Here is a 49,270-nt window from a genome sequence, read left to right on the forward strand (position 1 = left end):
GGCCACGTTCGCCGGTGGCGGCACCCGGCGCTGGTTCGGCGGGCGGGCGGAGAGTCAGCGGGCCGAGGCGCAGGCGGCGAAGGACGCGGCGGCCGCCGCGTTCTACGAGCTGGACACCGCCCAGCGGGATCTGCGGATCTCGATAGACACCATCACCGCGGTCGACGACTCGCCGGCCGCCCGCCGCGCGGTCACCGACTTCGAGGCGCTCGGCCGGCGTATCGACGAGGCCAGCGGCCGGTACATCAACGCCGTCGACGCGCACGACCTCGACCGGGACGACCTGGAGGCCGCCGCCGCGAACCGCGCCCGCACCGAACTGACCGCCGCCAAGGACCAGTTGGGGCAGGTCAAGCAGGAACTGGACCGGTTCGAGAACGGGCTCGGCCCGCTGCTCGGCAAGGCCGAGACCCAGCTCGCCCGGCTGGCGCCCGCCGTCGAGCGGGCCCGGCAGGCACTGCTCGCCGCCTCCAACGCCCTGGACGCCGTACGGGCGTCGGGGCTGCGGGCCGACGCTCTCGCCGCCCGGCTCGCCGCGCTCGGGCCGGAGCTGACGAAGCTGAACCAGGGGGCCGGGCAGCACGGCGTACCGCAGACCCTGGAGCGGGCCACGCAGGTCGCCCGGGAGGCCGAGGCGATCAGGGCCGAGGCCGCCGGGCTGCCCGAGCGGGCCGCCGAGATCGACCACCGGCTGGTCTCCCTCCGCACCCGCGCCCAGGCCCTCACCACCCGCGCCGGTCAGGTCGACCCGGTGCTCAGCGAACTGCGGCGGCGCTTCTCCGCCGCCTGCTGGCAGGACCTCCAGCACGTCCCCGACCAGGCCGGCGAGAACGTACGACAGGCCGAGCTGAAGCTGAAGGAGGCGCAGGCCGCCCGGGACGCGCAGCGCTGGCCGGACGCCACGTCCCTGCTGTCGACCGTCCGGGCCCTGCTGAACACCACCGACGAGGCCGTCTCGGCCGCCGGTGACCGACTGCGCCGGCTGAACGCCGTACAGAAGGACCCCCAGCAGGAGATCGACCGCACCCGCTTCGCCATCCGCGACGCCCAACGCCTCGCGATGTCCGGCCGCACCACACCCGACCCCCGCCACGCCCGCCCCCTCGACGACGCCGTGGCCCGCCTCGACCGCGCCATCGCCACCCTGGAGGGCCGCCACCCCGACTACTGGCACTTCCTGACGGAGACGGAGTCCGTACGGCAGACGGTCGCGCGGGTGGTCGGCCAGATCCGCGAGGAACGCGGAACCCCCGGGCACTGAACACGCATCGGCCCCCGGTCGCGTACCGGAGGAAGCGACGGGGGGCCGACAGGAAAGCGGTGCGGATCAGGTGCGGTACGCGTAGTAGTACGCGTTCGGGTACGACGCGATGAGGCTCGCCACCGACCTGCGCAGGGTGTTGTTCGAGTGGTATGTGACGTACGGGATGCCGTTGCTCTTGGCCGTCACGATCATCGTGTGGTCCTTGGCGCCGTCACGGTCGAAGTCCATCTGGAGGACGTCGCCGACCTCCAACTGGTAGACGTTCGCCAGCGGGGTGGTGCGCTTGGAGTTCTGCGCGAACCAGGACCACTCGTTGACGCCGACGAAGGAGTCCGACTGGATGTCCGCGGTGCCGAACCACTTCGTGTAGTCGTAGACATAGCCCGGGACGTGCTTCCAGCCGCCGGCCTTCAGGGACTGGCTGACGAAGTTGGTGCAGTCGCCGCCGTCCGCGTGGCCGTTGAAGTCCGGGTAGGCCGTGTTGTAGACGTTCCAGTACTTCTCGGCGTATGCCGCCATCGCCTTGTAGTCGTACGTCGTGCTCGTCTTCGGGACCGCCACCGGGTTGCGGGTGGTGGCCGCGCGCGGCGCGTCCGGCGTGGTGTTGCCGTCGTCGGCCGGGGCGGGCGACGCCTTGACCGCGGGCTTGGCCACCGTGTTGACCGCGAGGCCGCCGGTGTCCGTGTCCTGGATGTTCGAGAGCTGCCAGGTGCCCTGCTGGTCGGCCTTGAAGGTCAGTTCGTGGTGGGCCTGGAAGCCGGTGGTCTTCGGCTCGTTCCCCGTGGCCTTCGCGTACGTCAGCGTGGTCGTCTCGGTGACGTCGGCCTTGGCCGTGCGGCCGGTCACCCGGGTCGCGTCCAGCGTGACCTTGGTGGTGCCCGTGCTGTACGTCTCGCCGAGCTTCGCGATGCTGCTCTGGCGGCCGCGCAGCTGGCTGAGCGCCGACTTCTCGTCGCGCGACTGGGTGCTGGAGAGGCGGACGTCGCCGGAGAAGCGCGAGGTGCTCTGCTTCGTCGTGGCCCCGTGGACGAGCGCCTGGGTTCGGTCGGTGAAGACCGCGTCGGCCAGCTTCTGGAAGGTCGCCTTGGTCGCGGCGTTCACAGTCGGGTCGTCGACGACGGCCGCGCCCGCGCTCCAGTTGGGCACGAGGGCGACGCCGGCGACGACCGAGGCGGCGGCCGCCGAGATTATGGCCGTACGGCTCCGCTTACGGCTCAGTTTTCTGGATTTCAATGGTGTTCCCCTCTACGCCGGTACGCCTACCGGGCGAGGGCATCTTCGCACGCCATGTGTGGCTCCTGTGAAGGGGGTTGCACTTGGTCAGTTCACCAGTCCCGAGAGGTCACTTGACCACCGTGGACCAGTCCGGCGACTGCGCCGGGTCCAGGCTGCGCAACTGCTGCAAAGTCTGCGGCGACTGAACGTCCATCCAGTCCGAAAGCTCCCTGAAGGACACGCACTTGACGCCCTTCTTGGTGCAGATCTTCGGGATGATCGTGTCGATCGCCTTCATGTAGATGCTGCCGTTCCAGTTCTCGAAGTGGTTCCCGATGAACAGGGGCGCCCGGCTGCCGTAGTAGACGCGGTTGAAACCGGCCATGTACGAGTCGACCGTCTTCTTCTCCCAGTCGGCGAACTTCGACGGGTCGCCCTGAGTGGCGCCGCCCGACTGGTTGTAGAGGAAGTTGAAGTCCATCGACAGGGCCTGGATGTTGTCCCCGTAGGGGAGCAGTTCGAGCGGGAAGTCCCAGAGACCGTCCTTCTTGGTGGGCCATATCTGGAAGTCGCCCGGGGAGCTGGCGTCGTACTTCCAGCCGTAACCCTTCAGCGCCTTCAGGAGGTTGGGCTGGCCCTCCAGGCACGGAGCGCGGCCGCCGACGACCTCCTTCTTGAAGTCGAAGGGCAGGGCCGGGATGTCGGTGTAGCCGGTGTTGGTCTTCCAGTTCTCCACGAAGGAGAAGAACTGGTCGATCTCGCTCTTCCACTGCGCGACGCTCCAGTCACCGCCGCCCTTGGCCTCGCAGAAGTGGCCGTTGAAGTGGGTGCCGATGTCGTTGCCCTGCTCGTAGGCCAGGCGGAGTTGCTCCAGCGTGTCCCGGATGTGCTGGTCGGTGGGGAAGTCGATCGCGGCCGAGCCCACCGGGTGCATCGGCGGGTGGTACAGGTCCCTCTTGCTCTTGGGCAGCAGATAGATACCCGTGAGGAAGAAGGTCATGTGGGCGTTGTACTCCTTCGCCATCTCCCGGTAGTGCGAGAAGAGTTTGTCGTCCCCCTGAAGCGCCCCGTCCCAGGAGAAGACCACGAACTGGGGCGGTTTCTCACCGGGCTTGAGCGGCACCGCCTTCAACTGGTCCTTCTGCGGCCCCGTGTACGAGGTCGAGCCGTCCCCCAGCACCTGCGTCTTGCCGTCCCACACGGGTTCCTTCGTCGACTTCGGCTCGGCGTTCTTGCCGGCCGACGCGGTGGGCGCCGTGTTGTCCCGGTTCAGCGCCAGATACCCGGTCACCAGCGAGGCGACGACGAGGAACACGGCCAGGGTGAGGAACCCGGGCTTGGGGGTACGCCGAGGACGCGGTTCAGGGGCTCTGCGGCGGCGGCCGGACGGTGCCTTCGTCCGAGGCTTCATGGGCGGCTCATTCTGCGAGGAGGTGGCGGGGTCGCTGCGGTGGTCAGCCGAGCGGGGTCATGGCTCTCGACCAGATGCCGTAGGGGACGTCGGTTGCCGGGGTGCCGGAAACTCCCTTCAGTGGCAGCGGTTCCAGGCTCTTGCTCAGATCGATGCGGTAGACGACGACGGCGGTCGACACGGACTTGGCCGTCCCGACGTACCAGGCCGCGGTGTCGTCCTGGGTGGTGCCGGTCTTGCCCGCCACCTCGGTTCCCGCGGTCTTGGCGGCGGTGGGATGCGCGAGACCGAAGGAGTCCGTGAGCGCGTCCGTCACCTCGCTCGCGGTGGTCTTGCTCATCGCCCGCACCGGCTCCGGCCGCTCCAGGGCGACCGCGGCGCCGTTCCGGGTGATACGGCGGACCGAGTACGGCTCGGTGTGGACGCCCCCGGCGTCGAACGTGCCGTACGCGCTCGCCATGCGCAAGGCACTGGGCGTGGCATTGCCCAGCGACAGCGCGGGTACCTGGGCCCCGAAACTGGAGGAGAGCAGGCCGGCGTCCTCGGCGGTCTTCCGTACCGTCGTCAGGCCGGTGTCCATGCCCAGCTGCATGAACGGCGTGTTCACGGACTGCGCGAGGGCCTGGCGCAGACTGATCTGCCCGTACGACTTCTTGCCGTCGTTGTGCGCGGCGACCTTCTTGCCGCTGCGGTCCCAGTACGGCCCCTCGGGCGTGGTGACCGGTACGGCGTCGTCCCCGTCGTACAGCGTGTCCGGGGTGACCGAAGTCGGCGGTCTGCCACGGGTCTTGGTGACCCCGTGCTCCAGGGCGGCGGCATAGACGAACGGCTCGAAGGCCGAACCGGCGGGCACAGTGGTCGCGTTGGACTCGTTGAAGCCCTGCGTACGGTGGTCGGGACCGCCGTAGACGGCGAGGATACGGCCGTCGGAGGCGACCGAAGAGGCGCCGTAGTGGGCGGACTTGGCCGTGCCGGGGTTCTTGCTCTGCGCGTCCTTGCGGGCCTTGGTGACGGCGTCGGTCAGCTCGGTCTCGCGCTTGCGGTCGAAGGTCGTGTAGATCTGGTAGCCGCCGAGGTCGAAGTCCTTGTCCGAGATGTGCGCGGTCTTCTTCGCGTACTGCGTGGCGAGTTCGACCAGGTAGTCGCTCTGCTTGCCGGTGTCGTAGGTCTTCGACTGCTTCAGCGGCTCGGGGAAGGTCTTGTACGTGGCGCGCTCGGCCGGCGACAACTTGCCGATCTTCACCATGCGGTCGAGGATCCACGACCAACGGGCCACCGCCCGGGCGTGGTTGGCCTTGCTGAGCGTCGGGTCGTAGAGGCCCGCGCCCTTCAACAGCGAGGCCAGGAAGGCGCCTTGGCTGGCGTTGAGCTGGCTGACGTCCTTGCCGTAGTACGCCTGCGAGGCGCGCTGCAGACCGTAGGTGCCGCGGCCGAACCAACTGGTGTTGAGATAGCCCTCAAGGATCTTGTCCTTGCTCATCTTGTTGTCGAGCTTGAGGGAGATCATCGCCTCGGTGAACTTGCGGCTCACCGTCTGGTTCTGGGTCAGATAGACGTTCTTCACATACTGCTGGGTGATCGTCGAGCCGCCCTCGGTGTCCCCCTCGCCGACCGTGCGGTAGAGGGCGCGGGCGATGCCCTTCATGGAGATGCCGGGGTCGCTGTAGAAGCTCTCGTTCTCCGCCGCGAGGACCGCCCAGCGGACGTCGGTCGGGATGTCCTTGAGCGGCATCGCCTGCCGCTGCACCCAGCCGGTCCGGGCCATGGGCGTCCCGTCGGACCAGAAGTACACGTTGTCCTGCTGGGTCGCGTACGTGTTGAGGTTCGAGGGGATGTCGGTGGCCGCGTAGGCGACGACGAGGAACAGTCCGCTGAGGCCGATGGCGGCGACGACACCCCCCACCGACTGCCGCCAGGAGGGTATCCAGCGGCGCCAGTCGGTACGGCCGGGGCGCGGGTACTGCGGGCGCAGCTTCCGGACGTACGGCGTGAGGAAGATCACGGCCGGGGCGAGGCGGGCGGTGACCGGGGCGAAGCGGGTGCGGAGGAGCGCGGCGAGGCGGGAGAGACGGCTGCGGAGGGATGCACGGTGGGCATTGCGCCCCCGGTGGCGTACCGGTTTCGTCTCCCCCTCGGGTATCTCGGGCCCCTTGGGTATCTCCAGATCGGACAACCGCAGCTGCATGGTCTCGTCCGGCCTGAACCCGGCGGGGAGCTTCAACTGCATGGTCTCGTCCGGTGCCTGGCGCTCCTCCCCGTCCCCCTCGTGGGTCACGACGCGACTCCCCTCCGCACTCCGTATTGCTCGCACAGGCAGACGCATTGACGTACGAGGGTCTGAAACGGTTGCCGCGGACGCGACTGCAAATCCCGGTTCCCCCCGGCCTCACAGATCACGCGGCGCCCTCAAATTACCAGTGGTCTTCGCAAGTTCTCCATATAAGAAAACGACAGAACAGGACACAGCCGAAACCTTCATGAAAAAACAAGGTGCCGTACTCATGTGAGGTGGGGGTTAGCCTGATGCCATGCCTCGCTATGAGTACCGCTGCCGGACCTGTGGGACCACGTTCGAAGTCAGCCGCCCCATGGCGGAGTCCTCCGCGCCCGCGGACTGCCCTTCGGGGCACGACGACACGGTGAAGTTGCTGTCCGCCGTTGCCGTGGGCGGGGCTGCGGCCGCCCCCTCGCCTGGAGCGGGCGGAGGGGGCGGGTGTTGTGGTGGAGGGTGCTGCGGCTAGGCAAAGCCTGTGCGTTGTCGGGTGCGGGTGCGTTGTGGCTGGTCGCGCAGTTCCCCGCGCCCCTAGGAAGTCGGGGTTCGCGTCCCTGCCAAGAACTCCCGGAGGATGCGCTCCCCCGCCAGTACTCCCCGCTCCGGTAGGGCTGTGACGTTGGGGGCCGTCCACGCCTCGTCTGCCAGTTCGCCGTGGCCCGGGCGCCAAGATCTGTCTGCTGCCAGGAGGAGGTCGGCGTCCAGGAGGGAGTCGCCTGCGGCCAGGGTCAGGGTGGTGTTGGTGCGGTGGGCCACCTCTCGCATGGCGGCGCTCTTGGTGAGGGGCTTGGGGACGGCGTAGATCTTGCGGCCCTGCAACGACACCGTCCAGCCTCGGTTCTCGGCCCAGACCGCAAGTTCCTTCACCCACTCCTCGGGGAGAAGGTCGCGCTCCACGACGAGGTAGGCGAAGAGGTCCTCGGCGACGCGGTGCTTGCGTACCCAGGCCGGGTCGGCGGAGTCGGCCAGGTACTGGCGGACCTCCTCCAGGGGGGCGCACTCGGCGGCCAGCTTCGCCTGTACTCCGGCGTGCCAGTCCTCGTCCGTCACGCCGTCGACGAGGAGGTGGCCGCCGTTGGCGCAGATCGCGAACTTCGGTTGCGGGCCGGGCAGGTTGATGCGCTGGTACTGCTTGCGGGTGCGGGTGGTGGTCGGTACGAAGACGGCCGCGGCACCGAGTTCGCCGAGTTCGGTGAGGAGTTGGGCCGATGTCTCCGTCATGAAGGACAGCGGCTTGCTCTCGTGCACCTCGACGCAGAGCAGCCGGGGCGCCTGCGCGTCCGGCATGGTCAGGGCGAGGGCGGCCGAGGAGTAGATGAGCGTACGGTCGAGGTCGCTAGCGACGAGTACCGGCATCAGACCGCCACCGCCTTGCCGTCGGCACCGGTCGCACCGCGCGTGTACTTGGGGTGGATCAACCCCACGCAGGTGTACGGCAGTTCGGCCACCTCCTCGACGGGCACGCCCCGCTGCTCGGCGAGGAGTCTGACGTGGTCGAGGTCGGCACCGGCGCCGGCCCGCGCGAGGATCTTCCACGGCACGCGGCGCAGCAGCACGCGGGTGGTCTCGCCGACACCCGGCTTGACGAGGTTCACGTCGTGGATGCCGTACTCCTCGCTGATCCGCTCAACTGCCGCCCAGCCCTCCCAGGTTGGGGTGCGGTCGGCGGCGAGCAGTTCCTTGGCGAGGACGGTCACCGCGTCCGTGACCTCCGGGAAGCGGGCGGCCACGGCGTCCAGGAAGTCCACGGAGACGTCCGCGCCGGCAAGTTCGCGGTAGAACTTCGCGCCGTGGAAGTCGTGCGGGCCGACCAGGTCCGAGCGGAGCACCGTACGTGAAATCAGGCCCGACACGGTCGAGTTGAGGCACGCGGAGGGGATGAGGAAGTCCTCGCGGGTGCCGTACGTCTTCACGCAGGAACCGGGGTCGGCGAGTACCGCGATCTCCGGGTCGAAGCCGGTGATGCCGTCGGACTCCTCGAACTCCCTGATCGCCTCGGTGAGTTCGCGGGTGATGGCGCCCTTGCCGGTCCAGCCGTCGACGAACACGACGTCGGCGGGGTCGTGGTGGGCGGCGAGCCAGCGGAGCGCGTTGGCGTCGATGCCGCGGCCGCGCACGATCGACACGGCGTAGTGCGGGAGGTCGAGACCGTGGCGGTGCTGGGCCCAGCGGCGCATCAGGACGCCTACGGGGGTGCCGGCGCGGGCGAGCGAGACGAGGACGGGGTGCGGTGAGCGTTCGGCGAGGACGAGTTCGGTGACTGCCCCGACGGCCAGGGCGAGGCGGTCGGCGGCCTCGTCCAGGGCGGTGTGGAACAGCTGTTGATACTGCTCGCTCGGCTGGTACTCCACCGGGAGCGACTCCGCGTAGTGGGCGCCGCCGCTCTGGATGGCCTCCTCGCGCTCCTCGGTCGGCGCCTCCAGCGTCACGTCCGAGAGGTCCTGCAGCAGCCAGCCGACCTCTTCCGGTGCGTACGAGGAGAAGGCGGGGCCGCGGAGGGGGTCGGGGAGCATGGCGGGCCTTTCGGGGACGTACGACGGCACGACCGCGAGGACGACGTGCGGGGTGTGTTCGGCGAGCCTCGCCAACAGGCCGTTCGGGGCGTGGAGTTCGGGGGTGTCGGCGCGGGAGTCGACCACCGCCACCACGGCGTCGAAGTCGGCGCCGGCGATGTTGTAGGCGTAGCGGTCGCCCGGGCCGTCCGCGGGGGTGTCGTGGGCGGGGAAGGTCAGGCGTGAGCGGATTGCGTAGCCCGGGTCGTCCACGGCGAGGACGGGTGAGCGGGTGGTGGTGGAGTAAGTGACGCCGGCGTCGACGATCTGTTCCAGTTCGCGGGCGAGGCGGAGGGGGGCGTACATCAGCTCTTCGAAGCCGAGGATGTGCACGCGGTGCGCGCCCTCCGGGAGGGCTTCGGCGAGGCGGGCTGCCATCGCCGGGAGGGCTTGTTCCAGGCGTATTCGATGGGCGGGGGTAAAGCCGTGGCGTCCACCATCGGGGAGGTGGTGGGGCCAGCGGAGTCCGACTTGGGTGATTCGGTTGTGGGTCGGGTGCGGGTGGGTGGGGGCTGGTCGCGCAGTTCCCCGCGCCCCTGGGGGGTTGGGGCTGGAGGCGGTTTCGATGCTCGGCCCGACTTCTGTGGTCGCGGCCCCGCCGACGCCCTCGTCTTTCAGGGGCGCGGGGAACTGCGCGACCAGCCGCGCCGACGCAGCAGACGACTGACCACCTGTCCCGGCACCCCCTGACTCGTCGCCTTTCAGTGGCGCGGGGAACTGCGCGACCAGCCGCGCCGACGCAGCAGACGACTGACCACCTGTCCCGGCACCCCCTGACTCGTCGTCTTTCAGGGGCGCGGGGAACTGCGCGACCAGCCCAGACGCCGCCGCAGACGACGAACCGCCGGCCCCGGCACCCCCCGCCTCGTACCGCGCCACCAACTCCTGGCCCTTTTCCAGCACCCCCGCCGGCAGGCGAACCGTGCCGGACGCCGCTGCCACCAGGTCCACCCTCGCGCCGATCTCCGCCGCGAACTCGTCCAGCCGCCCCGCGTCCGCCGCCGAGCGCATGTCCACCAGGGCGACGACCACGTACCGGCCCCGTGGGTACCGCTCGTGCAGGTCGCGGATCGTGTTCAGGACCGTGTTGCCCGTGGAGAACTCGTCGTCCACGAGGACCAACGGGCCCTCGCCGGAGAGGAGTTCGGGGTTCTCGGGCAGCAACAGATGCGACGTCGCGTGGGAGTGGGACTCCTCGAAGCCGCCTGCTGTCGCCACGCCGGGTACCGGGCGGCGGGTCGAGTGGAGGTAGGGGGCGACCGCGATGCCGTCGGCGACCGCGTGGCCCAGGCCCGTCGCCGTCTCCGCGTAGCCGAGGACCACCGAACGGGCGGATTCCTCCGTGCCGAGGAGTTCGCGTACCCGCCGGCCCAGGGTGAAGCCGTAGCCGTAGACGATCGACGGGGACTGGGGGACGTGCTTGCCCAGTACGTTCGACACGAGGAGGTGGGCCCGCTTGGGGTTGCGGCGGAGGGCCAGGCCCAGGAGGTTGGTCAGCTCGGGGTCGCCGAGCAGTTCGACACCGAGCCGCTCCGCGACCCAACTGCCCGACCAGACCCCGTCGTTCACTGCCTTGTTCATGCGTCCCTTGCGATTCAGCCGGGAATTCCGGCGGCGAGCAGCTCCACGAAGCCGACGTCCTCGCGTGCGACCCCGAAGATCTCGGCGCGCAGCATCGTCCGCTCGGCCCAGGCGCGGTGCGGCTTCACCTCGTTCATCTTGTTCGTGTACGCCGAGCGCAGCACGCCCCCGCCGCCCCGCTCCGGCCGCAGGATGTCCTGCGCGTCGCAGAACTCCTCGTGGCTGACCACGGACAGCGCGTGCACGGGCAGCACGTGGGTGGGGTGGATGCAGGTCTTGCCCAGCAGCCCGTTGGCCTGGTCGAGGGCGATCTCGCGCAGCAGGCCGTCCATCGCGTGCTCGATCAGCGCCTCGCGCAGCTCCTCCGCCTGGCCCTCCAGGAAGGGGCTGCGGCGCAGCTGCGGCTTGAACATGCGCTCCTGGACCCGGAAGTACTCCCACACCGGGCCGGTCACCGTGAAGCCGGTGCCGTCGGCGCGGCCCAGCATGTTCACCACGTCGCCGATCACGTTGGCGACGATCTGGACGTCGTAGGCCGTCATGTCGGAGGCACGGCGGAGGCCGTAGGAGGAGCAGAAGTCCGTGACGCCCAGGCGCAGGGCGAGGACGCGGTCGCGGTACTTGTCGACCGCGCGGGAGATGCCCTCCAGGGTCTCGACGCGCGACTCGCGGTACAGCAGCTCGGGCGACTCCAGGACCGGCATCCCGAACAGCCGGTGCCCGCTCGCCGCCTCCGCGGCGGCCAGCGCCTCCAGGAAGGGGGTGCCGCTCTCCTCGGTGAACTTCGGCATCACAAAGCCGGAGAGCAGCTCTACGGCCGGGCCCATGCGGCGTACGAGATCGGGGATCTGTTCGGGCACGCGGACCCGGATGAACAGCAACGGGAGCTCGGCGTCCGGGCGGGCGGCCAGCTCGGTGAACTGCTGGACCAGGTTCTCCTCGGCGGCGGGAACGTCCTCGTCGCCGATCGAGTCCTCCAGGCAGAGCACCATCGACACCACGCCGCGGCCCGCCAGCTTGACGATGTCGTCGGCGAGGTGGGGGCGGGTGGCCGGGCTGTAGAGCGTGGCGCCCAGGGCCGCGGCGAGCAGCCGGGCCGGGGAGTCCGCGTCGAACTCGCACGGCTCCTGGAAGAAGAGACGCTGCCGTACCTCAGGGGCAATGTGCCCGAAATGACGCATAAAGCTCCCCCGTGGTGCCGTTGTGGTTCGTGAGTGTTTTCGATAGGTGGCCGGTAATAGTACGTACAAACCCATGTCAGGGGTTCCCGCCGGGCATGAACTTCAGGTAACTCGGCCGTGTCGGTGTCCGAACCCCCACGTTGTCGTGACCAGGACCGAGAGGGCAGGATGACCGCATGACGCACGCGATGCTGAAGGGGTCGAACGTCCCGCTGGAGGCCACCACGGTACGTGCCGTGCTGCGCTGGGCCCCCGGGCAGGGGGCCCCTGACGTCGACGCCTCGGCGCTGCTCCTCGGCCCCGCCGGTCAGGTGCGTTCCGACGAGGACTTCGTCTTCTACAACCAGCCCCGGCACCCCTCCGGGAAGGTCTGGTGGCTCGGCAAGAAGCGGGTCGCGGAGGGTCCCACCGACACGATCCAGACAGATCTCGCCGGTGTCGAGCCCGAGGTCAGCCGGATTCTCGTGGTCGCTTCGGCGGACGAGGTCACCTTCGACCACGTAAAGGGACTGCGCATCCTGCTGTACGACGCGGCCGTCGCCGAGGGTGAGCCGCTGCTGTATTTCGACATCAAGCCGGAGACCGGCGAGGAGACCGCGCTGATCTGCGGCGAGTTGTACCGGCGCGGGGACGGGTGGAAGTTCCGGGCGCTGGGCGAGGGGTACGCGAACGGGTTGCGTGGGCTCGCGATGGACTTCGGGATCACGGTGGACGAGTCGGAGGGGGTGGGTGCGGGGGCCGTTCCGGAGGTCTCGCAGCCGTTGCCTCCGGCGGTTCCGGTGCAGTTGCCTCCGGCGGTTCCGGTGCAGTCCGGGTATGGGTACCCCCCGTCTGAGGAGCCCGTGACTCAGCCTGCGTATGGGTATCCGCAGACCGCGCCGGCGGGGACGTATGGGTATCCGCAGCCGGTGCCTGTTGCTACTGCGCCGGATCCTGACTTCCGTTTGCCGCCACAAGGGCCCCAGTTCATCTGACTGTGGGTGCGGTCGTTCGTTTGGTGAGAGCCCGGTGGGGGCTGGTCGCGCAGTTCCCCGCGCCCCTAAAGGGGAGCTATCGCTCCACCTTTGTTTTGTAGCCCCTGCCCCACTGCAGGCCCCAGCCGTACAGCCTGTCCAGCTCTGCCTGGAAGCCGTAGACGAACTTGACCTCGCGGCGGACTACCAGCTCGCCCTTGACGTTCTCGATCATCACTACCGCGCAGGAGCGGGCCTGGGGGTGGCGTTCGTCCAGGCCTATTTCGATGCGGGGGCCGTTGCTGGGGTACAACGTGACGATCGCGTGGGTGCGGTCGAAGGCGGGGGTCTGGTCGTAGATGTAGACGAAGACCAGGAGGCGTTTGATCTGGTCGCGGTGGTCGAGGTTGACGTACATCGTCTCGCCGGACGCGGAGCCGAAGCGGTCGTCGCCGCTGAGTTTCACGTACGGGGGTGAGTTGACGTCGCCGAGGAGGCCGCCGAGGGGTTGTACTACGCCCTTGGTGCCGTCCATGAGTTCGTAGAGGCAGCCCAGGTCCAGGTCGACGTTGACCATGCTCTGGCTGTGGCCCATGACCTCCGGGGGCTTGAGGGCCTTGAAGGGGTGGCGTAGCAGGCTGTCGCGCTGGAGACCGCCGATGTCGGAGGTCCGCATCCGCCAGGTGAGGTTGACGCGGAGGTTGCCGGTGGCCGCGCCCTGCTTGGTGAGGGAGACCTGGTGGTGCCGTTTGGTCAGTTCGATCGCGTTGCTGGCCGCGCTGCCCGAGTCGAAGTCGGCCTCGCGCCGCCAGATTCCGTCGAAGAAGCCCATTCCCGCCCCCACGTTCGCATCCACGTACCGCATTCCGCATGACAAAGCCGTCGGGGCGGCGGACCGAGGGCATGTCCTCTGTCTGCCGCCCCGAACAGAGCGTTCCCTTACCAGGGAGCTTGTCACACCCCGGACGAGACCTCAGTCTTCTCGTCCGAGCCTGCTTTTCCCTCGGCTTCCGCGAGGGCGTTGTTCCTGCGGACCGAGGACCAGAAGGACCAGCCGATCAGGACCACGCCGACCAGGCCGGTGATGACCTCGTTGATCTGGTACTGGATGGTGACCATGAGGATCACGGCCAGGGCGCCGATCGCGTAGTGGGCGCCGTGCTCCAGGTAGACGTAGTCGTCCAGGGTGCCCTGACGGACCAGGTAGACCGTCAGCGAGCGGACGTACATCGCGCCGATGCCGAGGCCGAGGGCCATGAGCACGATGTCGTTGGTGATGGCGAAGGCGCCGATCACTCCGTCGAAGGAGAAGGACGCGTCGAGGACTTCGAGGTACAGGAACATGAAGAACGCGGCCTGGCCGGCGAGGACGACCGCCGAGCGCTGCTTGCCGGTGCGCGCGGCCTCTTCCTCTTCCTCATGCTCCCGCTCCTCCTCTTCTTCGAGCTTGTCCTCGAAGTAGCCGGAGAGTCCGCCGACGATCATGTACGTGATCAGGCCGGAGATACCGGCGATCAGCACCGTCTGCGCCTTGTCGGTGTGCGCGCCGCCGTGCTGGTGGGCGTGGGCCGCGAAGGTGAAGGACGTGATCAGCAGGACGATCAGGGCGATGCAGACCGACAGCATGTCGACCTTGCCCAGCTTGGCGAGCGGGCGCTCGATCCAGCGCAGCCACTGGATGTCACGGTCCTCGAAGATGAAGTCGAGGAAGATCATCAGCAGGAACATGCCGCCGAAGGCCGCGATCGCCGGGTGGGCGTCGGTGACCAGCTGCTGGTAGTGGTCCTTGTTGTTGAGCGCGAGGTCGACCGCGTCGATCGGACCGATCTTGGCGGTGACGGCGACGATGACGACGGGGAACACCAGCCGCATGCCGAAGACGGCGATCAGGACGCCGACCGTGAGGAAGATCTTCTGCCAGAAGGCCGACATCTTCTTCAGGATCCCGGCGTTGACCACCGCGTTGTCGAAGGACAGCGAGATCTCCAGGACGGCCAGGATCGCCACGATGCCGAAGGCTTCCCACCCCCCGTAGAACGCCGCTGCGACAAGGCCGAGCGCGGTGACCGCGAACGACCAGCCGAACGTTTTCAGAAGCACTGGCTACCCAATCCCTGTGTGTACGGGTCTCCCCCGCGCCGCACTCGGCTTTACTTAAAATTTGACGTTGCGGACAGAGTCTAGGGGAGACTTCGCCGATCGGGACATGTGGCCCGTCCCATCCGCAAACCCGCAGGTCTCGGGGTCCGTCGACGTCAACGCGGCTTCACTGCTTCGAAGATCACGAGGAACGGGGACACGTGGTCCAGGGCGGCGCGGTACATGAAGGCGTTGATCAACTGGGTGTGCTGTTGTGGGGGGCGAGCCCGGGGGAACGGAACCTCCGTCGGCACCCCCGGCCCTGCCCAGCGCCTCCTACGAGACGTTGACCCCGAAGTCCAGTGCGATGCCCCGCAGTCCGGACGCGTACCCCTGGCCCACCGCCCTGAACTTCCACTCGCCCTGGTAGCGGTAGAGCTCGCCGAAGATCATGGCCGTTTCGGTGGAGGCGTCCTCGGAGAGGTCGTAGCGGGCGAGTTCCTGGCCGTCGGCCTGGTTGACGACGCGGATGAAGGCGTTGCTGACCTGGCCGAAGGTCTGGCCCCGGTTGTCCGCGTCGTGGATGGAGACCGGGAAGGTGATCTTGTCGCAGTTGGCCGGCACCTTCGGGAGGTCGACCAGGATCGACTCGTCGTCGCCCTCGCCTTCACCGGTGAGGTTGTCGCCGGTGTGCTCGACCGAGCCGTCCGGGCTGGTGAGCTGGTTGTAGAAGATGAACCACTCGTCCCCGAGCACCCGGCCGCCGCTGTTCAGCAGCAGCGCGCTGGCGTCGAGGTCGAAGTCGGCTCCGGTGGTGGAGCGTGCGTCCCAGCCGAGGCCGATCAGGACGTTCGTGAGGTTCGGTGCGGCCTTGGACAGGGAGACATTGCCCCCCTTGGCGAGCGTGACGCCCATAGTGCTGGTCCTCCCCGAGGCGATGCTTCTTTGGTTGTCCTGCACTCCCCCACAGGGGGACCCCCGGGCGCCGCACGCGAACCGTGCGGCGCCCGGGCGGTGAAGCCTCCGTACGTCGGGCGTCCGTGCGCCGGACGCCCGTACGGCAGACGCCCGGACCTCAGACGTTGACGCCGAAGTCCTGGGCGATGCCGCGCAGGCCCGAGGCGTAGCCCTGGCCGATGGCGCGGAACTTCCACTCCGCGCCGTTGCGGTACAGCTCGCCGAAGACCATGGCCGTCTCGGTCGAGGCGTCCTCGGAGAGGTCGTAGCGGGCGATCTCGGCGCCGCCGGCCTGGTTCACCACGCGGATGAACGCGTTGCGGACCTGGCCGAAGGACTGCTGGCGGTTCTCGGCGTCGTAGATCGAGACGGGGAAGGTGATCTTGTCGACGTCGGCCGGGACCGCCGCCAGGTTCACCTTGATCGCCTCGTCGTCGCCCTCGCCCTCACCGGTGGTGTTGTCACCGGTGTGCTCGACCGAGCCGTCGGGGCTCTTGAGGTTGTTGAAGAAGACGAAGTTCGCGTCACTGGCGACCTTGCCCGCGCTGTTCAGCAGCAGTGCGCTGGCGTCGAGGTCGAAGTCGGTGCCGGTGGTGGTGCGGACGTCCCACCCCAGACCGACGATGACCGCGGTCAGGCCCGGGGCCTCCTTGGTCAGTGATACGTTGCCGCCCTTGCTGAGGCTGACTCCCACGAGTCCTCCATTGGTGTCCAGGGGCGGGGATGCCCCGTAGTGCGTCGGTATCGGATCAACGTCTCGATCCTAGTGACGGGTTCCCGACCCTCGCAGGCTCTGGAACCTAACAATCACAGGCTGTCGAGCGCCTTCACGTACTCGTTGAGGTCGCGCGCGTCCGGCAGGCCGTTGACGACCGTCCAGCGCACGACGCCCTCCTTGTCGATGACGAAGGTCCCGCGCACGGCGCAGCCCTTGTCCTCGTCGAAGACGCCGTAGGCACGCGAAGTGTTGCCGTGCGGCCAGAAGTCGGAGAGCAGCGGGTACTCCAGGCCCTCCTGCTCGGCGAAGACGCGCAGGGTGTGGATGGAGTCGTTGGAGACCGCGAGGAGTTGGGTGTCGCGGTCGGTGAACTGCGGCAGGTTGTCGCGCAGGGAGCACAGTTCGCCGGTGCAGACGCCGGTGAAGGCGAAGGGGTAGAAGAGGAGCACCACGTTCTTCTCGCCCCGGAAGTCGGACAGCTTCACGGTGGCGCCGTGGTTGTCCTTGAGCTCGAAATCGGGGGCCTTGTCGCCGACCTGGATCGCCATCTCGTCCTGCATCCCTTCGGTGGGGCCGTTCGGGTGAGAGCACCCGGGGACCACCACCCTACGCAGCGATCACCGCATGCGGACGGACGGGCTGGCGTGGCCAGCCCGTCCGGGATTCAACGATCGAGGTACCTCCGTGGACTACCTCTTGGACTTGGCCGCCTTGGGCGTCACCAGCCGGCTGCCGCTCCAGTCCTTGCCCACGCTGACGCTCTTGGCCGCGGAAAGGCCCGCGGTCGTGGCGGCTTCCGAGATGTCGCTGGGCTCGACGTAGCCGTCACGGCCGGTCTTCGGCGTCAGCAGCAGGATCGAGCCGCCCTCCTCGACGTACGAGATGGCGTCCACCAGCACGTCGGTCAGGTCGCCGTCCTCGTCGCGGAACCACAGCACCACGGCATCGGCGACGTCGTCGTAGTCCTCGTCCACCAGGTCGCTGCCGATGACTTCTTCAATGGCCTCGCGGAGTTCCTGGTCTACGTCGTCGTCGTAGCCGATCTCCTGGACCACCTGCTCGGGCTGGAACCCCAGCCTGACGGCAGGGTTCGTCCGCTCCTCCGCGTGGTCCGCGGTCGCGCTCACGGGTTGCCTCCTGATCATGTCTTGATGAATGTCCAGCATCGCGCGTGCGCGAAGCATTGGCCGTAGTCCACACGGACGGGCCGGATCGCGCAAGTACCCGGCGATTCGGAACGCCGAAACGGTGACGATCCTGGCCGTGTCGCCGCAACTCCAGGCACGCTATCGCGGCCGCCGGTGACGTACACCACAGCGTTCTGCCCGGTTTGCACGTTTGAGAACCCTCCGAGGGTACGCGACTCGAATGACTTTGCTAAACGAGTCACGGTTACCTCACGGTAGAGATGACGATTGCCGCCCTGCGGTAGACCATGGGGAACGGTGCAGCTCCCCCCTCTGACACGTTTTCCCCTCTGACACGTAAGGAACAGCGTGGCTTCCGGATCCGATCGCAATCCGATCATCATTGGCGGCCTTCCGAGTCAGGTTCCTGACTTCGATCCCGAAGAGACCCAGGAGTGGCTCGACTCGCTCGACGCCGCCGTGGACCAGCGCGGCCGTGAGCGGGCCCGCTATCTGATGCTCCGGCTGATCGAGCGGGCCCGCGAGAAGCGCGTGGCCGTGCCCGAGATGCGCAGCACGGACTACGTCAACACGATCGCCACCAAGGACGAGCCGTTCTTCCCCGGCAACGAGGAGATCGAGCGCAAGATCCTGAACGCGACCCGCTGGAACGCCGCGGTGATGGTGTCCAGGGCCCAGCGGCCCGGCATCGGCGTCGGCGGCCACATCGCCACGTTCGCCTCCTCCGCCTCCCTCTACGACGTGGGCTTCAACCACTTCTTCCGGGGCAAGGACGAGGGCGACGGCGGCGACCAGATCTTCTTCCAGGGGCACGCCTCGCCGGGCATCTACGCCCGCGCGTTCCTCCTGGACCGGCTCAGCGAGCAGCAGCTGGACGCGTTCCGTCAGGAGAAGTCGAAGGCGCCGTACGGACTGTCCTCGTACCCGCACCCGCGGTCGATGCCGGACTTCTGGGAGTTCCCGACCGTGTCGATGGGCCTCGGCCCGCTCGGCGCGATCTTCCAGGCACGGATGAACCGCTACATGGCGGCGCGCGGGATCGCGGACACGTCTAAGTCGCACGTATGGGCGTTCCTCGGCGACGGCGAGATGGACGAGCCGGAGTCGCTGGGCCAGCTGTCGATCGCCGCGCGCGAGGGCCTGGACAACCTGACCTTCGTCGTCAACTGCAACCTCCAGCGGCTCGACGGCCCGGTACGCGGCAACGGCAAGATCATCCAGGAGCTGGAGTCACAGTTCCGGGGCGCCGGCTGGAACGTCATCAAGCTGGTCTGGGACCGCACCTGGGACCCGCTGCTCGCCCAGGACCGCGACGGCGTGCTGGTGAACCAGCTCAACACCACGCCGGACGGCCAGTTCCAGACGTACGCCACGGAGACGGGCGCGTACATCCGCGAGCACTTCTTCGGGCACGACCACCGGCTGCGCGCGATGGTCGAGAACATGACCGACGACCAGATCCTGCACCTGGGGCGCGGCGGGCACGACCACCAGAAGGTCTACGCGGCGTTCGCGGCGGCCAAGGAGCACAAGGGCCAGCCGACCGTCGTCCTCGCGCAGACGGTCAAGGGCTGGACGCTGGGCCCCAACTTCGAGGGCCGCAACGCCACGCACCAGATGAAGAAGCTGACGGTCGCCGACCTCAAGGGCTTCCGCGACCGCCTCCACCTCCCGATCACCGACCAGGAACTGGAGTCCGGCGCGCCGCCGTACTACCACCCGGGCCGGAACTCGGAGGAGATCCAGTACATGCACGACCGGCGCAACGCGCTGGGCGGCTACGTCCCGACCCGCGTCGTCCGCTCGAAGCCGCTGGCGCTGCCCGCGGACAAGACGTACGCGAGTGTGAAGAAGGGCTCGGGCCAGCAGTCGATCGCCACGACCATGGCGTTCGTACGGCTGCTCAAGGACCTCATGCGGGACAAGGAGATCGGCAAGCGATTCGTGCTGATCGCGCCGGACGAGTACCGCACGTTCGGCATGGACTCGTTCTTCCCGAGCGCGAAGATCTACAACCCGCTGGGCCAGCAGTACGAGTCGGTGGACCGTGAACTCCTGCTCGCGTACAAGGAGTCGCCGACCGGGCAGATGCTGCACGACGGCATCTCGGAGGCGGGCTGTACGGCCTCGCTGATCGCTGCGGGTTCGGCGTACGCCACGCACGGCGAGCCGCTCATCCCGGTCTACGTCTTCTACTCGATGTTCGGTTTCCAGCGCACCGGTGACCAGTTCTGGCAGATGGCCGACCAGTTGGCGCGCGGTTTTGTGCTGGGCGCGACCGCTGGGCGTACGACGCTGACCGGTGAAGGTCTGCAACACGCGGACGGGCACTCGCAGTTGCTGGCGTCGACGAACCCTGGCTGTGTCGCCTACGACCCGGCGTACTCGTACGAGATCGCGTACATCGTGCAGGACGGGTTGCGGCGGATGTACGGCTCGGACGCGGAACACCCGCACGGCGAGGACGTCTTCTACTACCTCACCGTCTACAACGAGCCGATCCAGCATCCGGCCGAGCCGGCGGACGTCGATGTCGAGGGCATCCTCAAGGGCGTGCACCGCATCAGCCGGGGTGCCTCGGGCACGGTTCCGGCGCAGATCATGGCGTCGGGTGTGGCGGTGCCGTGGGCCATCGAGGCGCAGCGGATTCTCGCCGAGGACTGGAATGTGCGGGCCGATGTGTGGTCCGCGACCTCCTGGAACGAGCTGCGGCGCGAGGCGGTCGAGGTGGAGCGGCACAATCTCCTTCACCCGGAGGAGGAGCAGCGGGTTCCTTATGTCACGCGGAAGTTGAGCGGGGCGGAGGGGCCGTTCGTGGCCGTTTCCGACTGGATGCGGTCGGTTCCTGATCAGATTTCTCGGTGGGTGCCGGGGACGTACCAGTCCCTGGGTGCGGACGGGTTCGGGTTCGCGGATACGCGTGGGGCGGCTCGACGGTTCTTCCACATCGACGCGGAGTCGATCGTGGTGGCCGTTCTGACGGAGTTGGCTCGGGAGGGGAAGGTTGATCGGTCTGTGTTGAAGCAGGCGGTTGATCGGTATCAGTTGCTGGATGTTGCTTCGGCCGACCCCGGTGTCGCTGGAGGGGATGCGTAGTTTTTTGTCTGCGGGGGCGTGGGGGCTGGTCGCGCTCGCGCGGCGGAGCCGCACATCGATACAGCCCCGCGCCGCTGTTGGGCGCCCCTTCGGGGCGGCCCATCAGCCCACCCCCATCGCCCTAACATGCCGTCATGAACGAACCATCGGCACAAGCCCGTTGGGAACAGCGCACCCAACGGCCCCTGCTGGCGCTCGCGGTCGGCTTTGCCGTGGCCTATGCCGTGCCGATCGTGGACACCACCGCCGGTCATTCGCTGACGGAGATGTGCACGGCGGTCGAGTGGGTGGTGTGGGCGGCGTTCGCCGCCGACTATCTGATGCGGCTCGCGATGTCCCGGGACCGGCGGCGGTTCGTGCGGACGCACTGGATGGACCTGTGCGCGGTCGTGCTGCCGATACTCCAGCCGCTACGGCTGTTGCGCATGGTGTCGACGCTGATACTCGTCGGACGCCGGGCGCGGATGGCCTCGCAGATCCAGCTCACGACGTATGTCGCCGGCGCGGTGATCGGGCTGCTGATGTTCGGTTCGCTCGCGGTGCTCTCCGTGGAACGGGACTCGCCCAACGGGAACATCCGGACGCTGGGTGACGCCGTGTGGTGGTCCTTCACGACCATGACGACGGTGGGCTACGGGGACCACGCGCCGACCACCGGGCTGGGACGGATGATCGCCGTCGGGCTGATGCTCTCCGGGATCGCACTGCTCGGTGTCGTCACCGCGAACATCGCCACGTGGTTCATCGCCCGGTTCGAGAAGGACGACGTGGAGGAACGGCGTCAGACCCTGGCGATCGAGGCGCTGGCGGAGGAGGTGCGGGCGTTGCGGGCAGAGGTGGCGGCGCTGTCGGGGGCGCCGGGGGCGGGCGTCTCCGGGGCGGAGGCGGCGGCCCTGTCCGGGGCATCGGCGGCGGGTGTTCCGCTGCCGGTCGGGGACGAGTTGCCCCGCTAGCCGCGGTTCAGGAGAACGTTCCGCTCAGCGGTTGCTCAGGGGCAGGTCCACTCGGCCCGAGCTCGAAAGCAGGTCCACTCGGCTTCCGTCGAGAGCAACGCCCGCTCAGCCCCGGCCCACTCCGCCCCCGCTCAGAAGAACGTCCACATGACCGCCGCCAGCGTGTCGATCGCGCCCAGGACCAGGGCCACCAACGCCATCACCCGGCGGGAGCCCGTCCACCTGCGGCCCATGGCCAGCCAGCCGCACACCACCGCGATCGGGCCGAGGAGGATTCCCAGGTTCCCCGCGGTGAAGAAGCCCGCGATCGCGCAGACCAGGCCGATGATGGCGAGCGTCGCGCGGTCCTGCCCGCTCCCTGACCCCATGCGGCCACGCGAGCGGGGGTTCCTGCGCGTTCCGTTGCCGAAGCCCGTCATCGTCAACTCCCTGGGCGTCCGGGCCAGTTCGGCCGGTGCGGCGAATTTCTGTTACGACGATCGGATACCCGCGTACACGCGAAAAAAGCCTGCTTGCGCGCTGCCCCCCTCCGGCAGCGCGCCGCAGACCACCCCGTCCTCCCTGCCCTGCGGAGGACTTGACCCACTGTGACCTGCGGCGCGTGCCGGGTGCCAGGAATCTTTAGCCGAGTCACCCTGATAGGCGAACTCGGCCTGGAAGAGGGTTAGATGTGCGCCGCGCCCGCGCCCGCCTCCGCGTTCTCGCCGCGCTTGGTCAGGAACGCCACGAACACCGCGACCACCGCCACGCCGGCCGCGACCAGGCAGGCCAGGCTCATGCCGGAGATGAACGTGTCGTGGGCGACCTGCGTGATCTTCGCGGCGATCGTCTCCGGGGTGTTCGGGGCGATCGGGGCCACGCCGACCTGAACTGCCTCGGCGGCCGCGTCGAGTTGGGGCTGGGTGAGCTTGGGCAGGCCCGCGTCCGCCCAGTTGCCGGCGAGGTCGCTGTCGACGCGGGAGGCCATCACGGCGCCGAGGACGGCCGTACCGAGGCTGCCGCCGATCTGCATCGCGGCCTGCTGGAGACCGCCGGCGACACCGGAGAGCTCCATGGGCGCGTTGCCCACGATGACCTCGGTCGCGCCGACCATCACCGGCGCGAGGCCGAAGCCCAGCAGAGCGAACCAGATCGACATGACGCCGCTGCCGGTGTCCGAGGTGAGGGTGGACATGCCGTACATCGCGATCGCGGTCGCGGCCATGCCTCCCGCCAGCGGGATGCGCGGGCCGAGCTTGGTGATCGCGGCGCCGGCGAGCGGGGAGCCGACGATCATCATCCCGGTGAGCGGGAGAAGGTGGAGACCGGCGTCGATCGGGCTCATACCGTGCACGTTCTGCAGGTAGAACGTCACGAAGAACAGGCCGCCCATGAAGGCGATCGCCATCAGGACCATGAGGACCACGCCCGCGGACAGCGGGACCGAGCGGAACAGGCCCAGGGGGATGAGGGGTTCCGCGACCTTCTGCTCCCAGAACGCGAACAACGCGAAGCCCAGCACCGACACGGCGAGGAACGTCCAGGTCGTGCCGGAGCCCCAGCCCCAGGCCGGCGCCTTGATGAGGGCCCAGACCAGGCAGAACATCGCGCCGGAGAGCAGCACGATGCCGAGGATGTCGAAGGAGCGCGGGGCGTTCTCGGCGCGGTGGTCGCGCAGGATCAGCAGGCCGAGGATCAGCGCGATGGCGCCGACCGGCACGTTGATGAAGAACACCGACTGCCAGTTGACGTGCTCGACGAGCACACCGCCGAGGATCGGGCCGCCCGCGGTGGAGGCGCCGATGACCATGCCCCACAGGCCGATCGCCATGTTGAGCTTCTCGGCCGGGAAGGTGGCCCGCAGCAGGCCTAGCGCGGCCGGCATCAGCAGCGCGCCGAACAGCCCCTGGAGCACGCGGAAGGTGACGACGAACGCGATGCTGTGCGAGAGGCCGATCGCGCCGGACGCGAGGGCGAAACCGCTCACGCCGATCAGGAAGGTCTGGCGGTGGCCGAAGCGGTCACCGAGCTTGCCGGCGGTGATGAGGGAGACCGCGAGGGCGAGGAAGTACCCGTTGGTGATCCACTGGACGTCGGCGAAGCTGGCGCCGAGGTCCTTCTGGATGGCCGGGTTGGCGATGGCGACGATGGTGCCGTCGAGGGCCACCATCATGACGCCGACGGCGACGGTTATGAGGGTGAACCACGGGTGGCCGCGCAGCCCCGTGGACGGCGTCGGGTCGGACGGGGCGGCTGGTGCCTTGTCCCCCGGCCCCGTCGCGCTGATGGTGGTCTGACTAGTCATACGGGCGAGGCTAATGTCAGTCGCTGACAGTTGACAAACAGGTTCAGATGTCGGCGACTGTCAACAATCGCGAGGAGAACAGCATGGAGACGTTGCGCGAGCGCAAGAAGGCGCGTACGCGGGACGCGCTGCTGCGCGCCGCCCTGGAGCTGTTCACGAGCAAGGGCTACGAGCGGACCACGGTCGACGAGATCGCCGAGGCCGTCGACGTCTCGCAGCGCACCTTCTTCCGCTACTTCGCGAGCAAGGAGGAGGCCGCGTTCTTCGTGCCCCGGCTCACGGAGACGCACTTCATCACGGCCGTCCGCGCCCGCCCGCCGCACGAGGCCCCGCTGGAGGCGATGCGCCGGGCCGTGCTGGAGAGCTGGGACACCATCAACGAGGCGATCCAGCAGGTCGTACCGCTGGACCTGCACATGCGCACCTACCGCGTGATCGAGTCGACGCCCGCGCTGCTCGCCGCGCATCTGCGGCGCTCGCAGGAGCTGGAGGAGGAGCTGGCGCAGATCGTCGCCCGGCGCGAGGGCCTCGACGTGGACACGGACCCCCGGCCGCGGCTGGTGGTGGCCGTGTTCGGCGGGGTGATGCGGGTGGTGGAGCGGAGGTGGATCGCGGGCGACGACCTCAGCATCGAGGCGATGCGCGAGCTGACCGCCGCCTACCTGGACGGGGTGGGACCGGCGCTCGCCGGGAACTGGCGCACGAGTCCCGCAAGGTGAGTCGTACTGAGTTTCTCGTCACGTACCGCTGAAACGTGATCCCCGTCACTCGGTTAACGCGAGACCCTCTCGTTCTCCTAGTGTGTCCTCCCAGTGACTTCCTTCGACTCCTCCCCCACGCTGAACGCCTGGCGCGCACTGGCCGCGCTGGCCGTGGTGTTCGTGATGCTGGCGACCACCGGTTGGACCGCGGTCCGCAGCCACCCCGGGAAAACGGCGCTCCAGGCCTCCCTCTCCGCGTGGGAGCACGGCCACATCAACGGGCGCGAGCTGCCCGACCCGGACGCCTCCCCGACCCGGCTGGCCCGGTTCTTCGCCTCGCTCACCGCGCAGCAGCGGACGCGTCTCGCGCACCGCTACCCGCTCGCGGTCGGCAACATGAACGGCGCCCCGGTCTCGCTGCGCTACCGCGCCAACCGCGTCGCCCTCGACCAGCAGCGCGAGGTCGAGAAGAAGCGCATGCACGACAACCGCCTGACGCCGCTGGGCCAGCAGGACGCGGGCCGCCTCATGCACCGCTTCGAGGCGCTGATGACCGAGGGCCGCCACATCCTGGCCTTCGACCCCGAGGGTTCGGGCCGGATCGCCGAGGTCTTCGGCGACCTGGACACCGCCCAGCGCGTCTCGGTCATCGTCCCCGGCGTCGACACCGACCTGCTGACCTTCCAGAAGACGTACAAGGAGTACTCGGCACCGGTCGGCATGGCCCAGAACCTGTACGCGGCCGAGAACTCGGCGAAGACCGCGACGGGCACGACGGGCACGCGTACGGCGGTCATCGCCTGGGCCGACTACACCTCCCCCGGCGGCCTCGGCATCGACTCGGCCACCGCGGGCCGCGCCGAGGCGGGCGCCGTACGGCTGAACGCGCTGGTGCGGGCGCTGCCCGGGACCTCGCAGGTCGCCCTGTTCTGCCACAGCTACGGCTCCGTGGTGTGCGGGGTCGCCGCGCACGCGCTGCCTTCCCGGGTGACCGACATCGCGGTGGCCGGCAGCCCCGGTATGCGCACCTCCAGCGCCGCCCACCTGCACACACGTGCCCGGGTGTGGGCGATGCGGGACGCGAACGACTGGATCCAGGACGTGCCGTACATGGAGCTCGGCGGGCTCGGGCACGGCGAGGACCCGGTGTCGAACGCGTTCGGCGCGCGGGTGCTGGCCGCGAAGGACGCGGAGGGTCACACCGGTTACTTCGCGACGGGCACCGACAGCCTGACCAACTTCGCCGACATCGGCGTTGGCGCGTACCGCTCGGTGACCTGCGCGCACGAAGGTGACACCTGCCGAGAGGGTTTGTCCGGCGCCTCGGCGGCCGGACGCGCGTAGAAACAGCAGGAAGTGCGGTCTGCGCGGGGATGGGACGGAGGAGTGTGTGCCGCCTACGATGAGCCGCATGGGTGACGTACTGGCCGGATTTCATGCCGCCTGGGAGTTCGAGTCCGACTCCGTGCTCATCCGCTACGAACGTGGCATTCGAACACCCAAGCTATTTCAGGCGCTCGGTGAACGCCGGATCCCCTTCGAGGCGATCGAGGCGGTGACGCTCACCCCCGGCCGACGCGGGACGGTCGTGCTCCGCGCGGAGCCCCGGGCGGGGGCCGACCCGCTGATGGAGGCGGCCGCGGGTCAGCTGAAGGAGACCTGCGATCCGTACCGCCTCGTCCTGCCGGCCGAGCAGGAGACTCTCGCCGAGTACTACGCCGACGAGTTGCGTGCGCGGCTGAAACCGGACGACGGGCCTGCCGAGCGGTTTCTGGTGGCCGCGCCTTCCGTGCCGTTGCGATTCAAGGCGTACGACGGGAAGGCGTCCTTCGACGGGAAGACCGTGTCGTTCCGGTGGTTCTGGACGGGGGCGTCGTCCGCGAAGTGGAAGGCCGGCGACCAGAGTTTCGCGATCGCCGACCTGAGCGGGGTCGAGTGGCGGTCGCCCGAAGTCTTTGAGGGGCATCTACGGCTGTTGCGCGGGGCGGAGTCGCTTCTGCCGGTTGATCAGGATCCGGCGGCCGTGGTGTTCGGGCTGGGGTATGGGACTGTGCATGAGTCGTTGCCGTTTGCGGGGGCTGTGCTTGCGGCGGTTCGCTCCGCGCGGCCTGCTGCTGTGGTGCCTGCCGCTCGGCGTGATCCTGCGGATGTCGCCGAGCGGATTCGGCATCTGGCGGAGTTGCATCAGGCGGGGCTCGTGACTGATGACGAATTCGCCGTGAAGAAGGCTGAGTTGTTGGCGGAGTTGTAGCGGGGGGCTGCTCGTGAGTTTTTTGACCGCGGGCCGGTGGGGGCTGGTCGCGCAGTTCCCCGCGCCCCTTTAAAAGCGCTCCAGTCAAGGGCGCTGCTCAGCTACTCCCTGCTGGAAGAGGCGAAGGTCATGTCCGCGTAGCGATCGCCCGCCACCTTCCCGGCGATCGGCTCCAGGAGGGACAGCTCCTCATCCGTGAGGATGATCCTGGTCGCCGCTGTGTTCTCCTCCACCCGGCCCGGCTTGGTCGTGCCCGGGATCGGAATGACTGGGAGGCCGTGGACCTGCGCCCGCTGCTGCACCCAAGCGAGGGCGATCTGGCCCAGTGAAGCCCCGTGCGCCTCGGCCACCGTCCGTACCGGATCCAGGAGCGCGCCGTTGGCTGCCGCGTTCTCGCCGGTGAAGCGGGGCTGGGTGCGGCGGTAGTCGCCCTCGGTCAGGTCCTGGTCGGCGTTCGAGAACGAACCCGTGAGGAAGCCGCGGCCGAGCGGTGAGTACGGTACGACCGCCACGCCCAGGTCCGCGGCCGCGCCGACCAGGCTGATCTCGACGTCGCGGCTGAAGAGGGACCACTCCGACTGGACGGCGGCGATGGGGTGAACGGCGTGGGCCGCCCGGAGTTCCGCGCCCGTGACCTCGCTCAGGCCGAGGTGCTTCACCTTGCCCTCGGCGACCAGTTCCGCCATCGCGCCGACGGTGTCCTCGATGGGGACGGCCGGGTCGCGGCGGTGCATGTAGTAGAGGTCGATGACGTCGATGTCGAGGCGTTGCAGGCTCGCCTCGACCGCCTGGCGGATGTACGGGCGGTCGTTGCGGATGACGCGCCGGGTGGGTTCGCCGGGCGGGATCGACAGGGCGAACTTGGTGGCGACGACCAGTTGGTCGCGGTGGGCCTTGAAGAAGGGGGACAGGAACCGCTCGTTCTCTCCCTGGCCGTACGCGTCCGCCGTGTCGTACAGGGTCACGCCCAGTTCGAAGGCGCGGTCCAGCGCGGCCTGCGACTGCTTCGCGTCCGAGGGGCCGTAGGCGAAGCTCATGCCCATGCAGCCGAGGCCCTGGACGCCGACCTCGGGGCCGGCCGCGCCGAGTCGTGCGGTCGGGATCGTGGTGTCGGTCATCCTGCCTTCTCCTGTTCGTAGGCGCGGCCGGCCGTGGCGTAGAAGTTGATCTTCCGGTCGAGGACGGCCAGGGTGTCCTGCAGTTCGGCGATCCTGGCGATGACGTCCCTGCGGGTCGATTCCAGGAGTTCGAAACGGTCGCCGTAGGTGTGCTCGCCCTCGCGCATCAGCTCGGCGTAGCGGACCATGTCGGCGACCGGCATCCCGGTCAGGCGGAGCTTGCCGACGAGGTCGAGCCAGTCGAGGTCGCGGTTGCTGTAGCGGCGCTGGCCGGTGTGCGAGCGGTCGATGTGCGGCATCAGCCCGATGCGCTCGTACCAGCGCAGGGTGTGCGCGGTCAGGCCGGTGAAGGCGACGACCTCGCTGATCGTGTAGCTGTCCTCGCCGTCCGGACGCCGCTCGGCCTGCGGCGGGCCCGCGCAGCTGTCGGTACTGGTACCCGTGGTCTCCATCACCGTCATGGCCTCCACGCTATGGCCTTGGAGTGCACTCGAAGCAAGCGGAACCGGTAAGAAATCCGCAGGACGGGTCGGGGGTGCGGTGGCTAGCGTACGGATCATGAGTCTCGTACGACGGGCAGCCCCAGGCGATGCCGCCGAAGTGCTGCGACTGCGCCAGGTGATGATCGACTCGATGGCGGGGTCGGACCCCGCCACGGACTGGCACGCGGAGTCCCTGCCGACGCTGCGGGAGCGGCTCGCGTCGGACGAGGACTTCGGGGCGTTCGTCGTCGAGCATCCCGAGCGGCCGGGGGCGCTGGCGGCCCTGGTCGTCGGGACGGTGGACTACCGGATCGGGAAGGCCGGTAACCCGCGGGGCACGGTCGGGTTCGTGTTCAGCGTGGCCACCGATCCGGACGCGCGGCGGCGCGGGTACGCGCGTGCGTGCATGGAGGAGCTGCTGGCGTGGTTCCGCGAGCGCGGCGCCCGGCGCGTCCAGCTCACCGCGTCCGCGGCGGCCGAGCCGCTCTACGCCTCGCTCGGCTTCCTGCCCAAGCCGGACCCTTTGATGGAGCTGAAGCTCTGACCACTTAGGCTCGACGGCATGTCCTTGCAGAGCCTCGCGCTGATCGAGAACTGGCCGGTACCGACCGCGGCGGCGGCCGTCGTACGAGCCGACGGAACCGTCCTCGGCACCCACGGCCCGACCGACCACCGCTTCCCGCTCGCCTCGGTCACCAAGCCACTCGCGGCGTACGCGGCCCTCGTCGCGTACGAGGAGGGCGCGATCGAACTGGCCGAACCGGCGGGCCCGCCCGGCGCCACGGTCCGCCATCTCCTCGCCCACACCTCGGGGCTGGCCTTCGACGAACACCGCGTGACGGCTCCGCCCGGACAGCGCCGCCTGTACTCGAACGCGGGTTTCGAGCAGCTCGGCGACCACCTCGCGAAGGCGACGGAGATCCCGTTCGCGGAGTATCTGCGCCAGGCGGTCCTGGACCCGCTGGGCATGACGTCGACGACACTGGAGGGCGCCAACTCCCCGGCGAGGGACGGCGTTTCAACGGTCGACGACCTCCTCCGCTTCGCCGCCGAGGTCCAGTCCCCCCGCCTCCTGGACCCCCGCACGGTCGCCGAGGCGATGACGGTCCAGTACCCCGGCACGAAGGGCGTCCTCCCGGGCTACGGCCACCAGAACCCCAACGACTGGGGCCTCGGCTTCGAGATCCGCGACTCCAAGTCCCCGCACTGGACGGGCAGTTCGTCCTCGTCTCGCACGTTCGGTCACTTCGGGCAGTCCGGTACGTTCCTGTGGATCGACCCGGTCGCGGGGGTGGCGTGCGTGGCGCTCACGGACCGGGCGTTCGGGGCGTGGGCGGTGGAGGCGTGGCCGGGGTTCACGGACGCGGTGTTGGCCGAACTCTCCGACCGCTGACGGGCGTTGGCCTGACTGTCCGGCGCTAGGTCATCTCCCACATCAGCAACTCGCCCCCGGTCGCCGCCGCCTGGGCCACCAGATCCCGCGCGTCCGTGATCCGAGCCGCGTCCCCGGGCCCCAACTTCTCCCCGCCCAGGCCGACTTCACCCCGCACCACGTGCACATACACATGCCCGGCGTCCGGCACGGCCGTGCGCTCACCGGGCGCCAGCCGGCGCACATGCAGCATCGCACCGGCCTCCGGCACCGCGTACGGCGTGGAGTCGGCGATGCCGTGCACGATCCCGTACGACGGTTCGCCGCCCGGCTCCAGCGGGGCGAGCCACATCTGCACGAAGGTCAGGGGCGCGTCGCTGTCGTTCCGCTCGACGTGCCGGACGCCCGCCGCGGAGCTGAGGCGCTGGACGTCACCGGGGCGGACACGGGTGAGGTGGCCGGTGGAGTCGCGGTGGCTCAACTCCCCTTCGACGACCCAGGTGATGATCTCCGTGTGGCTGTGCGGGTGTTCGTCGAACCCGGCGCCGGGGGCGAGCCGCTCCTCGTTGCAGGCGATGATCGCGCCGAACCGCAGGTTGTCCGGGTCGTAGTGCGGCCCGAAGGAAAAGGCATGCCACGACTGGATCCCGGCCTGCGGGTCACCCCCTGGGTAGCGCTCGGCGGAGCGCCGTACGTCCATCACGGGGACCACGGTAGCCCTGCGGGGCGGGGGCGGATCCCTATGGTGGTGAGGGGGGAACCCCGGAACCCCGGCCCACCCCCCAACCCACCGAGCCTGCCCATGGCCCACCTTCGAACCCAGCGAGTCGGGTGGTGGGTGGGCACAGGCCTGGGGGTCTGGGGGCGGAGCCCCCAGGTACGGCAACCGCGACCCCGGTCCACGCACCCGGCACCGTAAGCCGCCCTGCAAAAGTCCGGCGCAGCCACCCCCACCGCACACCCCCGCCCGGATAAGGCAGTCTTGTCCCGTGCCCGAACCCGAAACCAGCAGACCCGCAGGCCCACTGCCCCGTGCCCACTCGCACCCGGCGACTCTGAAGCGGCTGGAGCAGTCGTCCGGGAGTCTTGCCGCCCAGGCCATCGCGCGCATGGACGAGACGCTGCCGTGGTATCGGGCGATGCCACCGGAGAACCGTTCCTGGATCGGGCTGGTCGCGCAGGCCGGTATCGCCGCGTTCACCGAGTGGTTCCGGCATCCGGACGCGCCGCAGGCCATCTCCACCGATGTGTTCGGGACCGCTCCCCGTGAGCTGACCCGGGCCATTACCCTCCGCCAGACCGTGGAGATGGTGCGGACGACCATCGAGGTCATGGAGTCCGCCATCGACGAAGTCGCCGCCCCCGGCGACGAGTCCGTGCTCCGCGAGGCGCTCCTCGTGTACGCCCGGGAGATCGCCTTCGCCACCGCCCAGGTGTACGCGCAGGCCGCCGAGGCGCGCGGCGCGTGGGACGCCCGGCTGGAGTCCCTTGTCGTCAACGCCGTGCTGAGCGGGGAGGCTGACGAGGGGGCCGTCTCGCGAGCCGCCGCGCTTGGTTGGAACTCGCCCGAGCATGTCTGCGTCGTCCTCGGCACCGCGCCCGACGGCGACAGTGAACTGACCGTCGAGGCGATTCGGCGCGCCGCCCGGCACGCCAAGCTTCAGGTGCTCACCGGGGTCCTCGGGGACCGGCTCGTCGTCATCGCCGGCGGGAGCGACAACCCGCTCGCCGTCGCCAAGTCGCTGATCGGGCCGTATGCCGCCGGACCCGTGGTCGCCGGGCCGATCGTGCCCGATCTGCTCGCCGCCACCCGGTCCGCGCAGGCCGCCGCCGCCGGGCTCAAGGCGTGCTCCGCCTGGCAGGACGCCCCGCGCCCGGTACTGGCGGACGACCTGCTTCCGGAACGCGCGATGGCCGGTGACCCCGGCGCCCGGGACCAGTTGGTGGAGGAGATCTACAGACCGCTGGAGGAGGCCGGGTCCGCGCTCCTGGAGACGCTCAGTGTCTATCTGGAGCAGGCGAGCAGCCTCGAAGGTGCCGCGCGGATGCTGTTCGTCCATCCCAACACCGTGCGCTACCGGCTTCGACGTGTGACTGACGTCACCGGCTGGTCGCCGTCGGATGTACGCTCCGCGTTCACGCTGCGGATCGCGCTGATCCTGGGGCGTCTGGCCGATGGAGATCCCCAGAACTAGCCTTTTGTCGGGGCTCCACAAAACCCCTTCCCGTTCTTCGTCCCTGTCCCCACGGGCGGCCGTGCCCGTCCCCAAGAGAGAGTGTGAGAGTGCTCGTACTCGTCGCTCCCGGCCAGGGCGCCCAGACGCCCGGCTTCCTGACCCCCTGGCTCGACCTCCCCGGTGTCGAGGACCGTCTGCGTGCCCTCTCGGCCGCCGTCGACCTCGACCTGGTGCACTACGGCACGGACGCCGACGCGGACGAGATCCGTGACACCGCCGTCGCCCAGCCGCTGCTCGTCGCCGCCGGACTGGTCTCCGCGGCCGCCCTCGGTGCCGTGTCACCGGGTGCCGTCGCCGGTCACAGCGTCGGCGAGATCACCGCCGCCGTCCTCGCGGGCGTCCTGGACGACACGGCCGCCCTGACCCTCGTACGCAAGCGCGGTCTGGCGATGGCCGAGGCCGCCGCGATCACCCCGACCGGGATGTCCGCGCTGCTCGGCGGCGACCCGGACACCACGGTCGCGCACCTGGAGCAGCTGGGCCTGACCCCGGCGAACGTGAACGGCGCGGGCCAGATCGTGGCCGCCGGCACGCTGGAGCAGCTCGCCGCCCTGGAGGCCGACAAGCCCGAGGGCGTGCGACGGGTCGTAGCGCTGAAGGTGGCCGGCGCGTTCCACACGCGGCACATGGCGCCGGCGGTCGACACGCTCGCGAAGGCCGCGCAGGACCTGACGCCGGGCGACCCGACGATCACGTACGTCTCGAACAAGGACGGCAAGGCCGTCGCCACCGGTGCCGAGGTGCTGGAGCGGCTGGTCGGCCAGGTCGCCAACCCGGTCCGCTGGGACCTGTGCATGGAGACCTTCAAGGAGCTCGGCGTCACCGCCCTCCTGGAGGTGTGCCCCGGCGGCACCCTGACCGGCCTCGCCAAGCGCGCCCTGCCCGGCGTCAAGACGCTGGCCCTGAAGACCCCGGACGACCTCGACGCGGCCCGCGAGCTCATCGCCGAGCACGCCAACGCCTGAAGAAGGAGCCGTACGAACATGTCGAAGATCAAGCCGAGCAAGGGCGCACCGTACGCGCGCATCCTCGGTGTGGGCGGTTACCGTCCGGTCCGTGTCGTCCCGAACGAGGTGATCCTGGAGACGATCGACTCGTCCGACGAGTGGATCCGCTCCCGTTCGGGCATCGAGACGCGGCACTGGGCGAACGACGAGGAGACCGTCGCCGCGATGTCCATCGAGGCGTCCGGCAAGGCGATCGCGGACGCGGGGATCTCCGCCGAGCAGATCGGCGGCGTGATCGTGTCCACGGTCTCGCACTTCAAGCAGACCCCGGCCGTGGCGACGGAGATCGCCGACAAGCTGGGCACGAACAAGGCCGCCGCGTTCGACATCTCGGCGGGCTGCGCGGGCTTCGGCTACGGCCTGACCCTCGCCAAGGGCATGGTCGTCGAGGGCAGCGCGGAGTACGTGCTGGTCATCGGCGTGGAGCGGCTGTCCGACCTGACCGACCTGGAGGACCGCGCGACGGCCTTCCTGTTCGGTGACGGCGCGGGCGCGGTCGTCGTCGGCCCCGCGAAGGAGCCGATGATCGGTCCGACCGTGTGGGGCTCGGAGGGCGACAAGTCCGACACCATCAAGCAGACCGTGCCGTGGACCGAGTACGACTCCACGGGCAAGTTCCCTGCGATCACGCAGGAGGGCCAGGCGGTGTTCCGCTGGGCCGTGTTCGAGATGGCGAAGGTCGCCCAGCAGGCGCTGGACGCGGCCGGGATCACCCCGGACGACCTGGATGTCTTCATTCCCCACCAGGCCAACGAGCGGATCATCGACTCGATGGTGAAGACGCTGAAACTGCCGGAGCACGTCACGGTCGCGCGTGACGTACGCACCACCGGCAACACCTCGGCCGCCTCGATTCCGCTCGCTATGGAGCGGCTTCTGGCGACCGGCGAGGCCAAGAGCGGCGACACCGCGCTCGTCATCGGCTTCGGGGCGGGTCTCGTGTACGCCGCGACGGTCGTTACCCTCCCCTAGGCACTCCGTGCCGGATCATCATCGGATCCGGTACGGCAGAACTCACCCGTCGCTGCCGCGGCGGGAACGCCACACCCTCTGGATCACAAAGAAGGAGCGCCTGACATGGCCGCCACTCAGGAAGAGATCGTCGCCGGTCTCGCCGACATCGTGAACGAGATCGCCGGCATCCCGGTTGAGGACGTCCAGCTGGACAAGTCCTTCACCGACGACCTGGACGTCGACTCGCTGTCCATGGTCGAGGTCGTCGTCGCCGCCGAAGAGCGCTTCGACGTCAAGATCCCCGACGAGGACGTCAAGAACCTCAAGACGGTCGGCGACGCGACCACGTACATCCTGGAGCACCAGGCCTGAGCCACGTCTTGGGCCCGGACCACCGGGCCCGAGCACGCTCCCAGGCCCGGCTGCATGGCCCCGCCACCCGGCGGTGGCGCCGCTTAATCCTCGTACCGTTGGAGAAAGAATTCCCGTGAGCCCGACCAATCGCACCGTGGTCGTCACCGGTATCGGCGCAACCACACCGCTGGGTGGCGACGCAGCCTCTACCTGGGAAGGCATGGTCGCCGGCAAGTCCGGCGTGAAGCCCCTGGAGCAGGAGTGGGCCGCCGAGCAGGCCGTCCGTATCGCCGCGCCGGCCGCCGTGGACCCCTCGGAGGTCATCCCGCGTCCGCAGGCCCGCCGCCTGGACCGCTCGGCGCAGTTCGCGCTGATCGCGGCCAAGGAGGCCTGGGCGGACGCCGGTTTCACCGACAAGGCCGGCGAGGACGCGTCCGTCGACCCCGACCGCCTGGGCACCGTCATCGCCTCCGGCATCGGCGGTGTGACGACCCTGCTCGACCAGTACGACGTGCTGAAGGAGAAGGGCGTCCGCCGCGTCTCCCCGCACACCGTCCCCATGCTGATGCCGAACGGCCCGTCCGCCAACGTGGGTCTGCTCGTGGGCGCCCGCGCGGGCGTGCACACGCCGGTCTCCGCGTGCGCCTCCGGCGCCGAGGCCATCGGCTACGCCATCGAGATGATCCGCACCGGCCGCGCCGACGTCGTCGTCGCGGGTGGCACGGAGGCGGCCATCCACCCGCTCCCCATCGCCGCGTTCGGCAACATGATGGCAATGTCCAAGAACAACGACGACCCGCAGGGCGCCTCGCGTCCCTACGACATGGGCCGCGACGGCTTCGTCCTCGGCGAGGGCGCGGGCGTTCTCGTCCTGGAGTCCGCCGAGCACGCGGCGAAGCGCGGTGCCCGGGTGTACGCCGAGGCGGTCGGGCAGGGCATCTCCGCCGACGGCCACGACATCGTGCAGCCGGAGCCGGAGGGGCGTGGCATCTCGCAGGCCCTGCGGAACCTGATGGACAACACCGATCTGGACGCGGCGGAGATCGTGCACGTGAACGCGCACGCGACGTCTACTCCGGCGGGTGACGTGGCCGAACTCAAGGCGTTGCGCAAGGTGTTCGGTGACGACGCCGACCACATGGCTGTCTCGGCCACGAAGTCCATGACCGGGCATCTGCTGGGCGGTGCGGGGGGTGTTGAGTCGGTCGCCACCGTGCTCGCGCTGTACAACCGGATCGCTCCGCCGACCATCAACGTCGAGAACCTCGACCCTGAGGCCGAGGCCAACGCCGATGTTGTTCGCGGGGAGGCTCGGAAGCTGCCGGTCGAAGGGCGTATTGCCGCGCTGAACGACTCGTTCGGGTTTGGTGGGCACAACGTGGTGTTGGCGTTCCGGACGGTCTGAGACGTCTACTGAACGGTGTGTGGCCCGCCCCCTGGGTTTTGGGGGCGGGCCACATGTTGTTTTTTGTCTACCGGCCGGTGGGGGCTGGTCGCGCAGTTCCCCGCGCCCCTAAAAGCAGCGCCCCTGATCGGCGATTTTCAGACCACCTGGTGCAGCCAGCGCACGGGGGCGCCTTCGCCCGCGTATCTGAAGGGCTCCAGCTCGTCGTCCCAGGGCTTGCCCAAGAGCTTGGCGATTTCCGCCTCCAGGTCGGTCTCGCCCTGCTGAGATCGCGTCAGCGCCGCGCGCAGGCGGTCCTCCGGGATCAGGATGTCGCCGTGGATGCCGGTGACGGCGTGGAAGATGCCCAGGTCGGGGGTGCAGCTGTAGCGCTCGCCCTCGGCGGTGGGGCAGGGTTCGGCGGTTACCTCGAAGCGGAGGAGGTGCCAGCCGCGGAGCGCCGAGGCGAGTTTGGAGGCCGTGCCCACCTCCGCCTGCCAGGAGAACTCGGAGCGCCAGGTTCCGGGGGCAGCGGGCTGTCGGATCCAGTCGAGGCTGACGCGGGTGCCCAGCACCCCGGCGACGGCCCACTCGACGTGCGGGCACAGCGCGCGCGGCGCGGAGTGCACGTACAGAACTCCACGTGTCGTCACCGGGACCTCCGGACAGAGCGGGGCATCTTGCTGGCTGGCGAACGGCGGCGGCAGGGCAGCCACGTTGAGGGCGAGGCTACCGTGCGGCGGCGCGAGGAGTGTGACGTACCGTCCCTCCCGGTGCCAGGAAACGCCGCCATTCACCCATGGGGACGCTTGTACGGGGGTGAGCCGTTGCATCGCACACGTGCGGGAACCCTCGCGCGTTGTTATGGGCGGGGACCGCGACACGACACCAAGGGGCTGGGCCACGGCATGCGAATCCGACGTCACCGTTCACGGGCCGTGCTCGCCGTCGTGGCGGCGGCAATCCTGGGAGCCGCCGGCTGCGACTCCGGCGGCGCACACTCCAAGAGCGGTACGGCGGCCACCAAGGCGAAGCCCGCCCCCACCCCGCTGTGGGACCGCAGCCCGTCCTCGCTCGCCGCCGTCGGCGACTCCATCACCCGCGGTTTCGACGCCTGTTCGGTCCTGTCGGACTGCCCGGAGGTCTCCTGGGCGACCGGCAGCTCGGCCTCGGTCGACAGTCTCGCCGTACGGCTGCTGGGGAAGACGGGCGCGGCCGGGCGCAGTTGGAACTACGCGGAGACCGGCGCGCGGATGGCCGATCTGCCCGCGCAGATCGCTCAGGCGGCCGTGCGCAAGCCGGAGTTGGTCACCGTGATGGTGGGGGCGAACGACGCCTGCGCGGCCTCGACCTCGGCCATGACCTCCGTCGCGGACTTCCGCGCCGACTTCGAGACCTCGCTGAAGTCGCTGCGCCGGTCACTGCCCAAGACGCAGGTCTACGTCGCGAGCGTGCCGAATCTCAAGCGGCTCTGGTCGCAGGGGCGGACGAACCCGCTGGGCAAGCAGATCTGGAAGCTGGGCATCTGCCCCTCGATGCTGGCCGACGCGGACGCCCTGGACTCGGCGGCGACCGAGCGGCGCGACACCGTTCAGGACCGGGTGGAGGCGTACAACAAGGTGCTTGAGCAGGTGTGCGCGACGGACAAGCGGTGCCGTTTCGACGGGGGCGCGGTCTACGACTACCGGTTCGGGACGGACCAGTTGAGCCACTGGGACTGGTTCCACCCGAGTACGGACGGCCAGGCGCAGCTCGCCGCGATCGCCTACCGGCACATCACCGCACGCACACCCGTGACCTAGGGTTTCCCTCATGAGCGAACTTTTCGGCACCCTTCCCGACGGCACGCCGGTGCACCGCTGGACCCTGGAGCGCGCCGGCGTCCGGGTGCGGGTGCTGTCGTACGGCGGGATCGTGCAGTCGGTGGAGGTGCCGGACCGGGACGGGCACGCGGCGGACGTGGTGCTCGGGTTCGCGGATCTGGACGGCTGTCTCACCCATCCCGAGCCGTATCTCGGGGCGTTGGTGGGGCGGTACGCGAACCGGATCGCGGGCGGCCGTTTCCCGCTGGAGGGCGTCACGTACTCGCTGGCGCAGAACAACGCGCCCAACTCCCTGCACGGCGGCGAGCACGGCTTCGACAAGCGCGTGTGGGACGTCGAGCCCGTCGAGCACGGGGTGCGGCTCAGCCGGGTCAGCGCGCACGGCGAGGAGGGCTTCCCGGGGCGCCTCGACGTCACGGCGACGTACACGCTGGACGCGTCGGGCGCGCTGCGCTTCGTCTACGAGGCGACGACGGACGCGCCGACCGTCGTGAACCTCACGAACCACAGCTACTTCGACCTGAGCGGCGCGGGCAGTGCGGGCGGCGCGGGTGGTCATGAACTCCGGCTCGCCGCCTCGCGGTTCACGCCTGTCGACGGCGATCTGATCCCGACCGGCGCGCTCGACGACGTCACGGGCACGCGCTTCGACTTCCGTGAGGCGCGGAAGGTCGGCTCCGGCTACGACCACAACTTCGTGCTCGACAAGGGCCTCACCCCGGCCCCGGTCGAGATCGCCGAGCTGCGCGACCCGGCGTCCGGGCGGGTGTTGACGGTGGCGACGACCGAGCCCGGCATCCAGCTCTACACCGGCGACTACTTGGCCGACCCGTACGCCCCGGGTGCCGGAATCGCCCTGGAGACCCAGCACTTCCCGGACTCCCCCAACCGCCCCGAGTTCCCGAGCACGGAGTTGCGCCCGGGCGACACCTACCGCTCGGAGACGGTGTACGGCTTCTCGGCCCGCTGACCGACCATGCCCGTGCCGGGGTTGTCCGGTCCGGGCAGGAATGAGCCCCGGTCCAGGGGTCAGGTCCCGGACCGGGGCTGTCTGTGGGGGACGGTGTCCCGGATCAGACGTTAATCGTCGTCGCGACCCTGCGGTCGGTGATCGAGCGCCCGGCCTGGATCTCGTACGAACCCTTTACAAATGCCCACGCGTTCGCCGTCTCATCCCAGATCTCGAAAGATCGGCGCGGAAGTTCGACGACGACGTCGACACTCTCGCCGGGCCCGGCCTCGACACCGGCGAATCCGGCCAGCCAGCGGGCGGGACGCTCCAGGTCGGTCTCGGCAGGGGCCAGATAGACCTGGACGACCTCACGGCCGTGCCGGGCACCGGAGTTGGTGATCCGGACGGTCACCCTCGTGCCCTCCGCCTCGATCGCGTCGTAGCTCCAGTCGGTGTACCCGAGGCCGTGCCCGAAGGGGTACGACGGGGTGCGGCCCTCCTTCTCCCAGGCGCGGTAGCCGATGAACACGCCCTCGGTGTACGGGAGTTCGCCGTTGTCCGGGACGACCTGGGTGACCGGGGCGTCGGTGAGGGAGCCCCAGGTGGTGGGGAGCCGGCCGCCGGGTTCGTGGGCGCCGGTGAGGACGTCGGCGAGGGCGGCGCCGCCCTCCTGTCCGGGGAACCAGCCGAGCAGGACCGCGGCGACCTCGTCGCGCCAGGGCAGTTCGACCGGGGAGCCGGAGTTGACGATCACGACGGTGTTCGGGTTGACGGCGGCGACGGCGTGCACCAAGTCGTCCTGGCGGCCGGGGAGTTGGAGGTCCGTCCGGTCGTAGCCCTCGGACTCGACGCGCTCGGTGGTGGCGACCACGACGACGACGGTGTCGGCGGTGCGGGCCGACTCGACGGCCTCGGCGATGAGTTCGTCGGGGTCGCGCCGCGGTTCCTGGTGGACGAGGGTGAAGCCGATGACCTTGAGGTCGCGGTTCTCGGCGAAGCTCACGACGTAGGTCAGGGACACCTCGACCGGGGTGCCGGCGGTGAGGTCGACGCGGGCGCGGGGTTCGGGGGCGCCGAAGAAGGAGCTGAACGGGTCGTCCTTGAGCGGGCGTTGGACGTCGTCGTAGTACGTCGTGCCGTCGACGGTGAGGGTGAAGGCGCCGAGTCCCTTGATGCCGAAGGTGTGTTCGCCGGTGTCGCGCGGGGTGAAGGTGCCGGTGAGTTCGACGGTGTGGAGGGTGTCGTGGGTGACGCCCTCGGGAAGGTCGTCGCCCATCCAGCGGAGCTGTCCGCCGGGCGCGGAGGCGGTACCGATGACGGCGCCCTCGGCGTCCCGGCAGACCGCGCGCAGCTCGAACCCCTTGTCGGCGGCGGCGAGTTCGGTGTTCGGGTCGGCGCCGACTGCGTAGGTGAGGGCGCCTTCGGGGAGGGCGGCGGTGAGGCCGTCGAGCGGGGAGACGACGTGGGGCGGGAAGACGATGGCGGAGCCGCCGCCGAGGACGCGGGCGTCGCGGGCGGCGGCGCCGATGAGCGCGACGGTGTGGCCGGTCTTCAGCGGCAGGGCGTCGTTCTCGTTCCGCACGAGGACGAAGGAGCGGCGGGCGATCTCGCGGGCGAGGGCCTCCCCGTCGACGGGGGACGGGAGTTGGGCTTCCGCCACGACGGGCTCGGCGCCGTCCAGGATGCCGACGCGGGCGGCGAGGCGCAGCACGTTCCGTACGGCGGTGTCGACGGTGGTCTCCTCGACCTCGCCGTCGCGCACGGCCCGGGCGAGGGCCTCGCCGTAGACGGTCTTCGGGCCGGGCATCGCGGCGTCGAGGCCGCCCTCGATGGCGCCGACGGTGGAGCGGGCGGCGGTCCAGTCGGAGACGTTGAAGCCGTCGAAGTCCCATTCGCCGCGCAGGATCTCGTTCACGAGGTACCGGTGCTCGGTCATCGTCGTGCCGTTGACCGAGTTGTACGCGGTCATGATGCCCCAGGGGTGGGCGTTCTCGACGATGAGCTCGAAGGGGGCCAAGTACAGCTCGCGCAGGGTGCGTTGGGAGATCAGGTTGTTCACGGTGAAGCGGTCGGTCTCGGCGTCGTTGGCGACGAAGTGCTTGACGGTGGTGCCGACGCCGCCGGACTGGACGCCCTCGACATACCCGACGCCGATGCGTCCGGTGAGGTACGGGTCCTCGCTGTACGCCTCGAAGTGCCGTCCGCCGAGGGGTGATCGGTGGAGGTTGACGGTAGGGGCGAGGAGGACGTGCACGCCCTTGCGGCGGGCCTCCTGGGCCAGCAACACGCCTGCGCGGCGGGCGAGTTCGGGGTCCCAGGTGGCGGCGAGGGCGGTGGGGGACGGCAACGCGACAGAGGGGTCGTCGGCGGTCCAGCGCACACCCCGGACGCCGATCGGACCGTCGGACATGACAAGCGACGCGAGACCGATCTCCGGGAGCGCGGGCAGCGACCACATGTCCTGCCCGGCGAGCAGCCGCGCCTTGGCGTCCAGGTCGAGCTTGCGGAGAGCCGCCTCCGCGGCTGCTTCACGGGCCTCGTCGGCCGGGGTGCGGGTTCCCGCCATCGCTGTGCCTCCTCGTTGAGTCCGTACGGTGCGGTGCCTCCATCGTGCATCGGTTCCCTGTAGAGCGGTAGGTTTCGTAACCTTGCTGTTATGTGAACGCTCGCCAGGTGTCGTACGGTGACGCCATGAACGCCACGAACTCCAGGACCCGGCGCGAGGAACGACGCGCCGAGATCGTGCGGGCGGCGCTGGAGGTGATCGCCGAGCGCGGCTACCGGGGCACGAGCCTGGCGGCGGTGGCGGAACGGGTCGGCCTGACCCAGCAGGGCCTGCTGCACTACTTCCCGACGAAGGACGCGCTGCTCGTCGCCGTTCTGGAGGAGCGGGACCAGTGGGACGCGATGCCGGACAGCCGCTGGCGGATCGACCTGCTGGCCTCACTGGTCGAGTACAACGCGATGCGGCCCGGCATCATTCAGACCTTCTCCGCACTGCTCGGCGAGAGCGTCACGGAGGGACATCCGGCGCGGGGCTACTTCACCGAGCGGTACGTCCGGGTGCGGGCGAACATGGCGGGGGTGCTGCGGGCCGAGTACGGCGACCGCTTGCCGAACGGCCTGACACCGGAGCGGGCGGCTCCGCTGCTCGTCGCGGTGATGGACGGTTTGCAGTACCAGTGGCTGCTGGATCCGGAGTCGGTGGACATGCCGGGGGCGTTCAGGGACTTCCTGGCGCTGCTGGGTGAGGGCGAGAGGACGGGCTGACGCCCAGTCAATTCCCTTGCTACTGGCTCCAGATGACGGCGAGCGTCTTGCTCACCACGCAGACGAGGGCGAGGACGAGGGCCCAGTCGTAGGCCCCGGCGAATACGAGTGCCACCACCCCGGCCCCGAACCACACCACCTCGAACCCGACCCGGCCGGCGCCCCGCACCTTGTACTTGGCCTTCGGCGAAGCGCACAGTCCCCACAGCACGGCGAGCACGAGGGGCGCGCCGAGCCCGAGCAGCCAGGTCAGCGGCGTGGCGAGGTCCCGGGTGAACCCCCAATAGCCGACGGCGACGAGGGCGCCGAGCTCGATGGCGAAGAGGACGCCGAGGTTCGCCGCCTTCGCCGTGTCCACTGGCTTCGCCGCTCTCGCTGCCTTCGCTGCCGTCATGGGCGGCAGTATCGCCCGGAGAGGATCACTCTGTCGCGGGGGCGACGGCCACGACTTCGACCTCGACCAACGCCTCCGGCCGGATCGAGCTTGCCGATGTCGGTCGGATCTGTTCGGCGAGGAGGTACGAGCGCCGGTCCTCCCAGGGACGTGCACGCCGACTCGGGGGCCGTACAGCCGAGTTGCCGACACACCCGTGGCGTAGACCACTCCCGTCACGCGATACTGCGGCCGTCCGGCACCGCACCGCACCCCACTGCGAACGGAAGGCCTCAACCACCTTGAACGTCATACGAGTTCGGACCAGCATCCTCGGACTGGCCCTGCTGGCCGGTTTCTCCGCCCCCGGTACCGGGGCGGCGGCGGCCGACACCACCCTGTCCCCGACCGTCGAGGAGCAGCGGCTCGACAAGGAAGTCCCGCAGGAGATCCTTGAGCACTCCGGATTCGACACCGTGGCCCCGGAGTTCACCCGCGCCCTCGAAGCCGCGCACAGCTACGCGCAGGCCCGCCGCATCGTCGTACGCGAGGGAACCGCTCTGTGGCAGCGGGCCGTTGACCGGGCTCAGGGGCGGGGGCCCGCCGGTGGGGATCTGAGTCGGGACGACGATCGGCCGTTGTACTGGGCGCGGTTGGGGATGACTCGGGAAGTGCGGGAGTGGGAGCCCGAGTTCCGGATGACTGAGGGGCAACGGACTGCCCTGCTCGGCCAGTTGGAGGTGGCCTCGCGAGGGCAGAGCAGTATCGGTTATCCGCATGAGAAGGGGATCAAGCGGATACTCGTGACCGGGTTCGACCCGTTCACGCTCGACGCGGACATACGGATCTCCAATCCGTCCGGGGCCACCGCGCTCGCCCTGGACGGCACGGTGATCCAGACGGCGGACGGGCCGGCGCGGATCGAGACGGCCATGTTCCCGGTGCGGTGGGCCGACTTCGCGGACGGGACCGTGGAGCGGGCGTTGCGGCCGTATCTGCCGAAGGTCGATCTGTTCACCACCGTGAGCCAAGGGCGCGTGGGCCGTTTCGACGTCGAGCGGACCAACGGGGCCTGGCGGGGCGGGTATCCGGACAACGACAACGTGTCGAAGACGGAGACCGTGCCCGTCGCCGATCCGGGGTCACAGCCGCAGTGGACGTCAACGACCCTGCCGTACAAGGCGATTGTGGCCGCCGACACCGGACGGTTCCCCGTGTACGACCACACCGAGGTGACGGAGATCCCGGCGGGCGGCACGGTTCCCGTCGTACGGCCGGACGGGCCCACCGCGGGGTCCACGGCCCGTTCCGGAGGCGGCGGGAACTACCTCTCCAACGAGATCGCCTACCGCGCCACGCTGCTGCGGGACCGGCTCGGGCTGCACGACTCGCTGCCGGGTGGGCACATCCACACGCCGGTGCTGCAGTTCGGGGCGGGGAACACGGACCCGGCGACGGGGACGATCACCGATCCGGAGTTCGTGCGGAACCGGGTGGACATCATCGCGCAGGTCAGGGCGATGGTGACGGTAGCTATGGACGCGGAAGCCGGTTCATAGGGTCGTAGAAGACGACTCGCCCTCGTCCTCCGTGTCGTCCCCCTCGGTCTCCTCCCCCAACAGCTCCCGCGCCATCATCGTCGCCCCCGCCACCGCCCCCGGCATCAGGAACACCGCGACGAACGGGACCAGGAAGGAGAGGCCGAGGGGGGTGCCGAAGCCCCAGATGAGGGTCTTGCGGGAGCGGAGGAGGGTGAGGCGGGCGCGGAGGTCGATGCCCCGGCGTTGGAGGGCGACCGCCGTCAGCTCCTCGGTGAGGAAGAAGCCCGTGACGAAGAAGCCGATGACGGGGATGGCCGTCTGGCCGATGAACGGGACGAAGCCCAGGGCGAAGAGGAGGACGCCCCACAGCAGCGCGCGGACCAGGACGCGGAGGCTGTCGCGGGCGGAGATCCAGAGTTCGCGCCAGAGCGGAAGGCCTGATTCCGGGGCTGTGCCGTCCGGGGAGATGTCCTCGTCGACCTTCTCGGAGATCGTCTCGTAGAAGGGCTGGCCTATGAGCAGTGTGACGGCCGTGAAGGTCAACACCGAGAGCAGCAGGGCCAGTACGAACAGCACCGCCGTGAGGAAGCCCCGGAACAGCCCCTGCCACGGGCTCGACCAGTCGTCCGCGAAGGGCGTCGCCCAGCTGACGAAGTCCTGGCCCCACAGCGCCAGCGCGACCAGCGCCGCGATGTACAGCACCAGCGTGATCAGGCCGGGGATCAGCCCGAAACCGTACTGCCTGCCGTGCCGCGCCATCCAGCGCTGGCCCTTCAGGAGATAGCCGAACCCCGCCCCAAGATCATGCATGGGGCGAACTTTACGGTGCGCCTCACGCACGGTCGACACCGCTACGCACCCGCGTTCGACACCGCCACCACAACCCCCCGATCCGCCGCCGGCGCCACCGCCGCCGTCACCCGTACCGCCGTCGCCCGGGCCACCCGTCCCGCGCGGGAGGTCGCCGAGAGAAGGGCCGGCTGGAGGCGTTCCAGGGCGGAGACGAGGAGTTCCTCGCCCGCGACCAGGACCGGGCCCGCCACCTTCGTGGTCGCCGCCGCCGCTTCCGTGAGGTCGGCGAGTGGGGGCAGGGCGGCCCGGACCACGTTCACGCCCGCGGTCGCCGCCCGCTGTGCGAGGGCCACCTGGAACGGCAGCAGCGGAGCCAGCGCCGCCGTCAACGCCTCGGCCACGCGCCGGAGTTCGGGGGACGAGTCGGCCAGGGTGTCGGCCAGCGCACGGATCAGCGGAGTGAAGGCGAGCAGCACCCCGGCGGCCACGCCCGCCGCCGCGGGCAACAGCGGGGAGGCCGCCTCGACCAGGTCACCCAGTGCCGCGGCGAACTCTTCGACCGCCGGTTCCACCGCGTCCAGGATCGGCAGCAGGCTGTCGCCGATCACCGTCAGCAGCGCCTGCGCCGGTGCGCTCACCGGGTGCACGGCAAGGGGCGCTCCGGTCGTGCCGAGGCGGGTCAGGGTGTCGACGATGCGGTAGAACGCCTCCTGGGCCTGCGGCGACGCGCTCGCCTCGGCCAGTTCGGCGGTGGTCTCGCGCAGCACCCGTAGCGCCTCCGCGCCCGAACCGTCCCGTGGATCAAGGGTGTTGATCGCGATCCTGGTGATGTTCCCGGCCGTGTCCAGGAGTTGGCCGGTGATGTCGGTGGTGCTGCGGGCCATGCGCAGCACCTCGTCCCTGCTGGGGAGCGAAGGAATCGTTGCCATGGGAACTCCTCGCCGTGCGCACCCGCTGCTCGGTACCTGTGCTCAGCATGCCCCTTCCCCGGCCCCCCGAATGCGCCATCCGGGGCATCGACGACACCAACAACTTCCTGTTCACCGTTGAGTCGAACAGGTGCGGCTCGCCGTACCGATCTCTGGAACCAAAGAGGAGGTACGCGTGCGCACCATTGCCCGAGCCGTCCCCCCGAGACCCGTTCTGCTCACTGCCGTCGCCCTGACCACCGCCGCCGGTTCGCTCCTGCTCCAGCCCCGCCCGGCCGATGCCACGCCCCGCCCCGTCCCCCGCCGGGGTTCCGCGCCCGACCCCACCATTCGCGAGGGCTCCGGCCCCGACCGCCGCGCCGGCCTGGCCCCCGCCACCGCCGCCCGCCGCGCCCTCACCGCCGCCGTCCCGCGCACCGACCCCCGCCTCGGCTACCCCCGCCGCCACCTCCTCTCCCCCGACCCGACGAACCCCGGCGACAAGTCACTGAAGCTCGGCCTGACCCCGTACCACGCCCTGGCCCCGCGCCTGAACTCCCTCCAACAGCTGGGCGATCGGGTGAGTGTCGAGGTCGCGGGTGTCTCGGCCGGCGGCCACCGGCTCTACCTCGTCACGGTCACCGCCCCGGAGACCACCACCCAGGCCACCGCCCAGGAACGGATGCGCGAGCTCATCGAGAACGCGCCCGCCACCGCCGCCAAGTCCCCGGAGATCAAGGCCGGTTACAAGACCCCGGTCCTCTTCGACAACAACATCCACGGCGACGAACGCGAGGGCACGGACGCCTCCCTCGACCTCATCCAGCAGCTGGCCACCGCCAACGACACCAACACAAAAGACCTGTTGGCGCACAGCCGCCTCTACTTCAACATCACCGCGAACCCCGACGGCCGTATCGCCGGCACCCGCGCGAACGCCAACGGCTTCGATCTGAACCGGGACTTGATCACCGCGTCACAGCCGGAGTCCCGAACGATCCGCGCGCTCACGATCGACAAACAGCCCGCCGTCCTGCTCGACCTGCACGGTTACGTCAACGGCACCCTCATCGAGCCGACCACTCCCCCGCACGGCGAGAACTACGAGTACGACCTCTTCCTCAAGAACACCTACGCCAACGCCCTGGGCATGGAGACCGCCGTCAACGCCCTCGGCCACACACCGGCCGCAGACGGAGTCTCCCCCGCCCAAATCCCCTTCCGCGACCAGACGGAGGGCTGGGACGACTGGCCCCCGGTCTTCACCCCGCAGTACGCCGCCTTCCAGGGCGCGGTAGCCGCTCACACGATCGAGCTCCCCCTCCAGGTCAACAACTCGGCCTACGACACCCTCCCCACAGCCGAGTTGCACCGGCGCACCGCGATCAACGTGGCCGTCGCGGGCGCGGCCATGCGCGCCACCCTCAACTTCGCCCGCTCCCACCGCAGTTCACTCATCGCCGACCAGATCGAACTGTTCCGGCGCGGAGCCGAGGGCGCCGAACAAGTACCCGTGTCCACACTGACGGCCCCCGGGGTCCCGGGCATCGGCCCCGAGGACGTCTACACGACCGCCTTCCCCCGCGCCTACACCATCGCGCCCGACACCGCGGGCGCCCGCCTGGTCGCCCACCTCCTCGCCAACGACATCCGCGTGCTACGCGCGGCGACCGGCCCGTACGTCGTCGACATGCACCAGCCCAAACGCGGCCTGGCGAACGCCCTGTTGGCCGACGGCCGTGACATCAGCGACAAGGTGACGGCGATGTACGACATCTCGGCCTGGAGCCTGGGCCGCCTGTGGGGCGCCAAGGCCGAGCCCGTCCCCGCCCTCCCCACCACACCCCTCACGACCATCGCCGCCCCCTCCCCCGTCGCCCACGTCGCCCCGCACGGCGACCTCCGCCTGCCCCTCACCGACCCGGCAGAGTTCGCGGCCCTCAACTCCCTTCTACGACAGGGGATTCCGGTACGACGGACGGCGGACGGCGGCGCGGTGCTGCCAGAGCCGGTAACGGATTCGGCCCGGGCGAAGGTGACCGAGGCCGCGACGGCCTACGACGTGACATTCGAGGCCACAACCCTCCCCGGTGTCACGGCACTCCGCCCCGTCCGCGTCGCAGCCGCCGTCACGGCAGGCGAGTTGTTCGCACTGCGGGAGATGAACTTCGACGTCACGCCCGTGTCAACGGACATCCTGAACGCGGGATTCGACTGGTCGAAGGCCGACGTGCTGTTCGTGTCAACGGAGTTGGAGTACGGCGACCTGACCCCGACCGCCCGCACGGCCCTCCGCACCTTCCTCTCCTCCGGCCACGGACTCGTGGGCCGGGGCATCACCGGCGCCGCGCTCGCCGCCACGACCGGACTGCTGACGGCAACGCCCGTCTCTGGCACCGAGGAGGCCAACGGCGTCGTACGGGTGGTGAATTCGGGCCCGATCACAACAGGCGCCCCGCCCCACGCCTTCGTCTACGCACCGGTGTGGTTCACCGAACTCGGCCCCGAAATCCACGTCGAGCAGTCGTACGCGACCGGAAATCCACTCCTCGCCGGGCACTGGCGGACGAGGGCGGCCGACGGCTCCGGTGGCCCCGCGGACGCGGCGGGGCGCCCCTCGGTGATCAGCGGCCGACACGCCGTCCTGTTCGGTACGGAGCCGCTCTTCCGGGATCATCCCAAGGGGGAACTCCCGCAGGTCGGGCGGGCGTTGTTCACCATGGCACACACGATCGACGGCACACGAGCGATGGCACACGCGAGCAGCGGATCAGTGGAGGAGAGCAGATGACCCAGGAGATCCACGGCACCGTAGCCGACGGTTTCGAGACGGTGCGGGAGGAGTTCGCAGCCTTCGTGGCGACGGAACGCGCCGATTATGAGGGCCAGTTGTGTGCATACGTACACGGTCGGCGGGTCGTCGACCTGTGGGCGGGACCGCCTGGTACCGACGGCGACTCCCTCTATGGCGTGTTCTCGTCCACGAAGGGCGCCGCGCACCTCGTGGTGGCGCTGCTCGTGCAGGACGGCACGCTGGAGCTGGACCGCAAAGTGACGTACTACTGGCCGGAGTTCGCCTCCGAGGGCAAGGGCGTGCTGACGCTGCGCGAGCTGCTCGCGCACCGGGCGGGGCTGGTCGGCACGGACACCGGGTTCACGCTCGACGAACTGGCCGACGACCGGGCGGTGGCCGAACGCCTCGCCGACCAGCGCCCGTTCTGGCGCCCGGGCACGGCCTTCGGCTATCACGCCCTGGTGATCGGCGCGTTGACCGGCGAGATCGTACGGCGGGCCACGGGCCGTTCGCTCCAGGAGGTGCACGAGGAGAGAGTGCGCGCACCGTACGGGCTGGACTTCTTCCTCGGCCTGCCGGCGGCACACGAGCCCCGATTCCGCACCGTCCAGCCCCAGTTGCTGACCCCCGAGCAAGAGGCCGCCCGCGCAGCGCAACCACCCAGCCCGCACAGTCTCGGCGCGATCGCCTTCAACGAGCACGCGGCGCAGCCGACCGTCCTGGAGTCACTGCCGAACGAGCGGGTGATCCGGGCGAAGGGTCCGGCGTCGGTCGGCGGAGTGGCGTCGGCGCGCGGGCTCGCCGGGCTGTACGCGGCGGCGATCAGTGAAGTCGACGACAGGGCCCCGCTGTTGAAGCCGGACACGGCGGCCGAGTTCGGCCAGCTGCACTCCGTCGGCTACGACGTGGTGACCGGCACGCACCGGTCGTACGGCATCGGTTTCCAGGCGACCGCGGACGCCTGGTACCCGTTCCTCGGCGCCGGCACCATCGGCCACAGCGGCGCGGCCGGCTGCCAGGCCTTCGCCGACCCCCGCAGCGGCCTGGCCTACGGCTACACCAGGCGCCGCTTCGCCTTCCCGGGCGGCGCGGCCCCGGAGAACGAGGGCCTGGTCCAAGCCGTCCACAAAGCAACACTGGCCAGCTGAACAAACGGCGTGGGCCCTCGCCAACGGCAAGGGCCCACCAAGTCCCACTGTCCCCACGCGGACGGCCGAGAGGGAGCCGTAGGGGCGCGCCGGTGTCGAGAGCCCCAGCGCGCGGAGGCGCGCAGCGCCGAGCACGGTGGGGCTC

General features: G+C 69.6%; 43 protein-coding genes (1 of these 43 running past the window's edge). 21 read left to right on the plus strand and 22 right to left on the minus strand.

Going from position 1 to position 49,270, the window contains the following annotated elements; all coding sequences use genetic code 11:
• A protein-coding gene (locus ACIBK4_RS11180) for a hypothetical protein (protein ID WP_398994293.1) crosses the window boundary here: on the plus strand, positions 1 to 1,261 show its 3' portion. Its footprint begins 134 nt before the window's first position; the window shows 1,261 of its 1,395 coding nt (coding positions 135-1,395); the start codon falls outside the window, past its left edge; the stop codon is at positions 1,259 to 1,261.
• Between the two features lie 66 nt (positions 1,262 to 1,327).
• Here the strand turns inward: ACIBK4_RS11180 and ACIBK4_RS11185 are convergent, their stop codons facing one another.
• The 3 genes from ACIBK4_RS11185 to ACIBK4_RS11195 form a co-directional block, all read right to left on the minus strand.
• A complete protein-coding gene (locus tag ACIBK4_RS11185) occupies positions 1,328 to 2,497 on the minus strand; it encodes an amidase domain-containing protein (protein ID WP_398994295.1) in 1,170 nt (389 codons plus the stop codon).
• Positions 2,498 to 2,606: 109 nt separating this feature from the next.
• Positions 2,607 to 3,890, minus strand: coding sequence for a hypothetical protein (locus ACIBK4_RS11190; RefSeq protein ID WP_398994297.1), 1,284 nt, complete (start codon positions 3,888 to 3,890; stop codon positions 2,607 to 2,609).
• Positions 3,891 to 3,933: 43 nt separating this feature from the next.
• Positions 3,934 to 6,165 (minus strand): transglycosylase domain-containing protein, encoded by a 2,232-nt coding sequence (locus ACIBK4_RS11195; RefSeq protein ID WP_398994299.1) that lies wholly within the window; start codon positions 6,163 to 6,165, stop codon positions 3,934 to 3,936.
• Positions 6,166 to 6,418: 253 nt separating this feature from the next.
• Between ACIBK4_RS11195 and ACIBK4_RS11200 the strand changes: the two genes are divergently transcribed.
• Positions 6,419 to 6,631 carry a zinc ribbon domain-containing protein gene (locus ACIBK4_RS11200; protein WP_398994301.1) on the plus strand — a complete coding sequence of 71 codons (213 nt, stop codon included), beginning with the start codon at positions 6,419 to 6,421 and terminating at the stop codon, positions 6,629 to 6,631.
• A gap of 62 nt (positions 6,632 to 6,693) precedes the next feature.
• Here the strand turns inward: ACIBK4_RS11200 and ACIBK4_RS11205 are convergent, their stop codons facing one another.
• The 3 genes from ACIBK4_RS11205 to ACIBK4_RS11215 are packed head-to-tail and all read right to left on the minus strand — an operon-like array spanning position 6,694 to position 11,476.
• Complete coding sequence (locus ACIBK4_RS11205; protein WP_398994303.1) at positions 6,694 to 7,518, minus strand: HAD family hydrolase; 825 nt, start codon at positions 7,516 to 7,518, stop codon at positions 6,694 to 6,696.
• Positions 7,518 to 10,295 carry a phosphoribosyltransferase gene (locus ACIBK4_RS11210; RefSeq protein ID WP_398994304.1) on the minus strand — a complete coding sequence of 926 codons (2,778 nt, stop codon included), beginning with the start codon at positions 10,293 to 10,295 and terminating at the stop codon, positions 7,518 to 7,520. Before ACIBK4_RS11210 ends, ACIBK4_RS11205 begins: the two co-directional genes overlap by 1 nt.
• 14 nt (positions 10,296 to 10,309) lie before the next feature.
• Positions 10,310 to 11,476, minus strand: a complete 1,167-nt coding sequence (locus tag ACIBK4_RS11215; RefSeq protein ID WP_398994306.1) for an HpcH/HpaI aldolase/citrate lyase family protein — start codon at positions 11,474 to 11,476, stop codon at positions 10,310 to 10,312.
• A 176-nt stretch (positions 11,477 to 11,652) separates the two neighbouring features.
• Between ACIBK4_RS11215 and ACIBK4_RS11220 the strand changes: the two genes are divergently transcribed.
• The gene (locus ACIBK4_RS11220; protein WP_398994308.1) at positions 11,653 to 12,450 is read left to right on the plus strand and encodes a TerD family protein; all 798 of its coding nucleotides are present in this window, start codon (positions 11,653 to 11,655) and stop codon (positions 12,448 to 12,450) included.
• A 76-nt stretch (positions 12,451 to 12,526) separates the two neighbouring features.
• Here the strand turns inward: ACIBK4_RS11220 and ACIBK4_RS11225 are convergent, their stop codons facing one another.
• From ACIBK4_RS11225 to ACIBK4_RS11250, 6 genes are all read right to left on the minus strand, one after another.
• Positions 12,527 to 13,261 carry a Tellurium resistance gene (locus ACIBK4_RS11225; protein ID WP_033286889.1) on the minus strand — a complete coding sequence of 245 codons (735 nt, stop codon included), beginning with the start codon at positions 13,259 to 13,261 and terminating at the stop codon, positions 12,527 to 12,529.
• Positions 13,262 to 13,383: 122 nt separating this feature from the next.
• Positions 13,384 to 14,529 carry a DUF475 domain-containing protein gene (locus ACIBK4_RS11230; RefSeq protein WP_201051735.1) on the minus strand — a complete coding sequence of 382 codons (1,146 nt, stop codon included), beginning with the start codon at positions 14,527 to 14,529 and terminating at the stop codon, positions 13,384 to 13,386.
• A gap of 315 nt (positions 14,530 to 14,844) precedes the next feature.
• A complete protein-coding gene (locus ACIBK4_RS11235) occupies positions 14,845 to 15,423 on the minus strand; it encodes a TerD family protein (RefSeq protein WP_366436119.1) in 579 nt (192 codons plus the stop codon).
• Between the two features lie 160 nt (positions 15,424 to 15,583).
• Positions 15,584 to 16,159, minus strand: coding sequence for a TerD family protein (locus tag ACIBK4_RS11240; protein WP_019060360.1), 576 nt, complete (start codon positions 16,157 to 16,159; stop codon positions 15,584 to 15,586).
• A 113-nt stretch (positions 16,160 to 16,272) separates the two neighbouring features.
• The gene (locus tag ACIBK4_RS11245) at positions 16,273 to 16,731 is read right to left on the minus strand and encodes a peroxiredoxin (protein ID WP_318016088.1); all 459 of its coding nucleotides are present in this window, start codon (positions 16,729 to 16,731) and stop codon (positions 16,273 to 16,275) included.
• 141 nt (positions 16,732 to 16,872) lie between these two features.
• On the minus strand, positions 16,873 to 17,310 hold the full coding sequence (locus ACIBK4_RS11250; RefSeq protein WP_019060358.1) for a DUF3052 domain-containing protein: 438 nt from the start codon (positions 17,308 to 17,310) through the stop codon (positions 16,873 to 16,875).
• 369 nt (positions 17,311 to 17,679) lie between these two features.
• On the opposite strand from ACIBK4_RS11250, the gene aceE reads away from it, so the two are divergent.
• Positions 17,680 to 20,427, plus strand: coding sequence for a pyruvate dehydrogenase (acetyl-transferring), homodimeric type (aceE, locus tag ACIBK4_RS11255; RefSeq protein WP_398994312.1), 2,748 nt, complete (start codon positions 17,680 to 17,682; stop codon positions 20,425 to 20,427).
• A gap of 134 nt (positions 20,428 to 20,561) precedes the next feature.
• Entirely contained in the window at positions 20,562 to 21,380 is an 819-nt protein-coding gene (locus ACIBK4_RS11260; protein WP_398994314.1) for a potassium channel family protein, read from the plus strand.
• A 131-nt stretch (positions 21,381 to 21,511) separates the two neighbouring features.
• Here ACIBK4_RS11260 and ACIBK4_RS11265 read toward each other — a convergent pair whose 3' ends face one another.
• Together ACIBK4_RS11265 and ACIBK4_RS11270 are read right to left on the minus strand one after the other, a co-directional pair.
• The gene (locus ACIBK4_RS11265) at positions 21,512 to 21,799 is read right to left on the minus strand and encodes a hypothetical protein (RefSeq protein ID WP_398994316.1); all 288 of its coding nucleotides are present in this window, start codon (positions 21,797 to 21,799) and stop codon (positions 21,512 to 21,514) included.
• 245 nt (positions 21,800 to 22,044) lie between these two features.
• Positions 22,045 to 23,664, minus strand: coding sequence for an MFS transporter (locus ACIBK4_RS11270; protein ID WP_398994318.1), 1,620 nt, complete (start codon positions 23,662 to 23,664; stop codon positions 22,045 to 22,047).
• 83 nt (positions 23,665 to 23,747) lie between these two features.
• Here ACIBK4_RS11270 and ACIBK4_RS11275 point away from each other — a divergent pair, with 83 nt between their 5' ends.
• From ACIBK4_RS11275 to ACIBK4_RS11285, 3 genes are all read left to right on the plus strand, one after another.
• Entirely contained in the window at positions 23,748 to 24,383 is a 636-nt protein-coding gene (locus ACIBK4_RS11275; RefSeq protein WP_398994320.1) for a TetR family transcriptional regulator, read from the plus strand.
• A gap of 93 nt (positions 24,384 to 24,476) precedes the next feature.
• On the plus strand, positions 24,477 to 25,709 hold the full coding sequence (locus ACIBK4_RS11280) for an alpha/beta hydrolase (protein ID WP_398994322.1): 1,233 nt from the start codon (positions 24,477 to 24,479) through the stop codon (positions 25,707 to 25,709).
• Positions 25,710 to 25,767: 58 nt separating this feature from the next.
• Positions 25,768 to 26,616: a DUF4429 domain-containing protein gene (locus ACIBK4_RS11285; protein WP_398994324.1), complete on the plus strand. Its 849-nt coding sequence runs from the start codon at positions 25,768 to 25,770 to the stop codon at positions 26,614 to 26,616.
• A 101-nt stretch (positions 26,617 to 26,717) separates the two neighbouring features.
• Here the strand turns inward: ACIBK4_RS11285 and ACIBK4_RS11290 are convergent, their stop codons facing one another.
• Complete coding sequence (locus ACIBK4_RS11290) at positions 26,718 to 27,734, minus strand: aldo/keto reductase (protein ID WP_398994326.1); 1,017 nt, start codon at positions 27,732 to 27,734, stop codon at positions 26,718 to 26,720.
• Entirely contained in the window at positions 27,731 to 28,195 is a 465-nt protein-coding gene (locus tag ACIBK4_RS11295) for a MerR family transcriptional regulator (protein WP_033286880.1), read from the minus strand. The genes ACIBK4_RS11290 and ACIBK4_RS11295 overlap by 4 nt, the downstream gene beginning before the upstream one ends.
• A gap of 97 nt (positions 28,196 to 28,292) precedes the next feature.
• Between ACIBK4_RS11295 and ACIBK4_RS11300 the strand changes: the two genes are divergently transcribed.
• Complete coding sequence (locus ACIBK4_RS11300; protein ID WP_398994328.1) at positions 28,293 to 28,760, plus strand: GNAT family N-acetyltransferase; 468 nt, start codon at positions 28,293 to 28,295, stop codon at positions 28,758 to 28,760.
• An 18-nt stretch (positions 28,761 to 28,778) separates the two neighbouring features.
• The gene (locus ACIBK4_RS11305; protein WP_398994330.1) at positions 28,779 to 29,609 is read left to right on the plus strand and encodes a serine hydrolase domain-containing protein; all 831 of its coding nucleotides are present in this window, start codon (positions 28,779 to 28,781) and stop codon (positions 29,607 to 29,609) included.
• A gap of 25 nt (positions 29,610 to 29,634) precedes the next feature.
• Here ACIBK4_RS11305 and ACIBK4_RS11310 read toward each other — a convergent pair whose 3' ends face one another.
• Positions 29,635 to 30,288: a pirin family protein gene (locus ACIBK4_RS11310; protein ID WP_398994402.1), complete on the minus strand. Its 654-nt coding sequence runs from the start codon at positions 30,286 to 30,288 to the stop codon at positions 29,635 to 29,637.
• Positions 30,289 to 30,577: 289 nt separating this feature from the next.
• Between ACIBK4_RS11310 and fasR the strand changes: the two genes are divergently transcribed.
• The 5 genes from fasR to ACIBK4_RS11335 all read left to right on the plus strand — a co-directional run bounded on the left by fasR (position 30,578) and on the right by ACIBK4_RS11335 (position 35,545).
• Positions 30,578 to 31,783, plus strand: coding sequence for a fatty acid biosynthesis transcriptional regulator FasR (fasR, locus tag ACIBK4_RS11315; protein ID WP_266855956.1), 1,206 nt, complete (start codon positions 30,578 to 30,580; stop codon positions 31,781 to 31,783).
• Between the two features lie 89 nt (positions 31,784 to 31,872).
• Complete coding sequence (locus ACIBK4_RS11320; protein WP_398994333.1) at positions 31,873 to 32,790, plus strand: ACP S-malonyltransferase; 918 nt, start codon at positions 31,873 to 31,875, stop codon at positions 32,788 to 32,790.
• A gap of 18 nt (positions 32,791 to 32,808) precedes the next feature.
• Entirely contained in the window at positions 32,809 to 33,804 is a 996-nt protein-coding gene (locus ACIBK4_RS11325) for a ketoacyl-ACP synthase III (protein ID WP_398994335.1), read from the plus strand.
• Positions 33,805 to 33,909: 105 nt separating this feature from the next.
• Entirely contained in the window at positions 33,910 to 34,158 is a 249-nt protein-coding gene (locus ACIBK4_RS11330) for an acyl carrier protein (protein WP_033286874.1), read from the plus strand.
• A gap of 115 nt (positions 34,159 to 34,273) precedes the next feature.
• Positions 34,274 to 35,545 carry a beta-ketoacyl-[acyl-carrier-protein] synthase family protein gene (locus tag ACIBK4_RS11335; RefSeq protein ID WP_398994337.1) on the plus strand — a complete coding sequence of 424 codons (1,272 nt, stop codon included), beginning with the start codon at positions 34,274 to 34,276 and terminating at the stop codon, positions 35,543 to 35,545.
• A gap of 137 nt (positions 35,546 to 35,682) precedes the next feature.
• On the opposite strand, the gene ACIBK4_RS11340 is transcribed toward ACIBK4_RS11335, so the two are convergent.
• Positions 35,683 to 36,177, minus strand: a complete 495-nt coding sequence (locus ACIBK4_RS11340; RefSeq protein ID WP_352183372.1) for a DUF3145 domain-containing protein — start codon at positions 36,175 to 36,177, stop codon at positions 35,683 to 35,685.
• Positions 36,178 to 36,432: 255 nt separating this feature from the next.
• Here ACIBK4_RS11340 and ACIBK4_RS11345 point away from each other — a divergent pair, with 255 nt between their 5' ends.
• Together ACIBK4_RS11345 and ACIBK4_RS11350 are read left to right on the plus strand one after the other, a co-directional pair.
• Complete coding sequence (locus tag ACIBK4_RS11345; protein ID WP_398994339.1) at positions 36,433 to 37,326, plus strand: SGNH/GDSL hydrolase family protein; 894 nt, start codon at positions 36,433 to 36,435, stop codon at positions 37,324 to 37,326.
• Between the two features lie 10 nt (positions 37,327 to 37,336).
• Positions 37,337 to 38,317, plus strand: a complete 981-nt coding sequence (locus ACIBK4_RS11350) for an aldose epimerase family protein (protein ID WP_398994341.1) — start codon at positions 37,337 to 37,339, stop codon at positions 38,315 to 38,317.
• 103 nt (positions 38,318 to 38,420) lie between these two features.
• Here the strand turns inward: ACIBK4_RS11350 and ACIBK4_RS11355 are convergent, their stop codons facing one another.
• On the minus strand, positions 38,421 to 40,865 hold the full coding sequence (locus tag ACIBK4_RS11355; RefSeq protein WP_398994343.1) for a beta-glucosidase H: 2,445 nt from the start codon (positions 40,863 to 40,865) through the stop codon (positions 38,421 to 38,423).
• Between the two features lie 107 nt (positions 40,866 to 40,972).
• Between ACIBK4_RS11355 and ACIBK4_RS11360 the strand changes: the two genes are divergently transcribed.
• A complete protein-coding gene (locus ACIBK4_RS11360) occupies positions 40,973 to 41,569 on the plus strand; it encodes a TetR/AcrR family transcriptional regulator (protein ID WP_398994403.1) in 597 nt (198 codons plus the stop codon).
• A 19-nt stretch (positions 41,570 to 41,588) separates the two neighbouring features.
• On the opposite strand, the gene ACIBK4_RS11365 is transcribed toward ACIBK4_RS11360, so the two are convergent.
• Entirely contained in the window at positions 41,589 to 41,963 is a 375-nt protein-coding gene (locus ACIBK4_RS11365; protein WP_398994345.1) for a YrdB family protein, read from the minus strand.
• Between the two features lie 281 nt (positions 41,964 to 42,244).
• On the opposite strand from ACIBK4_RS11365, the gene ACIBK4_RS11370 reads away from it, so the two are divergent.
• On the plus strand, positions 42,245 to 43,501 hold the full coding sequence (locus ACIBK4_RS11370; RefSeq protein WP_398994347.1) for a pyroglutamyl peptidase: 1,257 nt from the start codon (positions 42,245 to 42,247) through the stop codon (positions 43,499 to 43,501).
• Here the strand turns inward: ACIBK4_RS11370 and ACIBK4_RS11375 are convergent.
• Complete coding sequence (locus ACIBK4_RS11375; RefSeq protein WP_398994349.1) at positions 43,496 to 44,293, minus strand: EI24 domain-containing protein; 798 nt, start codon at positions 44,291 to 44,293, stop codon at positions 43,496 to 43,498. The two genes, ACIBK4_RS11370 and ACIBK4_RS11375, sit on opposite strands and share 6 nt — an antisense overlap.
• A 41-nt stretch (positions 44,294 to 44,334) precedes the next feature.
• Entirely contained in the window at positions 44,335 to 45,204 is an 870-nt protein-coding gene (locus tag ACIBK4_RS11380; protein ID WP_398994351.1) for a hypothetical protein, read from the minus strand.
• A 175-nt stretch (positions 45,205 to 45,379) separates the two neighbouring features.
• On the opposite strand from ACIBK4_RS11380, the gene ACIBK4_RS11385 reads away from it, so the two are divergent.
• Both ACIBK4_RS11385 and ACIBK4_RS11390 read left to right on the plus strand, forming a co-directional pair.
• Entirely contained in the window at positions 45,380 to 47,974 is a 2,595-nt protein-coding gene (locus ACIBK4_RS11385) for a M14 family zinc carboxypeptidase (protein WP_398994353.1), read from the plus strand.
• A complete protein-coding gene (locus ACIBK4_RS11390; RefSeq protein WP_398994355.1) occupies positions 47,971 to 49,125 on the plus strand; it encodes a serine hydrolase domain-containing protein in 1,155 nt (384 codons plus the stop codon). The genes ACIBK4_RS11385 and ACIBK4_RS11390 overlap by 4 nt, the downstream gene beginning before the upstream one ends.
• Positions 49,126 to 49,270 lie beyond the last annotated feature (145 nt).

Origin of the sequence: Streptomyces sp. NPDC050528, assembly GCF_044457795.1 — a bacterium.
Taxonomy (GTDB): Bacteria; Actinomycetota; Actinomycetes; order Streptomycetales; family Streptomycetaceae; genus Streptomyces.

Bases quoted from the DNA above. Each gene is read 5' to 3' on its own strand.
- ACIBK4_RS11190 (WP_398994297.1), bottom strand. From the start codon at position 3,890: ATGAAGCCTCGGACGAAGGCACCGTCCGGCCGCCGCCGCAGAGCCCCT.
- ACIBK4_RS11200 (WP_398994301.1), top strand. From the start codon at position 6,419: ATGCCTCGCTATGAGTACCGCTGCCGGACCTGTGGGACCACGTTCGAA.
- ACIBK4_RS11205 (WP_398994303.1), bottom strand. From the start codon at position 7,518: ATGCCGGTACTCGTCGCTAGCGACCTCGACCGTACGCTCATCTACTCC.
- ACIBK4_RS11210 (WP_398994304.1), bottom strand. From the start codon at position 10,295: ATGAACAAGGCAGTGAACGACGGGGTCTGGTCGGGCAGTTGGGTCGCG.
- ACIBK4_RS11215 (WP_398994306.1), bottom strand. From the start codon at position 11,476: ATGCGTCATTTCGGGCACATTGCCCCTGAGGTACGGCAGCGTCTCTTC.
- ACIBK4_RS11220 (WP_398994308.1), top strand. From the start codon at position 11,653: ATGACGCACGCGATGCTGAAGGGGTCGAACGTCCCGCTGGAGGCCACC.
- ACIBK4_RS11225 (WP_033286889.1), bottom strand. From the start codon at position 13,261: ATGGGCTTCTTCGACGGAATCTGGCGGCGCGAGGCCGACTTCGACTCG.
- ACIBK4_RS11235 (WP_366436119.1), bottom strand. From the start codon at position 15,423: ATGGGCGTCACGCTCGCCAAGGGGGGCAATGTCTCCCTGTCCAAGGCC.
- ACIBK4_RS11245 (WP_318016088.1), bottom strand. From the start codon at position 16,731: ATGGCGATCCAGGTCGGCGACAAGGCCCCCGATTTCGAGCTCAAGGAC.
- ACIBK4_RS11260 (WP_398994314.1), top strand. From the start codon at position 20,562: ATGAACGAACCATCGGCACAAGCCCGTTGGGAACAGCGCACCCAACGG.
- ACIBK4_RS11265 (WP_398994316.1), bottom strand. From the start codon at position 21,799: ATGACGGGCTTCGGCAACGGAACGCGCAGGAACCCCCGCTCGCGTGGC.
- ACIBK4_RS11270 (WP_398994318.1), bottom strand. From the start codon at position 23,664: ATGACTAGTCAGACCACCATCAGCGCGACGGGGCCGGGGGACAAGGCA.
- ACIBK4_RS11275 (WP_398994320.1), top strand. From the start codon at position 23,748: ATGGAGACGTTGCGCGAGCGCAAGAAGGCGCGTACGCGGGACGCGCTG.
- ACIBK4_RS11285 (WP_398994324.1), top strand. From the start codon at position 25,768: ATGAGCCGCATGGGTGACGTACTGGCCGGATTTCATGCCGCCTGGGAG.
- ACIBK4_RS11290 (WP_398994326.1), bottom strand. From the start codon at position 27,734: ATGACCGACACCACGATCCCGACCGCACGACTCGGCGCGGCCGGCCCC.
- ACIBK4_RS11295 (WP_033286880.1), bottom strand. From the start codon at position 28,195: ATGACGGTGATGGAGACCACGGGTACCAGTACCGACAGCTGCGCGGGC.
- ACIBK4_RS11300 (WP_398994328.1), top strand. From the start codon at position 28,293: ATGAGTCTCGTACGACGGGCAGCCCCAGGCGATGCCGCCGAAGTGCTG.
- ACIBK4_RS11305 (WP_398994330.1), top strand. From the start codon at position 28,779: ATGTCCTTGCAGAGCCTCGCGCTGATCGAGAACTGGCCGGTACCGACC.
- ACIBK4_RS11310 (WP_398994402.1), bottom strand. From the start codon at position 30,288: ATGGACGTACGGCGCTCCGCCGAGCGCTACCCAGGGGGTGACCCGCAG.
- ACIBK4_RS11325 (WP_398994335.1), top strand. From the start codon at position 32,809: ATGTCGAAGATCAAGCCGAGCAAGGGCGCACCGTACGCGCGCATCCTC.
- ACIBK4_RS11330 (WP_033286874.1), top strand. From the start codon at position 33,910: ATGGCCGCCACTCAGGAAGAGATCGTCGCCGGTCTCGCCGACATCGTG.
- ACIBK4_RS11345 (WP_398994339.1), top strand. From the start codon at position 36,433: ATGCGAATCCGACGTCACCGTTCACGGGCCGTGCTCGCCGTCGTGGCG.
- ACIBK4_RS11350 (WP_398994341.1), top strand. From the start codon at position 37,337: ATGAGCGAACTTTTCGGCACCCTTCCCGACGGCACGCCGGTGCACCGC.
- ACIBK4_RS11355 (WP_398994343.1), bottom strand. From the start codon at position 40,865: ATGGCGGGAACCCGCACCCCGGCCGACGAGGCCCGTGAAGCAGCCGCG.
- ACIBK4_RS11365 (WP_398994345.1), bottom strand. From the start codon at position 41,963: ATGACGGCAGCGAAGGCAGCGAGAGCGGCGAAGCCAGTGGACACGGCG.
- ACIBK4_RS11375 (WP_398994349.1), bottom strand. From the start codon at position 44,293: ATGCATGATCTTGGGGCGGGGTTCGGCTATCTCCTGAAGGGCCAGCGC.
- ACIBK4_RS11380 (WP_398994351.1), bottom strand. From the start codon at position 45,204: ATGGCAACGATTCCTTCGCTCCCCAGCAGGGACGAGGTGCTGCGCATG.
- ACIBK4_RS11390 (WP_398994355.1), top strand. From the start codon at position 47,971: ATGACCCAGGAGATCCACGGCACCGTAGCCGACGGTTTCGAGACGGTG.